The 54,902-nt window shown below is 70.4% G+C and carries 51 protein-coding genes (1 of these 51 only partly in view); 26 read left to right on the plus strand and 25 right to left on the minus strand.

Annotated elements, in window-relative coordinates; translation table 11 throughout:
- Positions 1-95: 95 nt before the first annotated feature.
- Positions 96-1,889 carry an acyl-CoA dehydrogenase family protein gene (locus AC3FMM_RS20300; protein WP_326346269.1) on the minus strand — a complete coding sequence of 598 codons (1,794 nt, stop codon included), beginning with the start codon at positions 1,887-1,889 and terminating at the stop codon, positions 96-98.
- 120 nt (positions 1,890-2,009) lie between these two features.
- Here AC3FMM_RS20300 and AC3FMM_RS20305 point away from each other — a divergent pair, with 120 nt between their 5' ends.
- The 4 genes from AC3FMM_RS20305 to AC3FMM_RS20320 all read left to right on the plus strand — a co-directional run bounded on the left by AC3FMM_RS20305 (position 2,010) and on the right by AC3FMM_RS20320 (position 5,816).
- Complete coding sequence (locus tag AC3FMM_RS20305; protein WP_116313696.1) at positions 2,010-2,945, plus strand: LysR family transcriptional regulator; 936 nt, start codon at positions 2,010-2,012, stop codon at positions 2,943-2,945.
- Between the two features lie 362 nt (positions 2,946-3,307).
- Positions 3,308-3,619, plus strand: a complete 312-nt coding sequence (locus AC3FMM_RS20310; protein ID WP_115682125.1) for a FeoA family protein — start codon at positions 3,308-3,310, stop codon at positions 3,617-3,619.
- Positions 3,620-3,633: 14 nt separating this feature from the next.
- Entirely contained in the window at positions 3,634-5,490 is a 1,857-nt protein-coding gene (feoB, locus tag AC3FMM_RS20315; protein ID WP_116313697.1) for a ferrous iron transport protein B, read from the plus strand.
- Positions 5,491-5,504: 14 nt separating this feature from the next.
- A complete protein-coding gene (locus AC3FMM_RS20320; protein ID WP_116313698.1) occupies positions 5,505-5,816 on the plus strand; it encodes a DUF6587 family protein in 312 nt (103 codons plus the stop codon).
- A gap of 344 nt (positions 5,817-6,160) precedes the next feature.
- Here the strand turns inward: AC3FMM_RS20320 and AC3FMM_RS20325 are convergent, their stop codons facing one another.
- Positions 6,161-7,519 carry a hypothetical protein gene (locus AC3FMM_RS20325; protein WP_326346270.1) on the minus strand — a complete coding sequence of 453 codons (1,359 nt, stop codon included), beginning with the start codon at positions 7,517-7,519 and terminating at the stop codon, positions 6,161-6,163.
- 605 nt (positions 7,520-8,124) lie between these two features.
- Between AC3FMM_RS20325 and leuA the strand changes: the two genes are divergently transcribed.
- Together leuA and AC3FMM_RS20335 are read left to right on the plus strand one after the other, a co-directional pair.
- Positions 8,125-9,816: a 2-isopropylmalate synthase gene (gene leuA / locus AC3FMM_RS20330; protein WP_488687364.1), complete on the plus strand. Its 1,692-nt coding sequence runs from the start codon at positions 8,125-8,127 to the stop codon at positions 9,814-9,816.
- Positions 9,817-10,159: 343 nt separating this feature from the next.
- Positions 10,160-10,801 carry an OmpW/AlkL family protein gene (locus AC3FMM_RS20335; protein WP_115682120.1) on the plus strand — a complete coding sequence of 214 codons (642 nt, stop codon included), beginning with the start codon at positions 10,160-10,162 and terminating at the stop codon, positions 10,799-10,801.
- A 77-nt stretch (positions 10,802-10,878) separates the two neighbouring features.
- Here the strand turns inward: AC3FMM_RS20335 and AC3FMM_RS20340 are convergent, their stop codons facing one another.
- A complete protein-coding gene (locus AC3FMM_RS20340; protein ID WP_115711845.1) occupies positions 10,879-12,378 on the minus strand; it encodes an AMP nucleosidase in 1,500 nt (499 codons plus the stop codon).
- Between the two features lie 187 nt (positions 12,379-12,565).
- Between AC3FMM_RS20340 and AC3FMM_RS20345 the strand changes: the two genes are divergently transcribed.
- Positions 12,566-12,955, plus strand: coding sequence for a GNAT family N-acetyltransferase (locus AC3FMM_RS20345; protein ID WP_115682118.1), 390 nt, complete (start codon positions 12,566-12,568; stop codon positions 12,953-12,955).
- Between the two features lie 31 nt (positions 12,956-12,986).
- On the opposite strand, the gene AC3FMM_RS20350 is transcribed toward AC3FMM_RS20345, so the two are convergent.
- The 5 genes from AC3FMM_RS20350 to AC3FMM_RS20370 form a co-directional block, all read right to left on the minus strand.
- Positions 12,987-13,736, minus strand: coding sequence for an NADPH-dependent F420 reductase (locus tag AC3FMM_RS20350; RefSeq protein ID WP_115711844.1), 750 nt, complete (start codon positions 13,734-13,736; stop codon positions 12,987-12,989).
- A gap of 86 nt (positions 13,737-13,822) precedes the next feature.
- The gene (locus AC3FMM_RS20355; protein WP_473704729.1) at positions 13,823-14,896 is read right to left on the minus strand and encodes an MBL fold metallo-hydrolase; all 1,074 of its coding nucleotides are present in this window, start codon (positions 14,894-14,896) and stop codon (positions 13,823-13,825) included.
- Between the two features lie 186 nt (positions 14,897-15,082).
- Complete coding sequence (locus AC3FMM_RS20360; protein ID WP_115711840.1) at positions 15,083-16,048, minus strand: Bug family tripartite tricarboxylate transporter substrate binding protein; 966 nt, start codon at positions 16,046-16,048, stop codon at positions 15,083-15,085.
- A 42-nt stretch (positions 16,049-16,090) separates the two neighbouring features.
- The gene (locus AC3FMM_RS20365) at positions 16,091-16,444 is read right to left on the minus strand and encodes an AtuA-related protein (RefSeq protein WP_326346274.1); all 354 of its coding nucleotides are present in this window, start codon (positions 16,442-16,444) and stop codon (positions 16,091-16,093) included.
- Between the two features lie 10 nt (positions 16,445-16,454).
- Positions 16,455-17,816 (minus strand): acyclic terpene utilization AtuA family protein, encoded by a 1,362-nt coding sequence (locus AC3FMM_RS20370; protein WP_488687365.1) that lies wholly within the window; start codon positions 17,814-17,816, stop codon positions 16,455-16,457.
- A gap of 113 nt (positions 17,817-17,929) precedes the next feature.
- Here AC3FMM_RS20370 and AC3FMM_RS20375 point away from each other — a divergent pair, with 113 nt between their 5' ends.
- A complete protein-coding gene (locus tag AC3FMM_RS20375) occupies positions 17,930-18,835 on the plus strand; it encodes a LysR family transcriptional regulator (protein WP_115682112.1) in 906 nt (301 codons plus the stop codon).
- A 63-nt stretch (positions 18,836-18,898) separates the two neighbouring features.
- Here AC3FMM_RS20375 and AC3FMM_RS20380 read toward each other — a convergent pair whose 3' ends face one another.
- The 8 genes from AC3FMM_RS20380 to AC3FMM_RS20415 all read right to left on the minus strand — a co-directional run bounded on the left by AC3FMM_RS20380 (position 18,899) and on the right by AC3FMM_RS20415 (position 27,204).
- The gene (locus AC3FMM_RS20380; RefSeq protein WP_326346275.1) at positions 18,899-19,690 is read right to left on the minus strand and encodes an SDR family oxidoreductase; all 792 of its coding nucleotides are present in this window, start codon (positions 19,688-19,690) and stop codon (positions 18,899-18,901) included.
- Positions 19,691-19,737: 47 nt separating this feature from the next.
- Positions 19,738-20,874 carry an ABC transporter substrate-binding protein gene (locus tag AC3FMM_RS20385; protein ID WP_488687366.1) on the minus strand — a complete coding sequence of 379 codons (1,137 nt, stop codon included), beginning with the start codon at positions 20,872-20,874 and terminating at the stop codon, positions 19,738-19,740.
- Positions 20,875-21,121: 247 nt separating this feature from the next.
- Positions 21,122-21,634, minus strand: coding sequence for a DUF1269 domain-containing protein (locus tag AC3FMM_RS20390; protein WP_115682109.1), 513 nt, complete (start codon positions 21,632-21,634; stop codon positions 21,122-21,124).
- A gap of 203 nt (positions 21,635-21,837) precedes the next feature.
- Positions 21,838-23,268 (minus strand): acetate kinase, encoded by a 1,431-nt coding sequence (locus tag AC3FMM_RS20395; protein ID WP_116313705.1) that lies wholly within the window; start codon positions 23,266-23,268, stop codon positions 21,838-21,840.
- A 74-nt stretch (positions 23,269-23,342) separates the two neighbouring features.
- A complete protein-coding gene (locus tag AC3FMM_RS20400; RefSeq protein WP_115682107.1) occupies positions 23,343-24,272 on the minus strand; it encodes a flagellin in 930 nt (309 codons plus the stop codon).
- A 10-nt stretch (positions 24,273-24,282) separates the two neighbouring features.
- A complete protein-coding gene (locus AC3FMM_RS20405) occupies positions 24,283-24,981 on the minus strand; it encodes a C39 family peptidase (RefSeq protein ID WP_115682106.1) in 699 nt (232 codons plus the stop codon).
- On the minus strand, positions 24,981-25,415 hold the full coding sequence (locus AC3FMM_RS20410; protein ID WP_116313708.1) for a hypothetical protein: 435 nt from the start codon (positions 25,413-25,415) through the stop codon (positions 24,981-24,983). The genes AC3FMM_RS20405 and AC3FMM_RS20410 overlap by 1 nt, the downstream gene beginning before the upstream one ends.
- Before the next feature lie 181 nt (positions 25,416-25,596).
- On the minus strand, positions 25,597-27,204 hold the full coding sequence (locus AC3FMM_RS20415) for a hypothetical protein (RefSeq protein WP_116313709.1): 1,608 nt from the start codon (positions 27,202-27,204) through the stop codon (positions 25,597-25,599).
- Between the two features lie 696 nt (positions 27,205-27,900).
- On the opposite strand from AC3FMM_RS20415, the gene AC3FMM_RS20420 reads away from it, so the two are divergent.
- The 4 genes from AC3FMM_RS20420 (at position 27,901) to AC3FMM_RS20435 (ending at position 31,725) form a co-directional block, all read left to right on the plus strand.
- Entirely contained in the window at positions 27,901-28,686 is a 786-nt protein-coding gene (locus AC3FMM_RS20420; RefSeq protein ID WP_018006055.1) for a GntR family transcriptional regulator, read from the plus strand.
- A 134-nt stretch (positions 28,687-28,820) separates the two neighbouring features.
- Complete coding sequence (locus AC3FMM_RS20425; protein WP_116313710.1) at positions 28,821-29,870, plus strand: tripartite tricarboxylate transporter substrate binding protein; 1,050 nt, start codon at positions 28,821-28,823, stop codon at positions 29,868-29,870.
- Complete coding sequence (locus AC3FMM_RS20430; protein ID WP_488687367.1) at positions 29,867-31,153, plus strand: 3-isopropylmalate dehydratase large subunit; 1,287 nt, start codon at positions 29,867-29,869, stop codon at positions 31,151-31,153. Before AC3FMM_RS20425 ends, AC3FMM_RS20430 begins: the two co-directional genes overlap by 4 nt.
- 50 nt (positions 31,154-31,203) lie before the next feature.
- Positions 31,204-31,725: a LeuD/DmdB family oxidoreductase small subunit gene (locus tag AC3FMM_RS20435; RefSeq protein ID WP_115711819.1), complete on the plus strand. Its 522-nt coding sequence runs from the start codon at positions 31,204-31,206 to the stop codon at positions 31,723-31,725.
- 17 nt (positions 31,726-31,742) lie between these two features.
- Here AC3FMM_RS20435 and AC3FMM_RS20440 read toward each other — a convergent pair whose 3' ends face one another.
- The gene (locus AC3FMM_RS20440; RefSeq protein ID WP_115711817.1) at positions 31,743-32,435 is read right to left on the minus strand and encodes a phosphoribosyltransferase; all 693 of its coding nucleotides are present in this window, start codon (positions 32,433-32,435) and stop codon (positions 31,743-31,745) included.
- Positions 32,436-32,708: 273 nt separating this feature from the next.
- On the opposite strand from AC3FMM_RS20440, the gene AC3FMM_RS20445 reads away from it, so the two are divergent.
- On the plus strand, positions 32,709-32,897 hold the full coding sequence (locus AC3FMM_RS20445; protein WP_115711815.1) for a hypothetical protein: 189 nt from the start codon (positions 32,709-32,711) through the stop codon (positions 32,895-32,897).
- On the opposite strand, the gene AC3FMM_RS20450 is transcribed toward AC3FMM_RS20445, so the two are convergent.
- Positions 32,876-33,775 (minus strand): LysR family transcriptional regulator, encoded by a 900-nt coding sequence (locus AC3FMM_RS20450; protein ID WP_115711813.1) that lies wholly within the window; start codon positions 33,773-33,775, stop codon positions 32,876-32,878. The genes AC3FMM_RS20445 and AC3FMM_RS20450 overlap by 22 nt on opposite strands.
- A 176-nt stretch (positions 33,776-33,951) precedes the next feature.
- On the opposite strand from AC3FMM_RS20450, the gene AC3FMM_RS20455 reads away from it, so the two are divergent.
- Positions 33,952-34,410 (plus strand): nucleoside deaminase, encoded by a 459-nt coding sequence (locus tag AC3FMM_RS20455; protein ID WP_488687368.1) that lies wholly within the window; start codon positions 33,952-33,954, stop codon positions 34,408-34,410.
- Positions 34,403-35,671 (plus strand): cyanate transporter, encoded by a 1,269-nt coding sequence (locus AC3FMM_RS20460; RefSeq protein ID WP_488687369.1) that lies wholly within the window; start codon positions 34,403-34,405, stop codon positions 35,669-35,671. Before AC3FMM_RS20455 ends, AC3FMM_RS20460 begins: the two co-directional genes overlap by 8 nt.
- A gap of 70 nt (positions 35,672-35,741) precedes the next feature.
- Here AC3FMM_RS20460 and AC3FMM_RS20465 read toward each other — a convergent pair whose 3' ends face one another.
- A complete protein-coding gene (locus tag AC3FMM_RS20465) occupies positions 35,742-35,879 on the minus strand; it encodes a hypothetical protein (protein WP_172581802.1) in 138 nt (45 codons plus the stop codon).
- Positions 35,880-36,434: 555 nt separating this feature from the next.
- Between AC3FMM_RS20465 and AC3FMM_RS20470 the strand changes: the two genes are divergently transcribed.
- From AC3FMM_RS20470 to AC3FMM_RS20500, 7 genes are all read left to right on the plus strand, one after another.
- Positions 36,435-36,752 carry a YXWGXW repeat-containing protein gene (locus AC3FMM_RS20470; RefSeq protein WP_092314860.1) on the plus strand — a complete coding sequence of 106 codons (318 nt, stop codon included), beginning with the start codon at positions 36,435-36,437 and terminating at the stop codon, positions 36,750-36,752.
- A 723-nt stretch (positions 36,753-37,475) separates the two neighbouring features.
- The gene (locus AC3FMM_RS20475) at positions 37,476-38,456 is read left to right on the plus strand and encodes a helix-turn-helix transcriptional regulator (RefSeq protein ID WP_116313717.1); all 981 of its coding nucleotides are present in this window, start codon (positions 37,476-37,478) and stop codon (positions 38,454-38,456) included.
- A gap of 84 nt (positions 38,457-38,540) precedes the next feature.
- A complete protein-coding gene (locus tag AC3FMM_RS20480) occupies positions 38,541-39,494 on the plus strand; it encodes a glycosyltransferase family 2 protein (RefSeq protein WP_488687370.1) in 954 nt (317 codons plus the stop codon).
- A 107-nt stretch (positions 39,495-39,601) separates the two neighbouring features.
- Entirely contained in the window at positions 39,602-40,813 is a 1,212-nt protein-coding gene (gene gmd / locus AC3FMM_RS20485) for a GDP-mannose 4,6-dehydratase (RefSeq protein ID WP_172581801.1), read from the plus strand.
- A 28-nt stretch (positions 40,814-40,841) separates the two neighbouring features.
- Entirely contained in the window at positions 40,842-41,834 is a 993-nt protein-coding gene (locus tag AC3FMM_RS20490) for a GDP-L-fucose synthase family protein (RefSeq protein ID WP_488687371.1), read from the plus strand.
- 22 nt (positions 41,835-41,856) lie between these two features.
- Positions 41,857-43,107: a glycosyltransferase WbuB gene (locus AC3FMM_RS20495; protein ID WP_488687372.1), complete on the plus strand. Its 1,251-nt coding sequence runs from the start codon at positions 41,857-41,859 to the stop codon at positions 43,105-43,107.
- A gap of 41 nt (positions 43,108-43,148) precedes the next feature.
- On the plus strand, positions 43,149-43,928 hold the full coding sequence (locus AC3FMM_RS20500) for a class I SAM-dependent methyltransferase (protein WP_414249209.1): 780 nt from the start codon (positions 43,149-43,151) through the stop codon (positions 43,926-43,928).
- Between the two features lie 94 nt (positions 43,929-44,022).
- On the opposite strand, the gene AC3FMM_RS20505 is transcribed toward AC3FMM_RS20500, so the two are convergent.
- The 5 genes from AC3FMM_RS20505 to AC3FMM_RS20525 form a co-directional block, all read right to left on the minus strand.
- Entirely contained in the window at positions 44,023-45,246 is a 1,224-nt protein-coding gene (locus tag AC3FMM_RS20505; protein WP_115711805.1) for a glycosyltransferase, read from the minus strand.
- A 74-nt stretch (positions 45,247-45,320) separates the two neighbouring features.
- Positions 45,321-46,697, minus strand: coding sequence for a hypothetical protein (locus AC3FMM_RS20510; protein WP_115711804.1), 1,377 nt, complete (start codon positions 46,695-46,697; stop codon positions 45,321-45,323).
- Entirely contained in the window at positions 46,691-47,881 is a 1,191-nt protein-coding gene (locus tag AC3FMM_RS20515; protein WP_488687373.1) for a glycosyltransferase, read from the minus strand. The genes AC3FMM_RS20510 and AC3FMM_RS20515 overlap by 7 nt, the downstream gene beginning before the upstream one ends.
- A complete protein-coding gene (locus tag AC3FMM_RS20520; protein ID WP_115711801.1) occupies positions 47,878-49,143 on the minus strand; it encodes a hypothetical protein in 1,266 nt (421 codons plus the stop codon). Before AC3FMM_RS20520 ends, AC3FMM_RS20515 begins: the two co-directional genes overlap by 4 nt.
- Positions 49,140-50,348 (minus strand): glycosyltransferase, encoded by a 1,209-nt coding sequence (locus tag AC3FMM_RS20525; protein WP_488687374.1) that lies wholly within the window; start codon positions 50,346-50,348, stop codon positions 49,140-49,142. Before AC3FMM_RS20525 ends, AC3FMM_RS20520 begins: the two co-directional genes overlap by 4 nt.
- 271 nt (positions 50,349-50,619) lie before the next feature.
- On the opposite strand from AC3FMM_RS20525, the gene AC3FMM_RS20530 reads away from it, so the two are divergent.
- Positions 50,620-51,345 carry a polysaccharide deacetylase family protein gene (locus tag AC3FMM_RS20530; RefSeq protein WP_115714174.1) on the plus strand — a complete coding sequence of 242 codons (726 nt, stop codon included), beginning with the start codon at positions 50,620-50,622 and terminating at the stop codon, positions 51,343-51,345.
- Here the strand turns inward: AC3FMM_RS20530 and AC3FMM_RS20535 are convergent.
- Complete coding sequence (locus tag AC3FMM_RS20535) at positions 51,342-52,466, minus strand: glycosyltransferase family 4 protein (protein WP_488687375.1); 1,125 nt, start codon at positions 52,464-52,466, stop codon at positions 51,342-51,344. The genes AC3FMM_RS20530 and AC3FMM_RS20535 overlap by 4 nt on opposite strands.
- A 236-nt stretch (positions 52,467-52,702) precedes the next feature.
- Between AC3FMM_RS20535 and AC3FMM_RS20540 the strand changes: the two genes are divergently transcribed.
- From AC3FMM_RS20540 to AC3FMM_RS20550, 3 genes are all read left to right on the plus strand, one after another.
- On the plus strand, positions 52,703-53,257 hold the full coding sequence (locus tag AC3FMM_RS20540; protein ID WP_115711798.1) for an LbetaH domain-containing protein: 555 nt from the start codon (positions 52,703-52,705) through the stop codon (positions 53,255-53,257).
- 176 nt (positions 53,258-53,433) lie between these two features.
- Positions 53,434-54,606, plus strand: a complete 1,173-nt coding sequence (locus tag AC3FMM_RS20545; RefSeq protein ID WP_172581800.1) for a polysaccharide biosynthesis/export family protein — start codon at positions 53,434-53,436, stop codon at positions 54,604-54,606.
- 3 nt (positions 54,607-54,609) lie between these two features.
- Positions 54,610-54,902, plus strand: partial view of an arsenate reductase/protein-tyrosine-phosphatase family protein gene (locus tag AC3FMM_RS20550; RefSeq protein ID WP_115682084.1) — the 5' portion only. The gene runs 211 nt beyond the window's last position; only the first 293 of its 504 coding nucleotides appear in the window; its start codon is at positions 54,610-54,612; its stop codon lies beyond the right edge, outside the window.

The raw sequence follows: 54,902 nt of genomic DNA on the forward strand, positions 1-54,902 counted from the left end.
GTCGGTGCTTTCGGTATGCCACCGCCTGCCCTCACCCCCGGCCCCTCTCCCGCACGCGGGAGAGGGGAGCAAACAGCGGGTTCGGGCAAGCGATGTCAGAACACGTTAACCGCATCGACCGCGCCGGCGGCGCGCACCACGCCATCGTCGGCGGGCGCCACGGTCTCGGCCAGCCAGGCCGGCTCGGCGCTTGCCGCCAGCGGATCCTGCGGCAGCACGCGGTGCCGCAGCACCAGCTGCGCCAGCCGCATGCGGCGCACCGAGCCGATGCGTCCGGCTTCCCAGGCCATCGCCACCGCGCTGGTCACGTGGTACAGCGCCGAGGCCGCCTGGCGCGCCAGCAGCTCGCCGTCGGCACCGGCCGCGGCGGCCTGGCCGGCCAGTCGGGCAGCGCTGGCGATGGCGCCTTCGACGACGGCGCGGGCGTCAGCCTGCATCGGGGTATCGGCCAGCAGCCCGGCCAGGTGCGCCTGCAACACCGGCAATGCCCCCTCGCGCCGGACCGCGCGCAGCACGTCGAGCGCGACGATATTGCTGGTGCCTTCCCAGATCGAGCCGAGGTGGGCGTCGCGTACCAGGCGCGGGTCGCTCCATTCCTCGATATAGCCGCAGCCGCCGCGAATCTCCATGGCGTCGCCGGTGACCTTGCGCGCGTCGCGGCAGGCGCGGAACTTGATCAGCGGGGTCAGGATGCGCATCAGCGCGTAGGCGTCGGGCTCGCCGGCGTCGGCGCGGCGCAGTGCCTCGGCGGTCTGGAACACCATGGTGCGGGCCTGCTCGGTCGGCAGCGTCAGCTTGAGCAACTGGCGACGCATCAGCGGCATGTCCTGCAGGCGCTTGCCGAAGGCCTGGCGCTCGCGGGCGATGAACAGGCCCTCGGTCAACGCGCGGCGCATCAGCCCGGCGGCGCGCACGCCGTTGGACAGGCGCGAGTTGTTGATCATGTCCGCCATCTGCACGAAGCCGCGGCCGGGCTCGCCGACCAGGTAGGCATGCGCGCCCTCCAGACGGATCTCGCCGCTGGCCATCGAGCGCGTGCCCAGCTTGTCCTTGAGCCGGATGATGCGGTAGTGGTTGGCGCTGCCGTCGGCCAGCCTGCGCGGCAGCAGGAACAGCGACACGCCCTTGTGGCCGGGCACGGCGTTGCCGGCCTCGTCTTCCACGCGCGCCAGCACCATCGCCAGCGCGGCATCGGGATTGGAGCAGAACCACTTGTCGCCATGCAGGCGCCAGCCGCCCTCGGCCGAGGCATCGCGCACCGCGCGCGTGGCGGTGGCGGCCACGTCGGAGCCGGCGCCCTGCTCGGTCATGAACATCGCGCCCTGGTACAGGTCGTCAAAGACCTGGGTGGTCAGGTTGGGCAGGAAGCGCCCGACCAGCGCCGGATCGCCGAACTTGCGCAGCGTGCGCGTCAGCGAATCGGTCATCGACAGCGGGCAGCACAGGCCGAACTCCGCTTGCACGAACAGATACGTGAGCGCGTACTTTGCCGCCGGCGGCATGGGCTTGTCCCAGCCCAGCACGCCGCCGCGGTGAGAGGCCGCGGCGAGACCGAATTCCGCAAAGGCCACGCGCTCCATCTCGACATAGGCCGGGTGCTTGTCGATGCGCTGCGCATCCACGCCGGCGCGGGTGCGGTAAGTCAGTTCCGGCGGGTTGCGGTCGGCCACGCCGGCCAGCTCGTCGAGCACGCCGCCGGCCAGCGCGCCCATGCGCTCGAGGTGCGGCAGCAGGTGGCTGAACAGGTCCGGCGGCAGGTACAGCGGCAGCAGCGCGCGCAGGTCCGGGTCGGCGGCAAACAGGCTGCCGCCGTGGCGGTCCGGCACCGGATGCGCAGCGGGCGCGGCCGGGTGTTGCTGGGGGATGTCGCGCACGGCGCTGGATGGCATGGCTGGTCTCCTGGTTTGCTTGGGCGCCGGCTTGCGGCCCCTTTGGCCTCCATTATTCAAACCCCAAGGATTTGCGTCTAATTCTAAAATTGGCTTGATCCATATAATTTCTGTATCGCCATGGAATTCCGCCACCTGCGTTACTTCCTCGTGCTGGCCGAGGAACTGCACTTCGGCCGCGCCGCGCGCCGGCTGGCCATCTCGCAGCCGCCGCTGTCGCTCAATATCCAGCAGCTCGAGGCCTCGGTCGGGGCGCGGCTGTTCGACCGCGACAGCCGCGGCGTGCGGCTGACCGCGGCCGGGCGGGCCTTCCGCGAGTCGGCCACGGCGCTGCTGGCGCAGGCCGAGGCCGCGCGGGTGCTGGCGCGCGAGATCGAAGCGGGCGCCATCGGCCGCCTGCGCGTGGGCTTTGTCGGCTCGATGCTGTACCGCGGCCTACCGCAGACGCTGCGCGAGTTCGAGGCCGCCTATCCCGGCATCCACGTGGCCCTGACCGAGCTGAATTCGCAGGAACAGGTCGACGCGCTGCTGCATGACGAACTCGACGCCGCCTTCATCCACACCGGCCGGGTGCCGGACACGCTGCAGGCCACGCTGGTGCACGCCGAGCCGTTCGTCTGCTGCCTGCCCGCCGACCATGCCCTGGCCGCGCTGGCGCAGCTGCCGCTGACATCGCTGCGCGGCGAGCCGTTCGTGCTGTTCTCGCGCAAGGCCTCGCCCGACTATTACAGCCGGATCTTCGACATGTGCGCCGCGCAAGGCTTCTTCCCGCAGATCCGGCACGAGGTGCGGCACTGGCTGTCGGTGGTGTCGCTGGTGTCGCAGGGCATGGGCGTGGCGGTGGCGCCGGCGGCGCTGGCGCGCTCGGGCATGGCGGGCGCGGCGTTCCGGCCGCTGGCCGACGCCACGGTGCGCTCCGAGGTCTATTGCGCCTGGAAGACCGCGCCAGATCATCCGGCGCGCGACCACTTTGTCGCCATGGTGGCAGGCAAGCCGGCGCAGCCGAAGCGCAGCCATAAAGAAAAAGCCACCGGTCCAGGGACCGATGGCTTGTGAAGTACGCGTGGAACGGGGTGTTCAGCGTGCCGTGAGCTTAACGCCGCTGGCTTACGGCATCCATAACGCAAATGCAGTAATTGCACGATGGCGGGCCCGGCGCGGATTCGGGGTGGCATGACCTGACCGCCGCCAGCCTCGGTGGACGCCGGCTCGCGGTCGCGGGGCGTGCTCATCGACGACCCTTAGCGGTTATCATTCGCCTCCTGCCGTGCCTGGCGCGGCAAGGCTGGCGTGCCCGCCCTTTGAGGGGGCAACGTAAAGCCTCATTTGCGATACAATGAAAACGATTTTCATTTACACACCCCGGCGCGGTCGCACCGACCGCTTGGCGGCAGGCCGCGCCACGGACTGGAAGCATGATGCGGTTGTCTGAACTTCCACGGCGCACGCCCGCCGTAGTGCAATCGGTGGACGACGCCACCCCAGGGGATCCGGTTGCGCGCCGCCTGCGCGAACTGGGCTTCGTTGCCGGCGAGCCCGTGCAGGTCATCGCCTACGGGCCGTTCGGCATGGATCCGCTGGTGGCGCAGGTAGGCTTCACGCGCTTTGCACTGCGCCGCTCGGAGGCGGCGCGCATCGGCGTGGAAATCGCCAGCGCCTCGGTCACCCGCATCGCCCCCGCCACGCAGGGCGACGAGACTGCCCAACCGTCCGCCAAGCGGACCGCCTGAGCCTTCCCCGGATTATGTCTGCAGCTGCTTCCCCCTCGGCCCTGCGCATTGCGCTGGTCGGCAATCCCAATTGCGGCAAGACCGCACTGTTCAACCGCCTGACCGGCAGCCGCCAGAAGGTGGCCAACTACGCCGGCGTCACCGTCGAGCGCAAGGAAGGCTACTTCGTGTCGCCGGCCGGACGCCAGGTGCGCATCCTGGACCTGCCCGGCGCCTACAGCCTGCATGCGGCCAGCCTGGATGAAGCGATCACGCGCGATGTCTGCCTGGGCCAGCGCGCCGGCGAAGCGCGTCCTGACCTGCTGGTGTCGGTGGTCGACGCGACCAACCTGCGCCTGCACCTGCGCTTCGTGCTGGAGTTGCGCCAGCTGGGGCTGCCGATGGTGGTGGTGCTGAATATGAGCGACGCGGCCGCGCGCCGCGGCATCCAGATCGACCGCGACAAGCTGTCGGCCGCGCTCGGCGTGCCGGTGGTCAGCACCGTGGCGGTCCGGCGCGACGGCGCCGCGGCGCTGGTCAGCCTGCTCGATGCCACGCTGCCGCCGGCCCCGCCGGCCGGCGCTGCGTCCGGCCCTGACTTCGACGTGCATGCCGAAGTCAACCGCCTGCTGTCGGCCGCGGTGAGCATGCCCGCGCGCACCGCCGCGCTGGACGACCGCATCGACCGCATCGTGCTGCACCCGGTGTTCGGCCTGCTGCTGCTGGCGGTGTTGCTGTTCCTGATGTTCCAGGCGGTGTTCTCGTGGGCCGAGCCGCTGATGGACGGCATCGAGGGCGGCGTGCACTGGGCCGGCGAGATGCTGGGCGCCTGGCTGCCCGACGGCATGCTCAAGAGCCTGCTGGTCGACGGCCTGGTCGCCGGGCTGGGCAGCGTGGTGGTGTTCCTGCCGCAGATCCTGATCCTGTTTCTGTTCATCCTGACGCTGGAGGAATCCGGCTACCTGCCGCGCGCGGCGTTCCTGCTCGACCGCCTGATGATGGGCGCGGGGCTGTCGGGGCGCTCGTTCATCCCGCTGCTGTCGAGCTTTGCCTGCGCCATCCCCGGCATCATGGCCACGCGCACCATCCAGGACCCGCGCGACCGGCTCACCACCATCCTGGTGGCACCGCTGATGACCTGCTCGGCGCGCCTGCCGGTCTATGCGCTGCTGATCGGCGCCTTTATCCCCGAGCGCACCGTGATGGGCCTGTTCAACCTGCAGGGGCTGGTGCTGTTCGCGCTCTACGTGGCCGGCATCGTCAGCGCGCTGGTGGTGGCCTATGCGCTCAAGTTCCTGCGCCGCGACCGCACCGACCATCCGCTGCTGATGGAGCTGCCGTCGTACCGCATCCCGAACCCGCGCGACATCGCCATCGGCCTGTGGGAGCGTGCCCGCATCTTCCTGTCGCGCGTCGGCAAGGTGATCCTGGCGCTGACGGTGCTGCTGTGGTTCCTGTCGACGTTCCCGTCCGCGCCCGAGGGCGCGACCGCGCCGGCGATCGACTACAGCTTTGCCGGCATGATCGGCCACGCGCTGCAGAAGGTGTTCGCGCCGGTGGGCTTCAACTGGCAGATCTGCATTGCGCTGGTGCCGGGGCTGGCCGCGCGCGAGGTCGCCGTTGGTGCGCTGGCCACCGTCTATGCGCTGTCGGGCAGCGAAGAGACCGTGGCCACGCAGCTGGCACCGATGATCGCCGCGCAATGGTCGCTGGCCACCGCGCTGTCGCTGCTGGCGTGGTACGTGTTCGCGCCGCAGTGCATCTCCACGCTGGCGGTGATCCGGCGCGAGACCGACTCCTGGAAGGTGATGGCGCTGTCTGCCGCCTACCTGACCGGGCTGGCCTACCTGGCCGCGTTCGTGACCTACCGCGTCGCGCTGATGTTCAGCTGAGGCCCGCCGCCGCCATGAGCCTCTATCAGGCCATCGAAACCCTGCTGGTCCCGCTGATCGTGCTGGCGTGCGCGGTGTCGGTGGTGTCGCGCTACGCGCCGCGCACGCGCGAGCGCGTCAAGGCGGCGCTGGCAGCGCGCCTGGGCGGCCCCGCCGCCGCGGGCTGGCGCGGCCGCCTGGCACGCTGGCTGGCCCCGCAGGCCGCGGCCGGCTGCGCCAGCGGCTGCGACGACGGCGGCTGCAATACCTGCGACGCCAATACCAGCACTCCCACCGGCCAGGACAAGCCTGCCGAGCAGGTGGTGCGCTTCGTGCGCAAGCGCTGAAGCGCTTTTTCCTCCCTTATCCTCCACGCAGAAACGGGTACGCCCGCTGCTGCCGCATGGTGCGGCAAGCGGCGGGTTGCGCGCGTCCAGGCCTCGTGGCAGGCGACGGCGTGGGCCTTTTCCAGGCCAATCCGGCGCTTCGCGAGGCTTGTTCCCATGCACGCAGAATTGGGTACGCTTTGCACGCGCGCCTGTCGGGGCATGCACGCAGGGGTCGAAAACAGCCACGCAGAAACGGGTACGCTTGCGCCTTTACCAATCATTCCTGACACACCGCATGTGTCTCCCAAAAGCGAAACGCCCTCCATCCGGAGGGCGTCTCGCCAGCTGCGGGATACCGGCGCCTACCTGACCGTACCGTAGAACACCACCTTCAGCGGCGTATTGTCGGCGATCGCGGTGCAGGTCGCGGTGATGGTGAAGTCGCCGGGTCCGGTGCCGCTGGCGCGCACCTGGTTGGGCAGCATCACCATGCTCGGGCTCAGCGACACCGGACCGGTGCTGGACCATGCCCAGTCCTTGCACGCGGTGTACTGCGCATCCTCGCCCAGGTGCTTCATGCGCGCGGTCACCTCGATCGGCATCGGTGCAAGTAGCAGCAGCGTGATCGGATCCTGGTTGTCGCCCACCAGTGCCCATAGCGGGTTTTCCGTCACCGTCAGGGTGGCGCTGCGCCGCTCGCCCAGCTTGCTGCTGACCGCGGTCACGGTCAGGCTGCCCTGCACCGGACCGGTGTCGCCGGCCAGGCTGGTGCGCACCGTGGCGTCATGCGTACCCGCGGCTTCCGTCGCGGACAGCGTCGCCGAGCTTGCCGTGTAGCTCCAGTTGCCGTCGAAATCCGCGGTCACGTCCTGGCCGTCGTGGCGCAACACGCGCGCGGTGAAGGTGTCGGGACGATTGCTGAACACCTGCAGCGCGTTGACCTCGCGCCCGCCCTTGGTGGTCACCACGCGATAGGCCGCGGCGCCGTTCTTCTGCACCGTCACCGCGATGACGCCGGCGAGGGCATGTCCGTCAGGCGCGGTCACCGACACCGAGACACTGGCGGTGGCCGCGGTCGTCGGCGAGCCGTTGCTGGCCTTCAGCGTGGCGCTGTTCTGGCTGGCCGTGACCTGGACCGCGGTGCCGCTGCTGGACCAGGCCCAGTTGGAGACGCTGGCCGACACATCGCTGCCGTTGCTGTCGAGCAGCGTCACCTTGACCGGCAGTTCCTGGCCGTCGCTCATCGACAGGCTGGTGGCGGGCATCGACAGCGTGTAGCTCAGCGCAGATGCCGGCACCACGGTGATGGTGGCCGATTGCGCAGGCAGTTGCACAGTAGTGTTGTCGGTGCCCCGGACCGTGGCCACCACCTGCACGGTGGTGGTGCCCGGCGCAACGCCCCTGACCACGGCGCTGCCCGGCGTGCCGGCGCCCGGCGTCACGGTGGCTACGGCGCTGTCGGTGCTGGTCCAGTCGAAGGTGGTGCTGGCCGATACGTCGACGCCGTTGCTGTCGACGGCCAGCGCGCTGATGGTCAGCGTGCGGCCGACACCGACCTCGCCCGAGGTCACGCTCATCTTCGCGCTATAGGTCAGCGGCGTGGTGGTGCCGCCCGAAGCCGGCGCGGCGGGCGCGCTGCTGCCACCGCCACCGCCGCATGCCGCCAGCAACAAGGCTGCGGCCGAACCCGCCAGCCAGGATGTCCACGTTCTCAGTCTCATGATTGTTCCCCCCAGTCGTGTTTTTTTCCCGCGCTATCAGCCTAGGCACAAAGTGGCCCGCGCAATACCAGCCAGAGGACTGAGGTGCAGCGCACAGAACCTCGCCGCAAGTCATCCATTCAGCGCAGTACATCGCCATTCGGCCGAGGGGAAACAGGGGCCGCCCAGGCCCCTGCCGCAGCCGGCCCCCAACCGTTTGGCGCAGCCCCTTACCACGATCCCCTGATCGGGCCACGACGGTTTGCCGCGCATGACGGCACACGCGCAAGGCTTGACCGGTTCGGGACTGGTCGACTAACCTTGCCCTTCCCATGGACCTGCGCTGCATGCGCACCCACGCGGAGCGGCCGCGGCCCCTCCCACTCCAGCCACGATGAACCGTTACACCAGCACTCCCTGCCAGGCTGCCGATGCGTCCCGCATCGCTGCCCGCGCACGCGTGCTGGCTGCCCTGGCATCGGGCCGCGCCCTGCGCGCTTCCTCGCTACTGCTAAGCCTACCGATCGGTTGCCGGGCCTAGGGCCCCGTGGCAGTTCGGCAGCCTTGCGCCACCCTTTTCCCGTTTTTCGATTTTTCATCTTCCCTTGCGAGGAAGGAGACCCCGTATGCTCGTCAATCCCGCCATCAAGTACCGCCCCGCCGCCACCGTCGACATCCCTGAGCGCACCTGGCCCGGCCGCACCATCACGCGCGCGCCGCGCTGGATGAGCACCGACCTGCGCGACGGCAACCAGGCCCTGATCGAGCCGATGAACCCGGCGCGCAAGCTGCGCTTCTTCGAACAGCTGGTGAAGATCGGCCTGAAGGAAATCGAGGTGGCGTTCCCCGCCGCGTCGCAGACCGACTTCGACTTCGTGCGCATGCTGATCGAAGAACGGCGCATCCCCGACGACGTCACCATCGTCGTGCTGACGCAGTCGCGCGAAGACCTGATCCGCCGCACCGTCGAATCCGTGCGCGGCGCGGCACGCGCCATCGTGCACCTGTACAACCCGATCGCACCGGCCTGGCGGCGCATCGTCTTCAATGCCTCGCGCGACGAGATCAAGGACGTCGCGGTATCGGGCACGCGGCTGATCAAGGCGCTGACCGATGCCATGCCCGAGACCGCGTGGACCTACGAGTATTCGCCCGAGACCTTCAGCCTGGCCGAGCTCGATTTCTCGCTGGAAGTCAGCGATGCGGTATCGGCCGCGTGGCAGGCCGGCCCGGGCCGCCCGATGATCCTGAACCTGCCGACCACGGTGGAATGCAGCACGCCCAACGTGTTCGCCGACCAGATCGAATGGATGCACCGCCGCCTCGCGCGGCGCGAGCATATCGCGTTGTCCGTGCATCCGCACAACGACCGCGGCACCGCGGTGGCAGCGGCGGAGCTGGCTTTGATGGCGGGCGCCGACCGCGTCGAGGGCTGCCTGTTCGGCAATGGCGAGCGCACCGGCAACGTCGACCTGGTGACGCTGGCGCTGAACCTCTATACGCAAGGCGTGGCGCCGCACCTCGACTTCTCCGACATCGACGCGGTGCGCCAGTGCGTGGAGCACTGCAACCAGCTGCCGGTGCACCCGCGCCATCCGTACGTAGGCGATCTGGTGTTCACCGCGTTTTCGGGGTCGCACCAGGATGCGATCCGCAAGGGCTTTGCGCAGCAGCAGCCGGACGCCATCTGGGAAGTGCCCTACCTGCCGATCGACCCGGCCGACCTGGGCCGCAGCTACGACGCGGTGATCCGCGTCAACAGCCAGTCGGGCAAGGGCGGCATGGCGTACCTGCTGGAACAGGTGCATGGCCTCTACCTGCCGCGCCGGCTGCAGATCGAGTTCAGCCGCGCGGTGCAGGCCATGACCGACGACAGCGGGCTGGAAGCGAGCGCGGACGACCTGTATGGCCTGTTCGAGCGCGAGTACCTGGCGCGCGAGGCGCCGCTGCGCTATGTCTCGCACCAGCTGGCAAGCGACAGTACCGGCGCCACCGTGATCACGGTGCAGATGGAGCGCGACGGCCAGCCCTGCAGCGTGCGCGGCAGCGGCAACGGCCCGATCGACGCCTTCATCGATGCGCTGGACCTGCCGGTACGCGTGATGGACTACCACGAGCATGCGATGAACGCAGGCGCCGACGCGAGCGCAGCGTGCTATGTCGAAGTCCGTGTGGGCGATTCGCCGACCGGGTTCGGCGCGGGCATCGACGCCAACCTCGTCACGGCTTCATTGCGTGCAGTGCTGTCGGGTGTGAACCGGCACCTGCAGGCGGGCTTTGCCGGCGGCGCTCACGCGGCCAGCGCCGCCGCGGCCTGATGCCTGAGGTGTAGCGTTTGGCAAGAAAACCGGTGTGCCCCGCCCCCACGGGGCACACCCGGAAAGACGCCCTTGCGGACGCCCACGACATGCCTGGTGCGGATCCGGACACGCGTTGCGCGCGCTCGGATCTTTCGCACAGCGTAAGCGGCAGCATCGGGCCGCGCTACGAATCATTTCGCATGTGGTTAGAAGCGATGTCCGAGGATGCATCGGTGGTGGCCGCGTTGTCGCGCCATCGCGACGCCGTGCGCTCCATTTGGTTCCGCTTGTTTTGTGTCAAGGCCACCGCCACCCCGCTCCGCCACACTGGGCGCGCCTTGATAACAAACCAAGCAGACCCATGAAAACACTGTCTCTTCGCACCGCCACCTGTTCGGCCATCGCCGCCTGCGCCATGCTCGGCGCCTTCGCCACGCCCGCGGCCGCCGCGGACGACGCCCAGGGCAACTGGATGGTGCGGCTGCGCGGCACCTACCTCGACATGGCCCACAGCTCCGATCCCGTCGGCGGCGTCGGCCGTTCGGACCGCATCACGGTCAACAACAAGTGGATCCCCGAACTCGACGTCACCTACTTCTTCACGCCGAACTTTGCCGCCGAACTGGTGCTGACGGTGCCGCAGAAGCAGAACGTCTACCTTGACGGCAACAAGATCGGCACCTTCAAGCACCTGCCGCCGACGCTGCTGATGCAGTACCACCTCATTCCCAACGGCACCTTCCGCCCGTATATCGGCGCGGGCCTGAACTTCACCCACATCTGGGGCGAGAACATCGCCAACAACTCGCTGCAGCTCGATAGCTGGAGCGTGGGCCCGGCGCTGCAGATCGGCATGGACTACAAGCTGACCAGGAACTGGTTCCTCAACGCCGACATCAAGAAGATCTGGCTGAAGAGCGATGTGAAGGCGGGGGACGTCAAGGTCTCCAAGGTAAGCCTGGATCCGTGGCTGTTCAGCGTCGGGGTGGGGTATCGATTCTGATCCTGCCGCGCGACAAAAAAGGCCGGCGTCGAAGGGGCGCCGGCCTTTTGCATTTCATGAGCGCGCGCAGCGGACCGCTACCTGAACGCCGGCTCATCAAAGCTGCGCAGCTTGCGCGAATGCAACTGCTCCACGCCGTTCTCGCGCAGGATGCGGATCGCTTCCAGGCCGATGGTCATGTGCTGGCTGACGCGCTGGCGATAGAACGCGTTGGCCATGCCGCGCAGCTTGAGTTCGCCATGCAGCGGCTTGTCCGATACGCACAGCAGGGTGCCATACGGCACGCGCAGGCGGAAGCCGTTGGCGGCCACCGCCGCGCTTTCCATGTCGATGGCGATCGCGCGCGACTGGTTGAAGCGCGCATACAGCGACTTGGACTTAAGCTCCCAGTTGCGGTCGTCGGTCGATACCACCGTGCCGGTGCGCATGCGCGTCTTCATCTCGTTGCCGGACAGCCCGGTCACGCGCGCCACGGCTTCCTGCAGCGCCACCTGGATCTCGGCGATCGGCGGCACCGGCACCCACGGCGGCAGGTCGTGGTCGAGCACGTGGTCGTCGCGCACATAGGCGTGCGCCAGCACATAGTCGCCGAGCTGCTGCGAGCGGCGCAGGCCGCCGCAGTGGCCGACCATCAGCCAGCAATGCGGGCGCAGCACGGCGAGGTGGTCGGTCATGGTCTTGGCGTTGGACGGCCCCACGCCGATATTGACCAGCGTCACGCCCAGCTTGTCGCCGCGCACCAGGTGGTAGGCCGGCATCTGCGGCAGCACGCGCGGGCGCGTGGCGTCGTCGGGTTCGGGCGCGCCCAGGTCCTGCACCACGTCGCCAGGCTCGACAAAGCGCGTGTAGCCGCCGCCATCGCCATTGCCGTTGCCATTACCCATCAGCGCGCGCCCAAGCGCGACGAACTCGTCGACATAGCGCTGGTAGTTGGTGAACAGCACGAAGCGCTGGAAGTGCTGCGGCGCCGTGCCGGTGTAGTGGTAGAGCCGCTGCAGCGCCAGGTCCACGCGCTCGGCGGGGAACAGCGACAGCGGCCAGGCTTCGCCCGGCACCGGCTCGTAGGTGCCGTTGGCAATGCCGTCATCGATGCGGTTCAGCTCCGGCAGCACGAACGAGGCCTCCAGCTCGCGCGCCTGGGTGTAGCTGATGTCGGTGGTCGAGGCCTCGATCACGAACGGCAGCGGGATCGGGCGCCGGCTCAGGCCCACCACCACCGGCACGCGGTGATAGCGCATCAGGCGCTCGATCTGGTCGCGGTAGTAGTCGGCCAGCAGGTCGGGGCGCGTCACCGTGGTGCCGTAGACGCCGGGGTACGCCACCGTGCCCCAGGAGGGGCGGCTGTCGGTGACCATGGTCTCGATGTTGACCGAGATGCCCAGGTACGGATAGCACGCGTGCGCGGCCGAGGGCAGCGGCTTGCCGCCGGCGAAGGCATCGAAGCGCGCGCGCACGGCGCCGACCGATGCATCGTAGATCTCGCGGATGCGGGCAACCGCCGCATCCGCGTCGGTGAACTCGGCGAGCTGGTCGGCCGGATGCGCGGAGGAAAAGACGGGGGCGTTCATGGCGGCCATGATACCGCGCCGGAGCGCCGCCGTGAGCGACGCCCCGGCGCGCCAGGCGCCAAATTGACGCGCCCGCGCCCGCTCGCTACACTCCGCCAATTGCGCAGCACGGCTTGCCGTGCCGTTCTCGACTCGCGGCGCCCCTGGTGGCAAGGGGCGGCGAGGGGCCGTACATGCTTTGCTGGGAGAGCCGCCAATGGAAATCCGTAACTTGTTGCCCGAAGACCTCGAGGCAGCCAGACAACTACTGATCGCCAATGGCTGGGCCCACCGCGTGGGCGGACCCGAAAAATTCGCGCGGCTGGTGGCCAATTCGCAGCGCGTGGCCGTGGCGGTAGAGAAAGGCGAGGTGGTCGGCTTTGCCCGCGCGTTGTGCGACGACGTCTGCGACGGTTTCCTGTCGATGGTGGTGGTGGCGCCCGGCCACCGCCGGCACGGCATCGGCCGCGCCCTGGTGCGGCATATCGTCGGCAGCGACCCCGATATCAGCTGGATGCTGCGGGCGGCGCGCTCGTCCGAAGCCGCCTTCTTCGGCCAGCTCGGCTTTACCCCCTCGATGGTTGCGATGGAGCGGCGCCGGCCCTGAACCACCCGGCCAGTACCACCCCGGCGCAGCGTCAGCGTCCTCCCATCTTCTGCCGGAACTCGTCGGCCGTCCCCACCTGCCGGAACAGCGGCCCGCCCGGCGCGAAGCGATCGGCGCTGGCCAGCGGCCCCACCACCACCGGTTCGAAGCCCGCATCGCGCACTAGCTGCGCCGCCACTTGCAGCGCGGCCGGGTCGTCGCCAGCGATCGGCACCGCCACCAGCCCGCCGGGCCGGTGATGCTCGCTGGCAAACTGCGCCGCGCCCATGAAGTTGAAGGCCCGCACCACGCGCGCGCCGCGCAGGTAGCGCGCCGTGGTGAGGCCGATGCCGTCGCGCCTGGCCTCGTCGGCAATGGGGCCGTCGCGGTGTTCGTAGGCGTTGGTGGCGTCGAGCACGATCTTGCCTTGCCAGGCGCCGGCATGGTCACGAGCGAGTTGCGGCAGCGCGCCATAGGGCGTGGCAAGGAACAGCACGTCCGAGAACGCAATGGCCTCGGCCACCGTGCCGGCGCGCGCAAGCGTACCCAATTCTTCGACCAGCGGCTTGAGCGCCTCCGGGTGCCGCGACGAGAACAGCACCGGATGCCCGGCCTTGACCCACAAGCCGCCCACGGTGCCGCCAATGCGGCCCGAGCCGATCACGCCGATGCGCTGCGCCGCGGCCTCGCGGGCCGGCGCCGGGCCGGGCTGGGCGCGCACGGCGCGCGGCAGTGGCGCAACCAGCAGTAGCGCCGCGGCGCCGGCGCGCAGCCAGCGGCGGCGGGTCACATTGGCAGGCATGGCAAGTCCTCCGGCAGGCGGGGCCGCCGCCCGGTACGCGTGGCAGCCCCCTGGGATGACTCTAGGCGAAAAGCCGCCGCGCGTGGCTAGCGGTCGTTGCGGATCGGGCCATACTCGGCCGGCACCCACGTATAGCCGGCGGTATCGCGGCGCACATGGCCCAGGCCCGGGAACGGCATGTGCGCGCCGCCTACCCACAACCGGCCCCTGGCGGCCTGCTCCAGGATGCGCTTGCGCGTGATCACGGCCTGGTTGCTGTCGACGTCGAACTCGATCGCCACCTGCGGCCGACGCAGCTGCAGCGCATGGTTGTGCACGATGTCGCCCCACAGCAGCAGGCTGTCGTTGCCCGAGGTGAACAGGTAGCCGCTGTGCCCCGGGGTATGCCCGTTGGCCGGCACCACGCGCACGCCGGGAACAAGTTCGGCAATGGATTCACTACGGGCGCTGCCGTTGAAGGTGCGCAGGCGCTGCGCCGCCTGGTACGGCGTGACCGCGGCACGCGCCATGGCGAACAGGCCCTGCGCCTCCTTCGGCGCGGCGGCGGCGTTGGCTTCGCTCAGCCAGTAGTCGAGGTCGGCCTTGTCGACGTAGACCGTCGCGTTCGGGAACGCGGCCTTGCCGTCCGTGGCCAGGCCGCAGGCATGGTCGCCGTGCAGATGCGTCAGCAGCACGGTATCGACCTGCTCGGGTGCATAGCCGGCGGCGCGCAGGTTCTCGCCGATGCGTCCCAGGGTCGGCCCGAAGCAGCCGGCCGCGCCGGTGTCGACCAGCACCAGGCGGCTGCCGGTATGGATCAGGTAGGCGTTGACGGCGGTCTGCATGCCCGGCGTCGAGGTCAAGAACATCCGAGCCAGCAGGCTCTGCACCTCGCGCGCGCTGGTGTACTTGAACAGCTTGGGGTCCAGGTCGATGTAGCCGTCATAGAGCGCGGTGACTTCGAGCTGGCCGACCATCATGCGGTAGTAGCCCGGCACCTGGGTCTTCTGCTGCGCCGGCGGCGTGGCGGTCTGCGCGCTGGCCAGGCCCGTGGCCAGCACGGCGCTGCCCATGGCGATGGCGATGACGGCGCGCGATGCGGCCCGGCGCAAGGCAAGTTGCAACTTCGGGCGCGGGCGCGGGCCAGAGGTAGCGGGGCGCACCATGGACTGCAGCTTCATATCCTGATCCTGTTCTGATTGGTGTTGTCGAGGAGCAGGCCGGCGCCAGCGGGCGCGCGGCCAGCGCATATCTTAGCCGCGCCTTGCCCGACAAGGCCGCAAGGGTCAAAGCGTACCTACTTCTGCGTAAAAAACGGTGCCACGTGGCACCGTTTTCCATGCATGGGAGCTTGCGCCGCCCGCTTTTTACTCGGGCTGGATATTCGCCGCCTTGATGATGCGGCCCCACTTGCCGGACTCCTGCGACTGGAACTTCGCCAGTTCCGCGGGCGTGCTGGTGAAGACTTCCGTACCGGTCGACTTGTAGAAGCCGGCGGCGCTCTCGCTGCGCGCGGCCTTCACCATCATTGCGTTGAGTTTGGCCACCACCGGCTGCGGCGTCCCAGCGGGCGCATAGGCGGCGAACCAGTAGCTCATCTCGTAGCCCTTGACGCCGGCTTCATCGATGGTCGGCACCTCCGGCGCCAGCGGCGAGCGGGCCTTGCCCGACACGCCCAGCGCGCGCAGCTTGCCGCTCTTGACCTGCGGCAGGCCGGTGGCGGTGTCGGTGATCATCATCTGGATCTGGTTGCCGAGCAGGTCGGTGATGGCCAGCGGGTTGCTCTTGTACGGCACGTGCAGCAGCTGCACCTGCGCCATCTGCTGGAACAGCTCGCCGGCAATGCGCGACGACGAACTGCCGCTGCCGAAGCTGAGCTTGCCCGGCTGCTGCCGCGCCAGCGCGATGAACTCGCCCACGGTCTTGGCCGGCACCTGCGGGTTGACCACCATGATCTGGCCGCCGCGTCCCAGCGCCGTGATGGGCGCGTAGTCCTTGACCGGGTCGTAGGGCAGCTTCTTGAACAGGTGCTCGTTGGCCGCATGCGTGGTGTTGGTGCTGATCAGCACGGTGTAGCCATCCGGCGCCGCCTTGGCCACGTCGGACGCGGCGATAAAGCCGTTGGCGCCGGGCTTGTTGTCGACCACCACGGTGACCTTGCTGTCCACCGTGATGGCCTGGCCGATGGCGCGCGCGAGCTGGTCGGTGGCGCTGCCGGCGGCAAACGGCACCACGAAGCGGATCGGCTTGTCGGGAAACTCGGCCCAGGCCTGGCCCGCGGGCAGGATCAGCGCGAGCGCGGCAACGGCCAGTGGCTTGAAGAGCGGATGCATGTGAGGTCTCCTGTTGAAATCGTTATCGGTGAAGGCAAGGGTTCAAGGGTGGTCCGAAACCCCCGGCACGAGCCGCGGCGGCACCGGGATCTCGAGCTGCAGCAGGCGGAACGACAGCGCCTTGCCGTGGGTGTCGAGGTTGAGCGCATCGTTGACGCCGCCATCGAGCACGCCGTCGAGCACGAAGTTCATCGCGCGCAGCGACGGCACCAGGTAGCGCGTGACCGCCGCGGGCCGGCGCTCGCGAAACAGATCGCGCACCGCGTCTTCGGTCACGTGCGCGACCAGGTGGTCGAAGTCGCGCGCGTCATAGGCGATCACGCTGATGTTGGAACGGTCGCCCTTGTCGCCGGTGCGGCCATGGGCGAACTGGTAGAGCGCGGCGGTGGCGGTCATGGCAGGCTCCTCAGTCGATGAAGGTATGGGTGGGCGTGACCGCGGCGCGCGGCACCAGGCACGACACCGCGTTCAGGCGCGCGCGCTGCGCCGTGCGCACGCCGCCGCCGCCGGCGGGGCCGCAGGTATAGAGCGCGTTGACCTCGCGCTGCAGCGCCTGCGCCACGGCCAGGTCGTCATGCGCGAGCGCGGCGCGCAGGCGCACGTCCTGCGCCTGCGCCTCGTGCGGCTGGGGCTGTGCCAGCATGGCGCCGGCATCGTCGGCGAGCACGCTGAGCACGCCGATCAGGTCGAAGCGGATCGGCGCGTCGTGGCCCAGCATGCGCATGCGCCGGCGCAGGATGTCGGCGGCCAGCCGCGCGCGCGCCGCGGCGTTGGGGCCGGCGTAGGAGATCTCGCCCTCGGCCAGCCAGCCGCCGTGGCTGAACACATTGGCCTTGAGCTGCGCCGGGCGCGGGTGGCCGCGCACATTGCGCACGGCCACGCGGTCCGGGCCGAGCTGCGCCACGGTGACGGCGCCGATGTCGGCCACCACGTCCGGCGTCAGGTAGGCGCACGGGTCGTGGACCTCGTACAGCAGCTGTTCCTTGACCGTGCGCAGGTCGACGCAGCCGCCGGTGTCGGCGGCCTTGAAGATCTCGATGCCGCCGTCGGCGTCGAGCTGCGCGATCGGGAAGCCCAGCGCGTGCACGTCCGGCACCTCCTTGCGGCCCGGATCGGCAAAGTAGCCGCCGGTGACCTGCGCCCCGCATTCGAGCAGGTGCCCGGCCATGGTGGCTGCGGCAAGCCGGTCCCAGTCGTCCCAGGCCCAGCCGAAGTGCGCCATCGCCGGCCCCAGTGCCAGCGCCGGGTCGGCCACGCGCCCGCACACCACCACGTCGGCCCCGGCGGCGAGGGCGTCGGCAATGCCCTGCGCGCCGATATAGGCGTTGGCGCAGACGAAGCGTCCGGCGTCGAAGGCGTCGCCGAGGATGCCGTCCAGGCGCGCGCGCCCGGCCTCGTCGGACAGGTCGTCGCCCTCGACCACCGCCACGCGCGGCGCCGCCAGGCCCAGTTCGCTGGCGAGTTGCAGCACGCGCCGCGCCGCCGCGCGCGGATTGGCGGCGCCGAAATTGCCGACGATGGCAATGCGGTGCTGCAGGCACAGGCCCAGCACCGGCGCCAGCAGCGCGTCGAGCAGCGGCTCGTAGCCCTGCGCGGAATCGTTGCGCCGCGCCAGCTGCGCCAGCGCCAGCGTGCGCTCGGCCAGGGTCTCGAAGATCAGCGCGGCCGGCTGCGCCGCGGCGATCAGCGTGCGCACCACCGGCAGCGCGGCGTCGGTACGGTCGCCGGAGAAGCCGGCGCCGGAGCCGATCAGCAAGGGAGCAGTCATGGTCGGGGGAGGCAGGGGGTGGAGGTCGATCTCATTCTAGGGTGCGTGGGCCCAGCCAAAAAACGGATTATTTGGATTAATCTATCGACTTACTGGTTAAATCCGCTGGCGCCATGAACCTGTCGGTGAAACATCTGCGCGCCTTCGTCGCGCTGGCCACCTACCGCAATTTCACGCGCGCGGCGCGCGCCTGCCACCTGTCGCAGTCGGCCTTCAGCGCGCTGGTGCAGACGCTGGAAGAGCAGGCCGGCAGCCGGCTGTTCGAACGCACCACGCGGCATGTGGAACTGAGCACGGACGGCGTGCGCTTCGAGCAGACCGCGCGCCGGCTGCTGGCCGACTTCGAGACCGCGTTCGAAGACCTGCGCGCGCACGCGGAGCGGCGCAAGGGGCGGGTCTCGATCGCGGCGCTGCCCTCGCTCGCCGGGGGTGACCTGCCGCCGCTGCTGGCGCAGTTTCGCGCGCGCTATCCGGGCATCGTGCTGGAACTGTTCGACCAGCTGGCCGATGGCTGCATCGAGCTGGTGCGGCAGGGCCGCGCCGACTTTGCGCTGGCGCCCGCGCCGGCGCAGGACGACGACCTGCGCGTCGAGCCGCTGGTGCGCGACACCTTCCACCTGGTGTGCCCGGCGGACCATGCGCTGGCGCGCAAGCGGCGCATCACGCCGGAGATGCTGGCGGGGCTGCCGTTCATCCAGCTGTCGCGCACCACCAGCGTGCGCCAGCACCTGGACGCCGCGCTGCATCCGTTGCGGCTGGCCAGCGTGATGGAGGTGGAGCACCTGGCGACGGTGGCGGCGCTGGTGCAGGCGGGCCTGGGCATCAGCGCGGTGCCGTCGCTGGCGCTGTTCCAGTTCCGGCGCGAAGGGCTGGCGATCCGGCCGTTGCAACTGCCGTCGCTGGTGCGCGATATCTGCCTGGTGCGGCTCAAGGACCGCGGCGATTCGGCCGCCGCCGCCGCGATGATCGAGTCCCTGCAGGCGTTCTACCGCGGCGGCAAGGCACCCGCGCGGCGCTGAATCGCGACGCGCACCGGTACGCAGAAATGGGTACGCTTTGGGCAGAAGACGCCGTGCGGCGCCTCAGAAGTGCCCGAGATAGCCGCCGTCGACCGCCAGCACCTGGCCGGTGACATACGACGCCGCCGGCGAGGCCAGGAACACCACCGCGCCCGCCACTTCCTGCGGCTGGCCCCAGCGGCCCAGCGCGGTGCGCTGGCGCAGCCACTCGGCCACGCCCGCGTCCTCGACCATGGGCTGGTTCGGCTCGGTGGCGAAGTAGCCGGGGGCGATCGCATTGACGGTGACGCCGTGGCGGCCCAGGTCGGCGGCCATGGCGCGCGTGAGCGCGTCCAGGCCGCCCTTGGTGGCGGGATAGAGCACGTCGCCGGCGCGCGCCACCTGGCCCGCGATCGAGCTGACATTGACGATGCGCCCGTAGCCGCCCTGGCGCATGCGCTGCGCGGCCAGGCGGCACAGCGCGTAGGGCGCCACCAGGTTGGTCTCGAGCATGGCGCGCAGGTCGCCGGCATCGAGCTGCGCCATATTGCTGCGGTTGCGCGCGCCGGCGTTGTTCACCAGGATATCGAGCCGGCCATGCTCGGCATCGATGCGGTCGAAGGCCGCCGCCACGGCGGCCTCGTCGGTGATGTCGAGCACCAGCGCCTCGGCGCTGCCGCCGCGCGCCGCCAGCGTGGCAACGGCCTCGTGCACGCGCGGCGCATTGCGGGCCACCACCAGCACATGGGCACCGGCATCGGCCAGCCCGGCGGCAATCGCCAGGCCCAGGCCCTGCGCGCCGCCGGTCACCAGCGCCACGCGGCCATGCAGCGCGAACGGGATACGGGAATCGGGGGAGGGGATAGGAGTAGCCATGCGGGCGACTATACCGCAGCGGCCGGCGGCCGGCCCGTCGCCGCGCGCTAGCGGATCAGCTTGCCGGTCGACGACACGATCGACATCTCCACGAACGACGAGCCGGTGTGGCGCGCGGCGCTGTAGCTGATCAGGATGCCACCGAGGTCATAGTCGCGCATGCCCTCCAGCGCCGCGACCAGCCGCTCGCGGGTCAGGTCGGGGCCGGCGCGGCGCAGGCCTTCGACCAGCACCTTGGCCGACATGAAGCCCTCCATGCCGGCGTTGGACAGCTCCACGCCCTGCTGCTTCGCCAGGCTGCGGTATTCGCTCGCCAGCGTCATCTGGCTGGAGTTGGTGCCCGGCACCACCTGCGTGATGATCAGGCCGCGCGCGTCGTCGCCGAGTTCGCGTATGAAGGCATCGGCAGCGTTGTTGGACAGCGTCACGAACTGCGCCTCGCTGCCGGCGCGGCGCAACTCGCGGATGACGCGCGCCGCCTCCGAGCCCGAGCCGATCACCAGCACCGCCTGCGGGTTGGCCTTGTGCATCGCCGCCACGCCCTGGCTGATGTCGCCCATGGGCCGGGCGAAGTTGACCGTCGCCGCGGGCTGCACGCCGCGCGCCTGCAGCGCGGTGCTGTAGCCTTCCAGCACGTCCCGGCCGAAGCCGTCGTTGGCGTAGAAGATGCCGATACGGCTCATGCCCGAGGTCGCCAGGTGATTGATCGCGCGCGCCACTTCGTCCTGGTACTTGGCGCGCACGTTGAAGACGTAGCGGTTCACCGGCCGGTGCAGCGTGATGGCGCCGGTCAGCGGCGCAATCAGCGGCACTTTCTGCGCGGCGATGATGGGCAGGATGCTTTCGTTCTGCGGCGTGCCGCGCACCATGAACAGCGCGAACACCTTGTCTTCGTCGAGGAGCTTGCGCACGTTGTCGGGCGTGCGCTTGGCATCGAAGCCGTCATCGTAGGTGACCAGTTCGATGCGCCGCCCGGCGACGCCGCCGTTGGCATTGACTGTGCGCAGGTACACCTGTGCGCCGGCGATCTGCTCCTTGACCGAGCCCGCCACCGGCCCGGTGATGCCCGCCGACTGGCCGATGCGGATGGTGCTGCGGGTCACGCCCGGTTCCGCCTGGGCCGTATGCGCGGCCCACCCCAGCGTGACGGCCAGCACGCCGCACGCGATCCATTTCGCCTTCATTGTCTCGACCCCTCTGCCTGGACGGCTGCTTTCGTTATTCTGTGGCGACGCCGCGGACAGGGCCCGGACGCCGTCACGCAAGGTACCGCATGCGTCCGACGGGGGCAAACCGGGAAAACAGGGGGTGTTGCAGCGGCATCACACCGGAGCCGGGGGACGGTTCCGGTGCGCGCCGGAGCGCGCCCGCGCGGGCGCGCGCGAAGAGACATGCGGCGCCAGGTGGCGCCAGCCGGCGGCAGGCGCCGGATCAGGGGAACGCCGGCACGGCCGGATCGACGCCGGCGAAGCTGGCTTCCGGATGCGCGTTGCGCAGCAGGGTTTCGATTTCTTCCACGCGGCTGCGCGGCACGTCCAGCATCAGCAGGATCTTGCCCGCCTCGATGTCTTTCTCGAACGCGCGCAGCCGGCTGTTGGGGGCGGAACTGCCGATCATGCTTGCGGCCCAGGCCCCGAACACCGCGCCCAGCACCGCCAGCACGCCGACCAGCCCCCACTGCGGGGTGTCGCTGACGATGGGGAACATCGCCACCACCACGCCGGCCACCACGCCCACGCCGCCGCCGACCATCAGGCCCATCTCGGCCGCATGGACGATGTCGGAAGTCTGGAACAGGTTGGCTTCATGCAGGCCGGTCATGTCGGCACCGTCGCGCGCCACGAAGTGGATGTGGCGGTTCTCGACGCGGGCCAGCAGCAGGTCATCCATGGTGCGTCGGGCACTCGCCAGGTCGGGCAACAACCAGAAGATGCGTTTGCGCATGTCTCTCTCCTTGTACAGGCCGCACCACCGGTGAGGTTGAGGCTGGTCGGAAAGTACCGCTGGCGGCGCGGGGTTATTTCTTTGTACGCCGTTCATGGGGCCAGCGCAAGGCGCGTTTCGGCGCTGGCGCACGGTGCCGGCGCATGTGACGCGCACGCGTGTCCTGCCCGGGCGGGGCACGCGTCACGTCTGCATCATGGCATTCAGAAAGTGATCGGCAGGCGCACATTGACCTGCAGGTCGGGCGTGTCGCGCGTCAGCCCCGCGCCCACCGACAGGTTGAGCGTATAGCGGTTGTTGAAGCGGTACGAATATCCCACCAGCAAGGTGCCCTGGGTCACGCGCACCGAGCCGGGCACGGTCATGCCGTTCTGCTTGGTCGGCCAGATGATGGCCTGGTCATAGCCGATACTGAACGACGCCTTCTCGTTGAGCGACAACCCCATGCCGAAGCTGAACTCGAAGATGTCGCCCGGCGCGATCTTGCCCAGGTTCTCTTTCTCGCCGTTCAGCACGGTGCGGCTCACGTTGTTGCGCGCAAAGTTGTGCAGGTAGCTGAAGGTGCCGAAGAACACCGCCGGATCGGTCGGCAGCAGCCAGGTGATGCCGGGCTGGATCGCCTGGAAGCCGGTGCCGGTGGGCAGCCCCAGCGGCAGGCCGGTGCCGGTGGTATTGCCGACGCAGCGCGTCACGCAATCGGTCACCACTTCGAACGGGTCCTTGCCGGTGGCGGACTTGTAGCGCAGCCAGCCGACAAAGTACGGGATGCGCTCGTTGCCGTAGTTGAGCTGGTAGCGCAGCGTCGCCTCGACATCGCCCAGGCCCTTGCCGCTGGAATTGAACACGTTGTCGACCGCAGTGCCGGTGAACACCTCGCGGCTGATGGTCGAGCCCGAGGTCTGCACGTACGGGACCTTGGCCTCGATCTCGAACCGCTTGGTGACGCCGTAGCGCAGCGCGATCGATTCGATATAGGTCGAGGTCTTGACCTCGCGCACATCGATCAGCCCGATCAGGATGGCCGGAATGATCGAGTAGCCGACCAGCGCGACGCGGTTGTTCGATGAGTAGCCGTACTGGAAGCCCGGCTCCACCACGAGCTTGCCCTCGGCGGTGAGCACCCCGGGCTGGTCGATCAGCGGTGCCACCTCGGGCGGGCGCCGGTCGCTTTCGGGCGGCCGCCCCACGGGCTCTTCCACGGCCACCGTCTGCGGGCTGGCGGACTCGCCTTGCTGTGCCCCGGGCTGCGGTCCCTGGGCCATAACCTGTTGTGGACTGTTGGCCAGACCCGGCGCGCCCTGCGTGGCACTGGCGGCCGCTGCCGCGGTGGCGGCATTGGTGGCGTTGTCGGCCGGCATCACGCCGGGCCCGGAGCGCTGGCCGCCGCGCTTGGCGGCCAGCACCTCGGTGCCGATCACGCTGCGCAGTTCGCGGATCACTGCCTCCTGCTCGGCCAGCGCGCGCTTCATGGCATCGAGCTGGCTAGCCTGCTCGGCGAGTTCCCTCTGCAGTGATTCCAGTCCGGCCGCGGGTGGCCCCGCCTCCGGCGGCGTCTGGGCTTGCGCCAGTCCGCCGAGCAACAGCAACGTCGAGCATCCCGCATTGCGGATGCCCTGCATCGAGCGCTTCTTCATCGCGTCTTCCTCCCCCGGACGGCAGGCTGTTCTGCAGGAGCCCGCGACCTGTACTGCCGCTACCTCGCTAACGGCTATCTCATGCTTGCGGCCCGCAGCAGCGCATTGTTCAGCGCCGTGTTGGCCAGTTGCGACCGGAAGGCCTGCAGCGTATTGACGCTTGCGTCGATTGTCATCAGGCTCCGGATGCTCTGGTTGTTCAGCGTGTTCTGGATCACGGTCACCGGCGTACCCGCCAGTGCCCCCACCGATGCGGCATTGCCCGGGCCGTTCTGGATCACGTTCAGCAACCCGTTGGTGACGACCTGGCCCGTGGCGGTACTTACGACTGTGGTCGGCGGGCCCGACGCACCGGTCGCGCCTGCCGCACCTGCTGCGGCCGTGCCGCCTCCCGCCGCACCAGCGCTGGCTGCGGCGCCGCCGTTGGCCGCTGCCGAAGCCGTGCTTCCCGCCCCAGCACCACCCGCAGCCGATGCCGCCGCGCCGGCGCCATTGGCATTCATCGCCGCGGCAGCGTCGGCCGTGACCGGATTGCCTGCCAGCGCGTTGGCCACAGCAGCATTGGTGCTGGCCACGATGGCGGGCCCCAGCGTCGCGGCGAGCCGCGCGGCCTGGTCGGCAGTGATGCGGCTGATGTCCGGGATGTTAATGCTGGTAGCGACCACCAGGTCGCCGTTGATATACACCGCGCGTTCGATACCGAACGAAACCTGCAGCCCCGGCATCTCGAAGCCGCCGCGCATGTCGTCGAGCTTTTCATGTGCCACCGGTTTCCAGCCGGCCATGCTGCCGCGCGCGGCAGCCACAGGGTGGGAGTCGCCGCGCTCGCGCGCGGCCATGGCGGCCTGCGCCGGAGGCGCCGCGGCATCCGCTGCCCCGGGCTGCGGCGGCATGCCGGCCTGTGCCGTGCCGGCGTACGCCAGGCCGGCGCCCAGCACCATCGCCGCGGCCGCCGAGGCGGCGCTGCGTGGCACGGCCGGGGGCGGCAAGGAAGTCTGCAACATGATGCGTTCCTCAAAAATCTCCGGTGCCATGGCGGGGCATGACCGTGAAGAACAGGTTGTCCCGGTTGACGCCCATCCAGTAAGGACCGCTGGGCGCGACGCGCCAGTCCGCGGCGACATTGAAGCGCGCGCGGTCGGTGCGGTTGTGGATCACGAACAGCAGCTGGCTGTCCCAGATGCGCTCGAACTGCTCGCGCGACATGGCACGCGTGCCGCGCGCCGGATCGCCGACCAGCACGCGGTCGCCCTTCACGCCCTTGACCACCACGAAATGGTGGTAGCCGTTCTCGACGATCAGCACGATCGCCGGCACCTGCGTTTCTTCCAGCTTGGACAGCGGCACCTCGAAGCCATCCGCCTCATAGCCCAGTGCGGCCAGGAAGCGCTTCATGTCCAGCAGCGAGAACCCCTCGGCGCGGATCTTCTGCTGGTCGCCGTTGAGGTACATGTTCTGGAACACCGTGGCCTCGTTGATCGGATGGCCGTACTGGTACGTCAGCAGCGTGGCCACCGCGGCCGAGCCGCAGCTGAAGTCATACTGCTGGCGGATGGTGGACTTGAAGCGCGCCTCGCGGATGCTGGTGACCCTGACGCTGTAGGGCTCGCCCACCGGACCGTACAGCGCGACGTCGGCGGCCTGCGCGCCGGGCACGTGCGCCCCGGCCAGCAGCCAGGGGACACATGCCAGCAGGATTCGCAACGGCTTCATCATTTGAACTGGACGTTGACGATGGTGGCGTTCTGGATCAGCACGTTCGATCCCGAGTTCTGGATCGCGGTGGGAATCCCGGCCGCATTCGAGAACGCGCCTTCCGTGATGTGGTTCGTGCCGGACAAGGTATTGACCGCGGCGTTGTCGGCCACGGTGCCGTGCAGTCGCATATCGTTGACGGTGACTTCGGCGCCACCGCGGATGTCATCCAGTGTAGACACAGGAACAGCTTTCGCCACCCCGGCGAACAAGGTTGTCCTGACTGTTGGCGGCGCCGTGCTGGTGCTCGCCGTCTCCGGCGCCGCGCCATGGGCCGCGCGCGCCGCGGCCATGGCGGCCTCCAGCCCTGGCGGCTCCGCGTGGGCCTGCAATGCTGGCCAGGCAAGTAATGCCGCGGCAAAGGTGCCGACGGCGAAGCGGACCGGTTGCATGGTGTTCCCCCCTGCCGATGCGCCGACTCTCTCCACTCGGCTGCATGGCAACTTGGCTTGCGTAGGCATGACAGGGCCCGGGCGCCCGCACACAGGATGCGGGCGCCGGTCCTGCCGGCATGACTGCGAAACCGCCGGCCGGCCCCCGGCGCAAGCCCGGGGTCCGGCCGCGTTGCGCGTCTTACCTGCCGCCCACGTTGAGGTTGGCCTGCACGTTCACGCTTTGCTGCACCAGCGAGGCCACGCCGCTGTTCTGGCTGGCCATCATGATGCCCGCCGCCGTCTGACCAACGCTGGTCATGGTGTTGGACATGTTGAAGGTGCCTGCGTCGACCAGGTTGTAGCCGCCAGCACCGCCGGTACCGCCAAGGCCGCCGTTGCCGACGCCGCCGGTGCCACCGGTACCGCCAGTCGCTGAACCGCCGCTACCGCCACTGCCGCCGCTGCCGCCGTTACCACCGTTACCACCGTTACCGCCGTTGCCCGCGGAGTTGCTGCCGTTCGTGGCCACGCTGGTGGCCGCCCCGGAGGTAGCCGCCGCGCCGGCACCGCCGGCACCGCCAGTGCTGCTCTGCGCGCCGCCGGCACCGCCGGTCGCCGTGCCATTGCCGGCCGTCGCGGTCGCGCCCGCGCCGCTCGAGCCGCCCGCACCGCCGGTGCCGCTGCCGGCGCCGCCGGTCGCGACCGAGCCGGAGCTGCCGGAGCCGCCCGCACCGCCGGTGGCACCCGCGCCGCCGCCCGTGCCCGTGCCCGCGCCCGCCGTGTTGGTACCGGTCGCACCGGACCCGCCACCAGCGCCACCCGCACCGCCGGCATCCGCGCCACGGCCGTTGGCATCGCCGCCGCTGCCGCCCGCGCCGCCGGCCGAACCGGCCAGGCCGCCCAGGGCACCGCTGGCACCCAGGCCGCCGCCGCCGATCGCGCCGGCGCTGCCGCCACGGCCGCCCGCGCCAAGCGAGGCGCTCAGTGCACCGCCGCCCTTGCCGTAGGCATCACCGCCGCTGCCGCCCTTGCTGCCCGCGGCGCTGAGCGCGCTGCCGCCCTTGCCATAGGCGCTGCCGCCATCGCCGCCCCAGCCGATCGCGGCGCCACCATCGCCACCGTCGCCGCCCACGGCCCTGCCCGTGGTGGCATCGCCGGCGCGAGCCCCGCCGTTGTAGGCGAACGACTTGGCACCGACTGCACCGGCAGCGCCAGTCGCACCGGCAGCGCCGACAGCCCCGGAACCGCCGCTGCCGCCAGCGCCGTTACCGCCGGTGCCGCCGGTGCCGCCCTTGCCGCCGAAGCCGGTGCCGCCGTTGGCGTTACCGAAGTTCTTGGCCACATTGCCGATGTTGGCGACCGTATTGCCGGTGACCTGCCCACTGAGCTTGCTGACCGCGATCGCCTTGCTGGTGTTGAAGGAATTGGCGATGCTCGACGAGGCATTGCCCGCGTTGGCGGCGGCATTGCCCAGCCCGCCCTGGTCCAGCGTCAGGCGGGTGCGGTTGTCGGAGTTGGTCTTGGTCTTGTTGTTGGAGTTGGTGCGGTTGTTGGAGTCGTTGGTCGACTTGTCGACCGCAACGTCGACCGTGGTGGTACGGGTGCTGGTGCGGGTGCTGGTGCTGTGATCGGAGTTGTCCTGGTTGGAGGTCGAGTTCTCGTTGGCCAGGGACCCGGAACCTCTTTGGTTGGAATTGGCGGTGGCGGTCTGATGGTTCCAGCCATCCGTGTTGGTATTGGTCGGGTTACCCCACGCCGAACCAGCAAAGGCGAGGGCAATCGCCGACGCCAGCATTGTCTTGTTCATACGATGCTCCCAGGAGGATTTCACATTCACAGCGGCTCTGCTCCTGGCCGGCAACTCATCGATGAGCGCACGGCCGGAGGTTCCGGTCAGGCTTGCTGCCAAACCAGCCTGCCCTGCGCATAATCGGTGCCAGCTTCGTCACCTGGAGCGGCAAGTCCTTGTATTACAAGGGCCACCTGGCGTCGCGCCTCGGTTTTGGCCGATGTTTTGCCGGATCAACATGGGCCCGCGCCGATGTGCGGCCGGGGACATGTCACATTGCTGTGACAGAGGGGTCCCATCGGGTTCTTGGAGCTCCTCGAGGCCAGCCAGAAAATCCGTGTTTTTCAAAGACTTGCAGCGACCGCTCGGGATTTGCCCTGATGCTCCGGCCGCGTATCGGCGGTGAAACACGCGGCCGGGGGTGCCGCCGCCGCCGCCCATGTGGGCCGCGCCACATTGCCGGCTTGACGCGACGCTGGCGGCATGGGCAAGTCCGCGCCGCGGCCATCGCGGCGGCATCACCGGCCGGCCGGCACGCTGCCCGGGCAACGGAGCGAATCCGGCACAATGCCCGGCTGCGCCTTGGCGCAGCGTCGCACCCGCACCCGGCCCTTGTCGCGGAAACGCCTCAGCGTTTATCCTCGCTAGGCCCTATGTCTGATTTAAAGTATATTAGAGGCATTACAGACTTGTCATCTCTCCACAAGGGAAACCATGAGTGAAGCCGTCGTTCCCCTGTATCACCAGATTTACGTGGTACTGCGCCAGCAGATCGTCGAAGGCCGCTTCGGCCAGGGTCCCTTGCCCGGGGAGATTGACCTCGCCAAGCAGTTCCACGCGTCGCGCGTGACCATGCGGCGCGTGTTCGACCGGCTGGTGCAGGAAGGGTTGGTGCGCCGCCATCGCGGCCTCGGCACCTTCGTCAACCCGCATCCGGTGCGCCCGGCCGCGGCGGCCGGCGAGGAGCGCGGCACCAGCCTGCTCGACAACATCATCGACATGGGCCAGAAGACCTCGGTCAAGGTGATCTCGATCGATGAAGTCCATGCCACGCCCGATGTCGCCGACTCGCTGCAGATCGAGCCCGGCGACCCGGTGGTGAAGATCGTGCGCGTGCGCCACTACCGCAACCGTCCGCTGTCCCACATCACGGTCTACCTGCCGGCGGCGCTGGGGCGGCCGATCACGCGCCAGGCGCTGGAAGAGACCCCGGTGCTGCGCTTGCTGGAAGCGGGCGGCATCAAGCTCGGCCGTGCCAGCCAGGTACTGTCGGCGCGGCTGGCCGACGTGGTGGTCGCGCCGCTGCTGGACGTGCCGGTCGGCGGCGCGCTGCTGGCGGTGCGGCGCGTGGTCAAGGACCAGTCCGGGCGTCCGGTGCAATTGCTGCTGGGCCAGTATCGCCCGGACCGCTACGAGTACCGGATGGAACTGTCGCCGGCCGGCGTCGACAGCGCCAACGTCTGGGTCGAGAGCGAAACCCGCCCGGGCTTGCGCGATTGACTCGCGATTGACTCGCGATTGACCCGCGATTGACGCCACGGGAGTTGCCCCGGGCTTGCGTTGGCGGGGGTGCGCCGGACCCCGTTCCGCGCCATACTGCGCATCCCTGATCACATCGAGCGAGGACCGCCGCCATGCCTGAATTCCGTCCGTCCAGCCTGACCCGCCTGCCTTCGATTCCGCGCCGCGCCACGATGCGGCGCCTTGCCACGCTCGGCTCGCTGGCCGCGTGCGCGCTGGCCTTGCCGCTATCGGCGGCCGCGCAGGCCCAAGGCCAGTCCCAGGCGCAGCTTGCCGGCGGCAAGCCGATCCGGATCCTGGTGGGCGCGCCGGCCGGCGGCACCACCGACACGCTGGCGCGCACCATCGCCCAGGAGATGTCGCAGGAGCTGGGCCAGCCGGTGGTGGTCGAGAACCGCCCCGGCGCCGGCGGCAATATCGCCGCCGACCTGGTCGCCAAGAGCGCGCCGGACGGCAGCACGCTGCTGATGAGCTTCACCAGCCATACCATCAACGCCACGCTGTACAAGAAGCTGCCGTTCGACCCGGTGCAGGACTTCACGCCGATCACGCTGGTCGCCACCGTGCCCAGCGTACTGGTGGCCACGCCTCGCCTGGCGGCCAACAACGTGCCCGAATTGATCCGCCTGGCGCGCTCGGAGCCTGGCAAGCTGAACTTCGCCATCGGCTCGGTCGGCTCGTCGCTGCACATGGCCGGCGACATGTTCAAGATGATGACCGGCACCTACATCGTCAACATTCCGTACAAGGGCACCTCGCCGGCGCTGACCGACGTGCTGGCGGGCCAGTGCGACCTGATGTTCGCCAGCACCATCAACGTGCTGCCGCACGTGCGCGCGGGCAAGCTCAAGGTGCTGGGCGTGACCAGTCCCGCGCCGCTGCCGCAGTTCCCGGGCGCGGCGCCGATCGGCAATACCGTCAAGGGCTTCGAGTCGAGCGCGTGGTTCGGGCTGTTCGGCCCGGCCGGCATGCCGCACGAGACCACGCAGGCGCTGTACCAGGCCGCGCGCAAGGGGCTGGAGTCCCCCGCGGTGCGCAAGCGCCTGGAGAACGACGGCGCGCAGCCGATGGGCACGCCGCCCGAGGCCTTCGCCGCGTTCGTCAAGCAGGACGTCAAGCGCTGGGCGGGCGTGGTCAAGTATTCGGGGGCGTCGCCGGAATGAGCGCCCTCCCCGCCACGCTCGCGCAGAAGCTGGTGGCCCGTGCCGCCGGGCTGGCGCATGCCGAGCCCGGCTCCGTGGTGATCTGCCAGGTCGACCTGGCGATGTCGCACGACTCCAGCGGCCCGCGCCGCGTGGCGCCGCTGCTGCAGGAGCTTGGCACCGGGGTGTGGGACCCGTCGCGCTATGTGGTGGTGACCGACCATTTCGTGCCGGGCGGCGACGCCGAATCCGAATCGATCCTGCGCTTCACGCGCGACTGGACGCGCCAGGCCGGCGCGCACTTCATCGACGCCGAGGGCATCTGCCACGTGGTGCTGCCCGAGCGCGGCCATGTGCTGCCGGGCCGCCTGATCGTCGGCGGCGACAGCCACAGCCCCACCGGCGGCGCCTTCGGCGCCTACATGTTCGGCGTGGGCGCGACCGAGATGGCCGGCGTGCTCGCCACCGGCGAGATCTGGCTGCGGGTGCCGGACACCATCCGGCTGCAATGGGACGGGCAGCTCGCGCCCGGGGTGTGCGCCAAGGACATGATGCTGTTCCTGTGCGCCACGCTGGGCATGGGCGGCGGGCGCTACCAGGCGCTCGAATACACCGGCAGCGCCGTCACCGCGCTGCCGATGCAGGAGCGCATGACGCTCACCAACATGAGCACCGAGCTCGGCGCGCAGACCGGACTGGTCGCGCCCGATGCGGTCACGCTGGAATGGCTGGCGCAGGCCGGCGTGCCGGCGCAGACGCTGGCCGCGATCGACCTGGACCACTGGCGCAGCGATGCCGGTGCGCCGGTGCTGGCCACGCACCGCTTCGACGCCGCCGCATTGGTACCGCAGGTGGCCGCGCCGCACTCGCCCGCCAACAGCGCGCCGGTCGACCGGGCCGCCGGCGAGCCGGTGCAGATCGCCTACCTGGGCGCCTGCACCGGCGCCAAGCTGGAAGACCTGCGCATGGCCGCGCGCGTGCTGCGCGGACGCCGCGTTGCCGCCGGCGTGACGCTGCAGGTGGCGCCGGCCTCGCGCCGCGACCAGCTGCGGGCCGAGCAGGAAGGCACGCTCGCCATCCTCGCCGATGCCGGCGCGATGCTGCTGCCCAATGCCTGCGGCGCCTGCGCCGGCTATGGCGCGGCGCGCTTCCCGGCCGGCAGCCGCGCGATTGCCTCGACCGCGCGCAATTTCTCGGGCCGCATGGGCGACGCCGGCAGCGCGGTGTGGCTGGGCTCGCCGATGACGGTGGCCGCCAGCGCCGTCACCGGCTGCATCACCGATCCGCGCACGCTGCTGGAGTAACGCCGCGGCCCCTGACCTCGTGCCCGCCGCCGGCGGGACAGACTTCCCGCATGACCTCTGCCTTCGCCCCCGCCCCTGCCGGCCGCCTCTGGCGCTTCGGCGACAACATCGACACCGATGCCATGGCCCCCGCCGTGCTGATGAAAGCGCCGCTGCCAGTGCTGGCCCGGCATTGCCTGGCCGCGGTGCGCCCCGAATTTCCCGGCAGCGTGCGCCCCGGCGACGTGCTGGTGGCGGGCGCCAACTTCGGCATCGGCTCCTCGCGCGAGCAGGCGCCGCAGGCGCTGCGCGAACTGGGCGTGGGGGCGGTGGTGGCGCAATCGTTCGGCGGGCTGTTCTATCGCAACGCCATCAACCTGGGCCTGCCGGTGCTGGTCTGCGCCGACACCAGCCGGCTGGCCGACGGCGCGCACGCGGTGCTGGACCTGGATAGCGCGCAGTTGCGGCTGGACGACGGCAGCGTCGCGGCGTGCGAGCCGATCCCGGCGTTCCTGCGCGCCATCCTGGCCGCGGGCGGGCTGGTGCCGCACCTGAAGGCGCGCCTGGCGCGCGAACGCGGCGCCCGAGGCTGAATCCGCGGCGCAGCGGCTCAGGCCGCAGGCGTGGAGGCGGCGCGCAGCAGCGCCAGCGCCTCTTCGTCGCTGGTCTGGCTGAAATCGAGGTAGAACGCGCCGACCGCGCCGAAGCTGGGCGGCGTGTTCAGGCAGATCACCTCGTCGGCGGCCGCGGCCAGGCTGGCCAGCCCGTCCTGCGAGCCCACCGGGGTGGCCGCGATCACGCGCGCCGCGCCGGCCATGCGCACGCCTTCGAGCGCGGCGCGCATGGTGGCACCGGTCGCCACGCCGTCATCGACCACGATCACCACGCGTCCGGCGCGGGCCGGCACCGGCTTGCCGCCGCGGTAGCGCTGCTGGCGCCGGGCGATCTCGTCGAGCTGGCGGCCGCGCTCGGCATCGAAGCTGCCGCTGTCGACCGCGCGGCGGGCCCAGGGATCGTCATTGACCACCGTGTGCGGTCCGCCACCGCCGGCATCGCCCTCCACCACCGCGCCCAGCGCCAGTTCCGGGTAACCCAGCGCGCCGATCTTGCGCACCAGCAGCACGTCCAGCTGGCCGTCCAGCGCGCGCGCCACCTCGAACGCCACCGGCACGCCGCCGCGCGGCAACGCCAGCACCAGCGGCGGCTGGCCCAGCTGCGCGGCGCCAAGGCCCAGTCCGGCCAGGTGGCGGCCGAGGTATTGGCCCGCCTCGCGGCGGTCGGCAAAGCAGGGGGGCAGGGACATGGCGGTTTCCATCGGAGCAGGACGGCCAGCGCAGGCGTCCCTCCGCCAAATATAGACCCTGGCGCTGGCGGCGGCGGCGGCCCGCGGGCCACTTCCAAGGCGAGCCAGCGCGCTCCGGCGCCATTAGGCGCGCTCGTGCAACAGTGTGTTGAGGCTGGGGTGGCTGACTTCGCCGCAGTGCAGCATTACGATGGCTGCTGGCGCTGACAACGCCAGACCGACATTGCCGGACAGGCCGCCGTGCCCGCCCCGGCCTATCGCATGAGCCCTGACATGACCACGCCCTCCCCCGCCCGCGCCGCCACGGCGCATTCCCAAGCCGACGCCACGGCAGACGTCTCCCCCCTCTCCGCTCCCGACATTCCGTTCGGTTCGCTCGAAGCCGCGGCAATGGCCGAGCTGCCCTACACCTTCCGCCCGGCCGGCACCTGCACCCGCTACTACAACGAATTCTTCGGCTGAAGCACAGGCGGCGCGCCGGCCGCCATCACGGTCTCGCACAACGCGGCCAGCCGCGCCGCCATGTCGCGCGCCGCGGCCGGCAGGTCCGGCTGCGCGTGCAGGCTCAGTTCCACATCCGGCACCGCGGCGGGCCAGCCGTGCTCCAGCACGGTGTGGTGCGCCGTGGCCAGCCGCCGCGGCAGCAGCGTCACACCCAGGCCATCGGCCACCGCCGCCAGGATGCTGGCCAGGCTGGCGCTGACAAAGGCCACGCGCCAGCGCCGGCCGCCGGCGTCGAGCGCGTGCGTCATCTCGCCGCGATACAGGCCGCCCACCGGGAACGCCACCAGCGGCACCGGGTCGCGCGCCACCGCCGGCCGGCTGCGGCTGTCGATCCAGCACAGCGGCTCGGGCCAGCTGGCCAGCCCCTGTACCTGGCCGGTGCGCTGCTTGACCAGCACCAGGTCCAGCTCGCGGTCCTGGAAGCGCTGCCACAGCTCGTGGCTCATGCCGCTGGTCACCTCCAGCCGCATGCCCGGCCAGTCGTCGGCAAACCCGGCCAGCACCGGCGTCAGCGGCCGCGCGGCAAAGTCCTCGGGCACGCCCAGCCGGATCTCGCCCTGGCCGGCGCTCTGGCGCAGCTGCCCCACGGCCTCGGCCATCAGCTGCTGCAGCCGGCGCGCATACCCCAGCAGGCGCTCGCCTTCCGGCGTGGTCGTGACATAGCGCCCGCCGCGATCCAGCAGCACGCAGCCCAGCTGCTCCTCCAGCCGGCGCACCTGCTGGCTGACGGTCGACTGGGTCAGGTGCACGCGCTGCGCGGCACGGGTGAAGCTGCCGCTTTCGGCGACGGCGACAAAGCTCTGCAGCAGCACGGGGTCGAGGCGGGGGTCCTGCATGGCGGCGTATCCATTGGCTTTTCCACTGCCGGCGATTTCATCATTTAATTTCCCAATTACCAAGCGCCGGCGTAGAGTTTCGGCACGATGCCCCGGCCTGCGTCCGGGCGCCATCGCGCCGACTCCATGCACCATGCCGCGTTGCACGCGAGCATGTACCCACTTTTCTGCCAACCATGACCACTCACCAGGAATTCATGCGCGAGGCGGTGCGCCTCGCGGCGGCCAACCGTGACCGCGGCGCGCGCCCGTTCGGCGCCGTGCTGGTGCTCGACGGCGAAGCCGTCGCCACCGGCGTCAACGACATCGTCCACAGCCACGACCCGACCACCCATGCCGAGATGGAGGCGGTGCGCGCCGCCGCGCGCAAGCTGGGCCGCCCCGACCTGCGCGGCAGCGTGGTCTATGCCAGCGGCCATCCGTGCCCGATGTGCCTGGCGGCGATGACCATGGCCGGGGTGCAGGCGGTCTACTACGCCTTCGACAACCAGGATGCCGCGCCCTACGGCATGTCGAGCGAGGCCGCCTACCAGGCGCTGCGCCTGCCGCTCGACCCGCCACCGCTGCCGCTCACGCGGGTGCCGGTCGACCTCTCCGCCGCGCAGCTCTACGGCGTGCGCCCGCGCCGTGGCTGAAGGCGCGCGCCCGGTGCGGCCCCAGCCGCCGCGCTGGCTGGTGCTGGCGGCCGTGGCCGGCATCGGCCTGAACCTGCGGCCGTTCCTGACCGCGGTCGGGCCGCTGGCGCCCGCCATCCGCGGCGGCACCGGCCTGAGCTACCAGGGCATGGCGTGGCTGACGCTGCTGCCGATGCTGCTGATGGGGGTGGGGGCGTTCTTCGGCCCTGTCATCCGCGCCCGGCTGGGCGCGCGCACCGCGGTGCTGGGCGCGCTGGCGCTGCTGGGTGCCGGCTGCGCCGTGCGGCTGGGCGTGGCCGGCGGGACCTGGCTGATCGCCTCGGCGGCGCTGTGCGGGCTGGGCGTGGCGGTGGTGCAGGCGGCGTGCCCGGGGCTGGTCAAGCAGGAGTTCCCGACGCGCGTGGCGCCGGTGATGGGACTGTATTCGGCCGCGCTGATGGGCGGCGGCGCGCTCGGCGCGCAGCTTTCGCCCTATGTGACCGAGCTGGCCGGCAGCTGGCGCGAGGCGCTGGCGCTGTGGGCCGTGCCCGCGCTGGCGGCGCTGGCTCTGGCGTGGGTGGCACTGCCGCACGGCCCGGCGCGCCAGCAGGCATCGCTGCCGGCCGCGCCGTCTGGCCGCTCGCCCGTCGCCGCCGGCAGGACCCGCGCGCTGCTGCGGCGCCCGCGCACCTGGCTGCTGATGATCAGCTTCGGCGTGATGAACGGCGGCTATGCCTCGCTGGTGGCATGGCTGGCGCCGTTCTACCAGAGCCACGGCTGGAGCGCGCCGGCCAGCGGCTCGCTGGTGGCGCTGATGGCGGTGGCGCAGGCCGCCGCGGCGCTGCTGCTGCCGGCACTGGCGGCGCGCCGCCTGGACCGGCGCGCGTGGATGGCGCTGGCGCTGGCGCTGCAGGTTGCCGGCTTCGCCGGGCTGGCGCTGTGGCCGGACCTCGCACCGCACGCCTGGGCCGTGATCGGCGGCGCCGGCCTGGGCGGCTGCTTTGCGCTGTACCTGGTGGTGGCGCTGGACCACCTGCCCGACGCCGACAGTGCAGGAGCGCTGAGCGCGGTGATGCAGGGCGGCGGCTTCCTGCTGGCGTCGCTGGCGCCGTGGATCACCGCCATGCTGCAGGCCCGCACCGGCAGCTTCGCCGCGGGCTGGTGGTACCACCTGGCGTGCGCGGCTGTGGTGGGCGTGCTGACCATGCGGCTGGACCCGGCACGCTACGGCGCCTCCTTTGCGTTGCCGGCCTCCGCCGGCTGCGCGCGGCAGGCTGGATGAGACCAGCCCGGCCGCGCTGACGGCGCGCGGCTGATACCAGTCTGGCCGTCAGCCGGCGCGAGCTCCCGCGTCAGCGGGCCGGCGCGGCCTCCACCACGGCCGTGGCATCCGCCGGCATTGGCTCCTGCGGCAGGGCGAACAATGCCGCGGCGGGCGGCGACAGGCCCTGCAGCCATTGCAGGGCGAGCACGATAAGCATGACCGGCATGGCGCCTCCTTCCCGCATACGTGGCCACTTCTCACTGGTATAGCCCATCGCGTCCGGGCGGCGCCTCATGCCGACGCGCCGCGTTGCCACGCGTACCCGTTTCTGCGTGGCCGTCCGGCCCGGCCGGACACCATGGCAAGCGCACGCAGCCAGCCCCGCCTTGCGAGATTTATTTCCCATGTAACGTCACATTACCTTCGCCAGGGTGTCCGCGGGCCGACCGACGGGTCCGCCGTATTGCCCGCCAAGCCTTGCCTGTCAACGGATTCCGGAGGGGCAGGCGGACGCGGCGGGCGCTGGCTCGTGCCGTGGCCCCATGTGAGACAGGCTTACAAGTGCAAGCGCGCAGCGCGGCAGCCGGCCGCTACATTGACACCGTGTCCAACGCGATCCCGCCAGGAGCCAAGATGAAACGAGCCCTCACGCTGGTGGTGCTGCTGTCCACCACCGCCGCACTGCTTTCCGCCTGCATCGTGGTGCCCCCGCGCGGCGGCCCGCCGCCGCGCCACCACCATCATCACTACTGATTCCGCCACCGCCCAAAGGAGCCCTCCCATGAAACGCCAACTCCTGCTTGCTGCAGCCGTCCTTGCCACGGGCGGCGCCTTCGGCCTGACCGCCCCCGCCGAAGCCCACCAGGCGCCGGTCGCCCGCGGCTACGGCCATCCGCCGCCGCCGCCGCGCTACGAGCCGCACCCGGCCGCGCGCCGCGGCCAGGTCTGGGTGCCGGGCCACTGGGAAGCCCGCGGCGGGCGTTATGCCTGGCGCGGCGGCTACTGGCAGCCGCAGCGCGTGGGCTACCGCTATGTGCCCGAGCGCTGGGTCCGGGGCCCGCACGGCTGGGTCATGCGCCCGGGCCGCTGGGTACGCTGAGCCGGACGGCCGGCGCCATCATTCCGCCTTGAGGCCTTGCTCCCCACCGATGGGTGGTGGCAAGCCCGTCGCGGCCGGTGGCGCCGGCGCCGCCGCGCTCATCCATGGTGGTAGCCACGCCTCATCCAGAAGCACTAGACCATGTGCGCGAAGTGCCGGCAAATCTGCCGAATTGATTTCACAACCAACATTTCCGGGGCGCGTTTCATAATTGGAGCAGCACCACTGATGGTGTATTCCGGACACCCCTCATTAGGGTTATAAAACCGTCATATCCGGCAAGAGATAATAGAATCTGTTTCAGATTTGCAACCAATTTAATTCTGAATGTCACACCGATGAAACCACCGGGAACGGCGCCAGCGCGGCGTTTCCGGAACCTGGGAGGGGTAAATGCGCAATATTTGAAAGGATTATGAAGGTCCTTTCATTCCCTCCCTCATTCCAACTCGGACCCCCTCGCTTGCATTCCCCTCCCCCAGCCCATAAGATGAATTCCAACTGATTTAGGAGTAACAAGCACCCGGGGTCGGATTCGGGGTCATCCTTCCAGCCATGGGCAAGTTCCAGCCACAACAACGGAACCGCCCGGCATGGAAGCATGGGGGTCAGCCACAGAGCCAGCCACCAGTCACCAGCCATTGGGTGACGGCGGTCCTGTCACGTCTTCCATACGCAAAGTGCCCCGCAGTCCCTCCCGGGTAAAAACGGGGAGTGAAGTCCATGAATGCGTTGCTGATCGAGGAGCACCCGCTGCTCCGGCTCGGGCTGTTGCAGATGCTCGAGAACATCCAGGAATCCGCGCAGGTGGCGGCCATTGCACCGGCGGATATGGCCAGGCTGGACGCCCGGCACCAAAACGCGGACCTGCTCGTGTTCGGCATGCCCGCCGACCCCGCGCCCGGCTGGGTGCTGCTGGACCAGGCCCGGCAGACGCTCGCGCCGCAACGCATCCTGATCCTGGCCGACACCCTGCCCTTGCATGTGCCGACCGCCGACAGCGCGCGCGGCATCTGCGGCTGCCTGCCCAAGTCGGCTTCGCTGGCGGTGATCGAGGCCGCCATCCGCATGGCCGTGTCGGGCGTACAGGGGCTGCTCTTCACTGCCGAGACCGGCACCCTGCCCTCGGCATCGCGCTCGGCGATGCCGGCCACGCAGTCACTCGCCTCGGCTGCGCCGCTGCCGCTCAGCGCCGCGCATCCGGCCCAACCGCCGGGGGAGCAGTTGCCGCTGGCGTCCTGCGCCAGCACCCCGCGCGCCGCCCTGCGTACCGCCGTGGCGCTGCGCGACCTGACCGAGCTCAGGCCCGGCCAGCCGCTGTCCGCACCGGCCCCGGCGGTGGTCTCGCCCACACCCGCTGCCATGCCGCTGACCGAGGAAGAACCCGGCTACGACGAAGCTGAGATGCTGAAGATCACGCCGCGCCAGTACGAGGTGCTGGTGCTGCTGGCGCGCGGCTATCCGATCAAGACCGTCAGCCGCATGCTCAACATCTCGGTAGCGACGGTGAAGAGCCACGCCTGCACGCTGTACCAGCGGCTCAAGGTGCGCAACAAGGGCGAAGCGGTCTACGCCGCCCTGCAGCGCGGCGCCACGCTGGAATGGGTCAGCGGCGACGAACGCATCACGCGCGAAACCAATGGCGCCGGGGTGGCGCCAAGGCGCAACGAACCGCCGTGCCAGGCGGTCCGGCCGGCGGTCTGATGCCGGCCTGAAGGTTTGCCGCGCGCCGCGCCCGCACAGACGGGCCGGCGCCAACCCGGCGCTTGCCGGACGGGAGGGGTCATCATGCAAGCCAGCACGTTCTTGCCCAGCTTTTCCGTGTGCGTCAGCACGCGCGACCATCCGGACGGCCTGCGCCGTACCTTGCAGTCGATCGCGGCCTCGACCATGCCGCCGCACCAGCTGATCGTCTGCGACGACAGCAGCCACGACGCCACGCGCGCGCTGATGCGCGATGCCCACCCCGACATACCCTGCCTGGACGGTCCCCGGCGCGGCGCCGCCGCCAGCCGCAACCGCCTGCTGCGCGCGGCCACCGGCACGCACGTGCTGTTTCTCGACGACCACGTCACGCTGGGGCCGACCTTCCTGCAGCAGATGGGCGAGCGCCTCGCCGACGACTTCATCTACCGGGTCGCCGCGGGCGGCAACGCCGACGCGCTGGTGCTGACCGGCACGGCGATGTGCGCGGGCCAATGCCTGCGGCCGCAGCGCGAGGATTTCCTCGGGCAACCGTTGCGCCAGCCGCCGCGCCGCGCCGCGCGGGCGCGGCCGCTGTGCGCGGTGGTGCTGTCCAGCACGGTGTTCCCGCGCGCGCTGCTGGAGCGGCTGCCGTTCGACGAGTGCCTCGATGCCGACTACGACGTCGCCGACCTGACCGGACGCGCGGTCTACGGCTGCGGCTGCCGCATCGAGCTGATTCCGAGCGCGATCAACCAGCTGGAGGGCCAGCGGCCGCCGCCATGCGCCGGCAGCCCGAGCGCCGATGCCGCGCGCATGGTCACCATGCTGCATCGCTACGGGCGCAGCCAGCACCGCCACGACAAGGCCGCGCTGTTCCTGATGCTGGCGCTGCCGCACAACCTGGGCCAGCACCTGCACCGCAGCGGCTGGCGCGGCGTGGCACCGTTCTGGGCCACCACGCGCCTGCTGTGGCAGCACTTGCGGCTTGCGCCTGGCCATGACGACGCCGCGGAACGCGCCCGCAGCGAGGTCACGACACCGATGCCGCGCACCTGATCCGTGGCGGCGCGCCCACACGGCCGGCCGCCGTTGTGTGGGGTAGCAGACGGTGCGGCGCCGCAGCGCGGCGCTACAGTCGCCCCACTTGCTAACGGATCAGAGCCATGGGCGCAAACGAGCTGGACACACTCGGTCATATCACCGCCACCGGGCCGGAGCGGGCCGCACCGCGCGGGCGCAACGGCATCCGGCGCGCGCTGATCACCGGCATCACCGGGCAGGACGGGTCGTACCTGTGCGAACTGCTGCTGGCCAAGGGCTATGAAGTGCACGGCATCAAGCGGCGCAGCTCGCTGTTCAACACCGAGCGCATCGACCACCTGTACCAGGACCCGCAGGCGCAGGAACGCCGGCTGATCCTGCACCACGGCGACATGACCGACACCGCCAGCCTGGTGCGCGTGGTGCAGCAGGCGCAGCCGGACGAGATCTACAACCTCGCCGCGCAGAGCCACGTGCAGGTCTCGTTCGAAGAGCCCGAATACACCGCCAACACCGACGCCATCGGCACGCTGCGCCTGCTCGAGGCGATCCGCATACTGGGCATGGAAAAGCTCACGCGCTTCTACCAGGCCTCCACCTCCGAACTCTACGGGCTGGTGCAGGAGATCCCGCAGAAGGAAACCACGCCGTTCTATCCGCGCAGCCCGTATGCCGCGGCCAAGCTCTATGCCTACTGGATCACGGTGAACTACCGCGAGGCCTATGGCATGTACGCCTGCAACGGCATCCTGTTCAACCATGAAAGCCCGGTGCGCGGCGAGACCTTCGTCACCCGCAAGATCACGCGCGCGATCGCGCGCATCGCACTCGGCCTGCAGGAAACGCTGTACCTGGGCAACCTGTCGGCGCTGCGCGACTGGGGCCATGCGCGCGACTACGTCGAGATGCAGTGGCTGATGCTGCAGCAGCCCGCGGCCGAGGACTTCGTCATCGCCAGCGGCGAACAGCACAGCGTGCGCGAGTTCGTGCAGCGCGCGGCGCGCGAGCTGGGCATCACCATCACCTTCCATGGCAGCGGCGTCGACGAGGTCGGCATCGTCGAGCATGTCGATCCGCCCGCGCCCGGCGGCGCGATCGCGCCGGCGTGCAAGCCAGGCGAGATCGTGGTGCGGGTCGATCCGCGCTACTTCCGCCCGACCGAGGTGGAAACGCTGCTGGGCGATGCCAGCCGGGCGCGCGAGCGCCTGGGCTGGACCCCGCGCATCGGCTTTGCCGAACTGGTCCGGGAAATGATCGAGGCCGACTACGCCGCGGCTCGCCGCGACGCGCTGGTCAGGCTGGCCGGTTTCCAGGCCTTCAACCATCTTGAGTAGCCGCGTGCACGGCCACCGCGAGGATCCCATGAACCAGGCCCTGGCAGCGCGCCCGCGCATCTTTGTCGCCGGCCACCGTGGCATGGTCGGCTCGGCCATCGAGCGGGCGCTGCGCGCGCAGGGCGGCGCCGACATCGTGACGCGCACGCACGCCGAGCTGGACTTGTGCGACCAGGCGCAGGTGCGGGCTTTCTTCGCCAGCCAGCGCATCGACGCGGTCTACCTGGCCGCCGCGCGGGTCGGCGGCATCCATGCCAACAATACGTATCCCGCCGAGTTCATCCACCAGAACCTCGCCATCGCCACCAACGTGATCCATGCCGCCTGGCAGGCCGGTGTGCGGCGGCTGCTGTTTCTGGGATCGAGCTGCATCTACCCGCGCCTGGCGCCGCAGCCGATCAGCGAAGCCGCGCTGCTCACCGGCGCGCTGGAGCCGACCAACGCGCCCTACGCCATCGCCAAGATCGCCGGCATCATGCTGTGCGACAGCTACAACCGCCAGTACGGCACCGACTACCGCTGCGTGATGCCGACCAACCTCTATGGACCCGGCGACAACTACCACCCCGACAACAGCCATGTGATACCCGGACTGGTGCGCCGCTTCCACGACGCCCGCGTGGCCGGCAGCGCGCGCGTGTCGGTGTGGGGCACAGGCAAGCCCTTGCGCGAATTCCTGCACGCGGACGATCTGGCGCGTGCCTGCCTGCACGTGATGGCGCTGTCCGCGCCGGCCTACCGCGAGGCCGCGCCCGCGGGCTTCCTCAACGTCGGCAGCGACGACGAGGTCTCGATCGGCGCGCTGGCGGCACTGGTGGCGCAGGTCACCGGCTATCGCGGCACCCTTGCTTTCGAAACCGACAAGCCCGACGGCACGCCGCGCAAGCGGCTCGACAGCAGCGCCATCATGCGCACCGGCTGGCGCCCGCGCATTGCGCTGCACGACGGCCTGCGCGGCGTCTACGAAGAGGCCTGCCGCACCGGCACCTTGCCCGGCGGCATTGCCGCCGCGCTGGCCTGACCCAAGCGCGCGCGGAGCGGCCATGAAGATCCTGATCTACTGCCAGAACTACGCGCCCGAACTGACCGGCATCGGCAAGTACACCGGCGAGCAGGCGCAATGGCTGGCCGCGCGCGGGCACGAGGTGCGCGTGGTGTGCGCCCCGCCGTACTACCCCGCATGGCGCGTCAGCGACGGCTACTGCGCCTGGCGCTATGCCCGCGAGACGCACGGCGGCGTGACGGTCTACCGCGCACCGGTGTGGGTGCCGCGCAAGCCGTCCGGACTGCTGCGCATCCTGCACCTGATGAGCTTTGCGCTGAGCAGCGTGCCGTGCATGGCGGCGCAGCTGCGCTGGCGCCCCGACGTGATCTTCGCGGTCGAGCCCACGCTGATGTGCAGCCCGGCGGCGCTGCTGCTGGGCAGCTGCACGCGCGCGCGCACCTGGCTGCACGTGCAGGACCTGGAAGTCGATGCCGCGTTCGCGCTGGGCGTGCTGCGCCATCCGCTGCTGCGCCGGCTGGCCACGCGCCTGGAGCGCGCGCTGACCACGCGCTACCAGCGCGTCTCGACTATCTCGCAGGCGATGGCGGACGCGCTGCGCGCCAAGGGCGTCAGCCCCGCTCGTCTGCAACTGCTGCCCAACTGGGCCGACCTGCACGAGGCCCCGGCCGACGCGGCGCTGGCGTTCCGGCACGGCCTGGGCATTCCCGCCGAGGCGGTGGTCGCGCTGTACGCCGGCAACATGGGCAACAAGCAGGGCCTGGAAGTGCTGGCCGATGCCGCGCAGGCGCTGCAGGGCCACCCGCGCATCCACATGGTGATGTGCGGCGACGGCAGCGGCCGCGCCGCGCTGCAGGCACGCTGCGCCGGGCTGGCGCGCGTGCATTTCCTGCCGCTGCAGCCGCAGGCGCAGTTCCACGCCATGATGGCGGCCGCGGACATGCACCTGCTGCCGCAGCGCGCCGATGCCGCCGACCTGGTGATGCCGTCCAAGCTCACCGGCATGCTGGCGAGCCGGCGCGCGGTCATTGCCACCGCGCAGCCCGATACCGAGCTGGGCCGCCTGGTGGCGCGCGTGGGCGTGCTGGTGCCGCCCGGCGATGGCAGCGCGCTGGCGCACGCCATTGCCACGCTCGCCTGCCAGCCGCAGCGGCGCGCCATGCACGCCGCCGCGGGCCGCGCCTGGGCCGAAGCCCATCTGGCCCGCGACGCGGTGCTGGCGCAACTGGAATCCGCACTGCAGGCACTGGTATCGCCGCCTGCCGCGCAAGACGCCTCCGCGGTGGCCTGAGCGCCGCCGCGGCCAACGCAACGCCCAAGGGGGAACCCGCCATGAGTCCTGAGACCGCGACCACGCACCCCGCGCTGGTGCAACGCCTGATGCGAACCATCAAACCCCTGGTGCCCGCCTGGCTGCGCAACTACTACCACGTGCGCCGCGAGCAGCAGCATGACGCGCGCTACGGCGCCAGGCCGCCGGGCGAAGTGTTCTCGGACGTCTACCACAGCAGCCTGTGGGGCGAGGCCGACGAGCCCGGCTTCTTCAGCGGCACCGGCTCGCACGATCCGCGCATCGTCGAGCCCTATGCCGAGGCGGTCACCGCGCTGCTGCGCGAGCTGCCGCGCAAGCCCGACGTGGTCGACCTGGGCTGCGGCGACTTCCATATCGGCAGCCGCATCCGCCCGGCCTGCGGGCGCTACGTGGCCTGCGACGTGGTGGCGCCGCTGATCGCGTCCAACCGCGCGCGCTACGCCCATCTCGACGTGGATTTCCGCTGCCTCGACATTGCCGGCGACGAACTGCCCGCCGGCGACGTGGTGTTCCTGCGCCAGGTGCTGCAGCACCTGGACAACGACAGGATCGCGCGCGTGCTGGCCAAGCTGCACCGCTACCAGGTGCTGGTGCTGACCGAACACCTGCCGCTGGCGCCGGATTTTCCGCCCAACGCCAAGAAGCGGCTGGGGGCTTCGACGCGGCTGGCACGCATGGTGCCGAGCGGCGTGGTGCTGACCGCGCCGCCGTTCAACCTGAAGCCGGTGCACGGCCGCGTGCTGTGCGAGGTGCGCGAAGGCGCGGGCGTGATCCAGACCGTCGCCTACACCCTGCATTGAGACGGCGCCCGCGCGACGCTGCGTGGTGCGGGCCCGCCCCCTGGCGCTCCGGTCTCTGCTGATCCCGACTGATCCCGACTGGTCCCGACTGGTCTCAGCTGGCCTCGGCCTCCGTCGTCGCAGTGGCCGAGGCCGGGGCCAGCGCAGCCAGGTAGATGGCCTCGTACTGGTCCAGCGCGCGTTCCGCCGAGAAATGCCGCACCCACGCCAGCGAGTCGGCCGAGAGCTGGTCGAGCCGCGCCTGCGGCCACGACAGCAGCTCCAGCAGCACGCCCACGTTGCGCCGGGCCCAGGCCTGCGCCTGGCCCGGCTCCATCGGCTCCATCAGCAGCGCCAGCCCGCCGCCGATCTCCTGCATCGGCGCGCGCGCCGTGGTCAGCACCGGGATGCCGCACGCCATGGCCTCGATCACGGGCCAGCCGAAGCCCTCTTCCAGGCTCGGGAACAGCAGCACCGCCGCAAGCGCATAGGCGGCGTGCACGGCCGCGGTGGACATGCCTTCCAGGAAGCGCACCTTGCCGCCCAGCCGCTCCGCGCCGTCGGCCAGCTCGCGCATGGCGGGGGTCGGCTCGGGGCCGATCATCCACAGCGGGCGCGGCGCCGCGGCGGCACCGGTGCCGCCGCCCGCATGGCTGGCCTCGCAATAGGCCAGGTATAGCGCCAGCACGCCTTCGCGGTTCTTGTACCACTGGTTGCCGCCGATATGGACCAGCATGCCGGGCTCGATCTCGTCGATGCTGGCGGCGCGCAGCCGGCGCATGGCAACATCCGGCGCAAGCGGGCGGAACGGGTAGTTGAGGCCGTTGTGCACCACCCGCACGCGCGGCGTCGGCCCCGGATGCAGGCGCAGCAGGTCGTGCGCGGTCTTCTCCGACACCGCGACAAAGTTCCGCCCCAGCCCGATGCCGCGCAGGATCAGCGCCTGGTAGAGCCGCCCGCTGGCCGACAGCTGGCGCCCGGGAAATTCGCCGGCTGCGGTGCGCTGCGCGATGAAGTCGTGGCAGTGGATTACATGCGGGCGCCGGTGCAGCAGCCACATCCACATGCCGAGCGAATGGTCGGTCAGCACCACCAGCGCGCCCGCGCCCTCGCGCCGCAGCCGCCACCACGCCCACGCGGGGAACAGCATGTACTGGTCGACATAGCCGAGCCACTTGCGCAGGCCGGGGCGCGTCGACAGCCGCACCAGCACGGCGGGCGGGGTCCATAGCTGGGCCTCGTGGCCGCGCTCGCGCATGCCCTCGACGATCATGGCCGCGAAGCGGTCCATGCTGTGGCTGCCGAAAAAGACGGGATGACCGAACAGGATGAGCCTCATATTGCTTTTCTTCGCGGATCGATGTGGATGCCCGATGCAGATGTCCGGTACGTTGGGTGGCTCGCAGCCTGCCGCTAGCGCGCGTGCCGTCGGCGCGGCCGGGCGCGCTTGTTCGCGCCCGTCAGCCGCCCCTGCCGCTCCAGGCGCGTGACCGCCATGGTGAAGCCGACAAAGAGAAAGCCCAGCACGTTGGCGGTCAGCTGGCCGATCAGCGACCACGTCAGCAGGCACAGCGTGCTCACCAGCCACAGCAGGATGGCAAAGCAGTTGCCGGTGCGGCGCGCCGCACCGATCGCAAGCCACATGCCGGCCACGCACACGGCGAACTTCAGCGCCACGTACAGGTAGCCCAGCAGGCCGGCCTCCTCGATGGTGCGCCCGGTCTCGGTCTCGGACAGCATGAAGGTAATTTCGCCGCGCTCGAGATAGCTGGCCAGGTTGCTGCCGCGCCCGAGCCCCGCGCCCAGCAGGGTCGGCTTGGCATAGGCCTCGCTCTCGCCCAGGAACATGGTGCCGACGCGGTCGCCAAAGTCTTCGTCTTCGGCGGCGTCGTGGAAGCGCTGCACCGTGCTTTCGACCGACGCGCTGAACACGACCATGCCCACCGCCCCGATCAGCACCGCCACGCCGACCCAGACCAGCACGCGGCGCCTGGTCACGGCACGCCCGAACATCAGGGTGCACAGCGCCGCCACCGCGAACAGGCCCGGCAGCAGCAGCACGGTGGCGCGCGAACCGCTGACCAGCACGCTGACCAGCAGGCTGCCCAGCACCACCAGCGCATACAGCCAGTGCCGCTTGCCGTCGCCGCCGAGCACGTATTGCAGCGCGATCGGCATGGTGATCGCCAGGAAGGTGGTGTAGCCCAGCGTGAACGAGAAGGTGCCGGTGGTGCGCACGATGTCGCCGACCATCATGAAGACCCGGTCTTCGTCACCATCGACCTGCCGGTTCAGGAAGCTGCCGGGCGGCAGGAAGTGCTGCAGCACCACCAGCGGCGCCATCAGCACCATCAGCACCAGCGTGGTCTTGCAGATCGCGGCAACGTCCTCGGGCTCGAGCAGCAGCGCCGCGGCCACGCCGAACCACACGTAGAGCAGCCAGAAGCGCAGCCCGACCAGCATGATGGCAAGCGTGCCGTCGCCGGCGATGGTCTGCACCAGCCCCCACGCCAGCACCAGCGCGCTCCACAGCAGCAGCAGCCGCATCGCCCGCCGCGCCGGCGTGAAGCCGCCATAGCGCATCGCGTAGTAGACGCCATAGACCGCCAGCAGGTCGCGCAGCAGCACCAGCGGCAGGCTCAGCGAACCCGCCACCCACTTGCGCGCCGCGCCTTCCAGCACGGCCACCAGGAACACCAGCAAGAACACGGTGCCGAAGGTGGTGCGGGCCTGCCGGCGGATGCGCGAGCGCGCCGGCGGCGCCAGGGGTGCGGCGGAGTGGCTCAGCATAGCGTCGCGATGGTTGCGACCGCGGCGCGGCGATACCTGGCCCAGGTGTACTTCTCCCCGGCCAGGCTCGCGTACGGGCGCGCCTCGTCCAGGCTGGCGCGCACCGTGGCAAGCTCCAGCATGCGGTCATACAAGGATTGCGCGCTGACCTGGACGACCCAGCCCGCGCGCGGGAATTCCTGCAGGATCTCCTTGGCCCCGACCCGCTCCGACACCAGCGCCGGCGTGCCGCAGGCAAGCGCCTCGGCCACCACCATGCCGAACGAATCGAAGCGCGACGGCAGCACCAGGCAATCGGCATCGGCCAGCTCCTGGTAGAGCGCCGGCTGCGGCAACGCGCCGAGCAGCGTGACGCCCGGAGTCGACGCCAGGGCCGCGGCCAGCCCGGGCTCGGCGCCGCCGCCGGCCACCGCGAGCTCGGCCTCGGGCACGCGCGCGCGCACCATGGCGAAGGCCTGCTGCAGCAGGTCGACCGCCTTGAGCGTGGTCAGGCCGCCGGCATACAGGAAGCGCGTGCCGGCGCGCGTGCGCCGGCGCTGCACGTTGCCCGGCGGGGTGGCGCCGAGCAGGATCGGCCTGAGCTTGGCGCCCGGCACGCCGGCCTGCGCGTAGGTCTGCGCGGCAAACTCGGAACAGGTGATGACCAGGTCCGCCAGCTCCACCTCGCGGTCCTTGCGTGCGTCGATGCAGGCGAGGTACGGGTCAGGCTGCAGGCCCAGCAGCGCCGCCGCCGTGGCGCGATGCACCGCCGGCGCGTCGAGCACGCAGCGCGCGCCAATACGGCGGGCCGCCTCGAAGGTCTGCATCGCCGAGTTCTCGTAGGCCACCACCACGTCGGGGCGCAGCGCCTCGACACGCCGCGCCGCCCACGCATCGAACAGGTGGAACACGCGGTGCGCATAGGCCGACTGCGACATGCCCAGATAGCGGTTGATCCCGATCCGGCGGTGCAGCCCCAGCTTGAGCATGGCCGGGAAGCACAGCGGATGGCGCCGCAAGGCCGCGGGGATGCCGACCTCGCGCACCTTGGCGCCGAGCGCCGGCGGCAGCCACCACGGTACCGGCTCGCCCGGCCCGCGCACCGGCACGCCGGACCAGTACTGGCATAGCAGGCCCTGCTCGTGGAGCGCCTGAGCCATCTGGTGCGAATGCTGCAGGCCGGGGTGGGTGACCAGGACTTTCATGGGCGGCCCCCGTCGACGCTGAGTACCGGCGGCGGCAGCAGCCGCCCGGCGCGGATCGCGCCCGCCAGCTCGCACAGCACCGCGGCACCGAGCCCGGAAGCCAGGCCGGCCTCGAACCAGAGCACGCCCCGCAGCGTGGTCAGGTCCAGCAGGTGGGGCGCGACCAGGCACCAGGCGATCACCACCGGCACCTGCATGTAGTTGAAGTGGTTCAGGCCGCGGTTGGCCAGCAGTTCCCAGGCCACGCCGGCAATGCTGTAGGCGCCGGCGCCCAGGCAGGCGATCAGCAGCTCCGAGGTCAGGCCGGCGTAGTTGGCCCCCACCAGGCGCAGCAGCAGCCCGGGCCACAACCAGGCCAGCAGCACCAGCGTGCCGGCCGGCAGCGAACCCAGCAGCAGCCAGCCCAGGTACTGGCGCAGCACGTGCTCGCGCGCCTGCGCGAAGCGCGGCACGACATAGGCGCCCACCACGATGCTGACCGGCACCAGCAGCTGGCCGATGCGCGACAGCGCGCCGATCGCCGCGGTCTGGCTGACCGCGCCGTAGAACGCGACGATGGCGAAGGCGAACTGCGACTGCAGGCAGAAGAACGCGTCCATGGGAATCTGGCGGCGCGTGATGGCGCGGATCGAACGCTGGTCCTCGGCCACCGGCTCGGCCGCCCGCGCCGGCAGTTCGCGGCGCAGCCAGCGGCGCACGAACGGCACGCGCAGGCCGGCGAAGAGCGTGTTGACCAGGCTGGCGGCCAGCGCGCTCTGCAGCCCCAGCACGTAGACGCCCCATGACAGCAGCAGCCGCGCGCCCGACAGGCCGGCATCGAGCGCCTGCAGCGCAGGCGCGCGGTTGGCGAACAGCAGCACCTGGTCCACCACGCGCGACTGCATGTCGAAATACCACATCGTCAGCAGCGTCAGCAGCAAGGCGGCGATCAACGCCAGCGAGGCATGGTTGCGGTACATCAGCACGCCGGCGATGATCAGCAGCGGCGGCAGCAGGAAGGCCGAGATGCGCTTGCGCTGCGCCAGCGCGGCGCGCGTAGCCTGCGCGGCGCGCTCGCGGTCTGGCCAGGTGCGCCCCAGGATGGCATTCAGCCCGAAATGGATGCCGCCCTTGGTGACGATCGACATGGCGCCGACGATGGCGCCGGTGACGGTATAGATCGCGTAGTCGCCGACGCTGAGCCAGTGCGCCAGCAGCAGGCCGGTGATGGCGCCGAGTCCCTGCGACAGCACCGCGAAGACGAAGATGCGCAGCGCTTTCATGGCGTGCCGCGCGGCGTGGCGCTGGTGGCGGCGGCATCGGCGGTCGGCGCCGGCACCGGCCGCTCGCCCAGGATGTCGAGCAGCCGCTGCGCGCTCTGGCGCACCTCGAAGCGTCGCTGGAAGCAGGCTAGCGCCTGCACCCGCATGCGCGCCTGCGCGCCGGGATCGGCCTGCAGCCACTGGCGCAGGCACGCGCCGGTGCCCTCGGCGGTATCGTCGCCGGCCAGCCCGGCGCCGTCGGCAACGATTTCGCGCCAGATATTGACCTTGTCCGAAATCAGCACCGGCACGCCGCAGCCCAGCGCCTCGGCCACGGCCACGCCAAAGTTCTCCTGGTGCGACGGCAGGGTAAAGACTTCGGCCGCGTGATAGGCGCCCCACTTCAGGTCGCCCGACAGCATGCCGGTCCAGCTGAGCCGCTGCGCCAGCCCCAGGCGTTCGGCCTGGCGCGCCAGCCGCTCGCGCAGCGCCGCCTCCACCGGCCCTGCCAGCACCAGCTGCAGCCGCGGGTCGGCACCGGCCACGCCGGCAAAGGCTTCGACCAGCAGGTCGCAGCCCTTCTTTTCATGGATCCGGCCGAGGAACAGCACGATGCGCTTGCCGCGCAGTGCCGGAAACGCAGTGAAGAACGCCTCGCGCAACGGCACGGCCGCGGTGGGTGGCTGCGCGGTGCCGTACCCGGCCACCAGCTCGCGGCAGCGATAGGGCCAGAACGCGTTGCGCGAACGCCGCTGCTCTTCCTCGCAGGTGAACAGCACCGCGCGCGCGCCGCGCAGCACCCAGTACTCACCCAGCAGCCAGTACAGGCTCTTCTTGACGTGCTTGAGCGGATAGCGTTCGCGGAACCACGGATCGAGCATGCCGTGGGTATAGACAAAGTACGGCACCTCGCTGCCGCGCAGCGCGAGGCAAGTGGCGAGCGCATGGAACTGCCACAGCCCTTCGACCAGCACCGCATCGTAGTCGGCCGCATGGGCGCGCAGCCACGCCAGCATGCCGGGATTGAAGCCGTATTTGGAGGAGGTCGGGCCCAGTGCGACCACGTTCATCTCGCTGGCGCGCACGAACGGGGCGTCGGGGGCATCGCCGCAGCAGACGTCGATCTCGGCGCCGCGTTCGCGCAGCGGCTGGCGCAATTGGCGGATGCCTTCGATGGGCCCGCCCCCGGTGGGGTCGATGGAGGGTATGACGTGCAGCAATCTCATGGTGCAGGGCGATCTCCGGAATCCGCGCGTCGTGCCCGCTGTGTGCCTGGCACTGGTTCCCCGGCTGGCGCCATTGGCAAGCGGGGCCCTACGTCCTCGTGCCCGCAGCATGAGCCAGCGCGCCCGCGGCCTCTGTTCGCTGCCACACACCCGCGCCGGCCAGTGCCGGCGCCGCCGGGCCAATGTGGACCAGCGCACCGAGCCGGCCTCCGCAGCGCACCAGAATGGTCTGCACCGGCGCCATTTGCATGGCGCGCACCTGATCCCTGCCATGCCGATTCCGATCCTGATGTACCACCAGATCGACGCGCCGCCGCCACGCCGCTCGCCCGGGCGCGGGCTGTGGGTGCCGCCCGCGCGCTTTCGCCGCCAGATGCGCCTGATGCACCGGCTTGGCTATCGCGGCCTGAGCATGCGCGACCTGATGCCGTACCTGCACGGCGAGCGCAGCGGCAAGGTGTTCGGCATCACCTTCGACGACGGCTTCCGCAACGTGTTCGAGCACGCCATGCCCGCGCTGGACGCGCTCGGCTTCACCGCCACCAATTACTTTGTCTCGCGCCAGCTGTCGGGCAGCAACGTCTGGGACCGCGACCTGGGCATCCGCCCCGCGGCGCTGATGAGCGTGGCGCAGATGCGCGCATGGCACCAGGGCGGGCACGAGGTCGGCTCGCATACGCTGGACCATGTCGACCTGCGCCGCATGGCGCCGCATGAGGCGCGCCGGCAGATCGCCGCGTCCAAGGACGAGCTGGAACAGTGGCTCGGCGTACCGGTGACCGCCTTCTGCTATCCCTACGGCAGCCAGGATGCCGCGCACCGGGAAATGGTGCGCGCGGCCGGCTACGCCAACGCCACCATCACGGCGCGCGGGCTGGCCCGCGCCAGCGACGACCCGTTCGGCCTGCCCCGCGTCAGCGTCTATTGCGCCACCGGCATGTTCAGCTTCCTGCGCAAATGCCTGACCGCGCACGAAGACCGCTGGCGCGAAGCCTAGCGGCCAGCCTCGGAACCCTGCTGCTCGGGGTTGAACGGTACGGGCTCGCGCGGCTCGCTGGGATGCTGCGTGAAGCGCGCGATGGCCTCGGCATAGCGCTGCGCCACCGCCTTGCGTTCGTGCTCGCGCAGGAACTCGCGCGTGCCGGCTTCGTCCCGGCGCGACGCGCCGCCCAGCACCGCGGCCATGGCCGCGTGTAGCGGCTCGGGCGCCGGCTCCACGACCCAGCCGAAGTCGCCGACCGCTTCGGGCAGGCCGCCGCGCTGGCTGACGATCACTTCGCAGCCCGCCGCCAGGCCTTCCAGCGCGACGATGCCAAACGACTCGTAGCCCAGCGACGGCGCCACCAGGCATCGATGCCGGCCCAGCAGCGCCGCCACGCCGGCGGCGCACTGGCAGCCGGTAAAGTGCACCGCGGCCGCGCAACCAAGTCCGTCGGCCAGCCGTGCCAGGGCTTCGCGCTCGGGCCCGTCGCCAACAATCGTGAGGCGCGCATGCGGCTCGCGCGCGTGCAGGCGCGCGAAGCTGCGCACCAGCAGGTCCACGCCTTTTTCGGACACCAGCCGCCCGACGAAGATGAAGCTTCCCGGCGGCCGCGCGTCGGCGGGCGGCGCCGCCGCGAACAGTTCGTCGCGATAGCCGTTGTGGATCACCAGTGGCTGGCCTGGCAGCCAGCCGGCCAGGTAGTGGCTGACGCAGATGCCGTCGTAGAAGCGCGACAGCCAGCGCTTGATCGGACCGGTCCAGGTGCCGCGCTTGTGGCCATGGACCACGTAGGGGCCGTGGTGCGTCAGCACGATGCGACGGCGCAGCGCGCTGGCCAGCATCACGTCGTAAAAAGTCAGGCCGACGAACAGCACGCGCCGGTGGCGCAGCATGGCGCGCGCCAGCTGCAGCTTGCCGCGGACCCGGGTCACGGTGAACGGGAAGGTCGTGGCGTCGCCCGGCGCGGCCGGCGTGCGCGTGGCCACTTCGACCGGATAGCCCAGCTCCGTCAGCCCGCTCGCCAACTCCTCGGCAAAGCGCTCCATGCCGCCGATCAACGGATGGAAGGGGGCGCTGTAGATCAGGATGCTGGGCAGCGGCGCAGGGGTCTCGCGCAGCTGCGAGGGATGCATCATCGCGTCATGGCTCCGGTCGCACCGCGTGCAAGCAGATCTGTGCACACGGCGTCCTGCCTGCAGCATGCGCCAGCACCGGGTGCCGCTCCGTGCGCTGGCGCACCTGTGTGGAGCGTGATGGCGGCCGCGGCAAGTAGCGGAGCCTCTCGCCCGGCTTCTGTGGCGCGGCGCACCGATACACGGCACGGCTTCGCGCGAGCATCGCCGCAATGTCCGCCGTCCCGGAAACGCTCCGTATGATCATTCAGCACACCCACCGCACCTCCGGCCCTTCGTTTTCGCTGTCCAACCGCGTGCGTCGGCAGCTATGGAACTGGGTATGGCTGTGGCTGTTCCGCCCCAGCCTGCGCCCGATGCATGCCTGGCGCGCCGCACTGCTGCGGCTGTTCGGCGCCCGCCTCGGCCGCGATGCGCGGGTCTACCCCGCGGCACGGATCTGGGCGCCGTGGAACCTGGTGATGGGCGAGCACACCGCCGTCGCCGACGGCGTGACCCTCTACAACATCAGTCCGATCACGCTCGGCGACTACGCCATCGTGTCACAAGGCTCGCACCTGTGCACGGGCTCGCACGATTACAACAGCGAAACCTTCCAGCTGATTGCGTCGCCGATCACGCTGGAACGCCATGTGTGGGTGTGCGCCGAAGCGTTCATCTCGCCAGGCGTGACCTTGCCCGAAGGCGCGGTGATTGCGCCGCGCACGGTGGTCACCAAACCGCTGCACGAGGCGTGGACGGTGTATGGCGGAACGCCCGCGCGGCCCATCGGCCAGCGCCGTCCGCAGCCATGAGCCAGGCGTCGGACAACATGCCCGCGTCGCATTCGACCAGTGCGCGCCAGGCCACCCAAGGCGCCCATGGCAGTGTGCGAGAACGCACCGATTCACGCTACCCGCCGCCCTAGGCTGGGAGCATCAGGGGCCTGCCGTCCCGGCGCGGGCCCAGCCAAATACGCAGGAGCAATGTCGTGGAAACCAGTCAATGCCGCACCGCTTGCCCTACCGATCGCACCCGCCGCTCGCGCCGGCGCTCGCTGCCAGCCCTGTGCGCGCTCGGCGCCGTCCTGCTGCTGGGCGGCTGCGCCGCGTCGCCGGGGATGCACTTCAGCCCGACCGCGAACGTCGACGCCGTCGGGCCGGACGCCAAGCCGGACATCACCCCCATCACCATGGACCTGGTGCGCGACCTGCGCGCCAAGAGCAAGCCCACCAATGACCGCGTCGAAGAACTGTTCGCCACGCCCAAGCCCTATGTGATCGGCCCCGGCGACATCATCTCGGTGGTGGTGTGGGACCACCCGGAACTGGTGTTCCCGACGCAGACCTACAGCATCGGCGCGGGCTTCGAGGTCCCCGCGTCCACCGGCGGCTCCAACATGCCCGGTTATGTGGTCAGCCCCAATGGCGACATCCAGTTCCCGTATGCCGGCGTGATGAAGGTCTCCGGCAAGACCGCCAACCAGGTGCGCGACGAAATGGCGCGCGTGCTCTCGCGCGTGGTGCGCAATCCGCAGATGACGGTGCGCGTGCTGGGCTTCCGCAGCCAGCGCGTCTATGTCGACGGCGAAGTGCGCACGCCCGGCATGCTCGCCATCGACGACGCCCCGATGACGCTGGTCGAGGCGCTCAACCGCGCCGGCGGCGTGCTCAACAACACCGGCGACAACAGCCGCGTGCGCGTGACCCGCGGCGAGCGCAGCTGGTACGTGAACATCCCCGCGCTGCTGGCCAGAGGCGTCGACCCGTCACGCATCCTGCTGCGCTCGGGCGACATCGTGCGCGTCGAGCAGCGCGAAGACAGCAAGGTCTTCGTCACCGGGGAAGTGGTCAGGCCGACCTCGCTGCTGATGCGCAACGGGCGCATGACGCTGAACGAGGCGCTCGGCGACGCCGGCGGCGTGAACCCCAACTCCGCCAACGCCGAGCAGATCTACGTGATCCGCAAGACCGCCAGCGATGCGCCGAAGGTGTTCCACCTCGACGGCACCTCGCCAGTGGCGCTGGCGATTGCCGAAGGCTTCGAGCTGGAGCCCAAGGACGTGGTCTACGTGGATGCCCGCGAAGTGGTGCGGTGGAGCCGCGTCATGACCCTGGTGGTGAGCCCGCTGGTGGGCGTCAACAGTCTCGCTACCCGACCTTGAGCCATGCTGCCGGCGCCGACCCTGATTTCCGATGAAGCCGCGATGATTCGCTCGATCCTGGTGGTGTGCCTGGGCAACCGCTGCCGCAGTCCGATGGCCGCCGACCTGCTGCGCCAGGCCTTGCCCGACTGCCGCATCGGTTCCGCGGGGCTGGCGCCGCCGGTCGGCGCCGGCGCCGATCCGCGCGTGATCCGGCTGCTGGCCAAGGACGGGCTGGACCTGGCCGCGCACCGCGCGCGCGAACTCGATGACGACATGGTCGACGACGCGGACCTGGTGCTGGTGATGGACAGCGA

The sequence above is a fragment of the Cupriavidus sp. 207A1 genome (genome assembly GCF_057798955.1).

What these genes read in the sequence shown, in the direction of transcription:
- AC3FMM_RS20300 (WP_326346269.1), bottom strand. Translation starts at nt 1,889, where the DNA reads ATGCCATCCAGCGCCGTGCGCGACATCCCCCAGCAACACCCGGCCGCG.
- AC3FMM_RS20305 (WP_116313696.1), top strand. Translation starts at nt 2,010, where the DNA reads ATGGAATTCCGCCACCTGCGTTACTTCCTCGTGCTGGCCGAGGAACTG.
- AC3FMM_RS20310 (WP_115682125.1), top strand. Translation starts at nt 3,308, where the DNA reads ATGCGGTTGTCTGAACTTCCACGGCGCACGCCCGCCGTAGTGCAATCG.
- feoB (WP_116313697.1), top strand. Translation starts at nt 3,634, where the DNA reads ATGTCTGCAGCTGCTTCCCCCTCGGCCCTGCGCATTGCGCTGGTCGGC.
- AC3FMM_RS20320 (WP_116313698.1), top strand. Translation starts at nt 5,505, where the DNA reads ATGAGCCTCTATCAGGCCATCGAAACCCTGCTGGTCCCGCTGATCGTG.
- AC3FMM_RS20325 (WP_326346270.1), bottom strand. Translation starts at nt 7,519, where the DNA reads ATGAGACTGAGAACGTGGACATCCTGGCTGGCGGGTTCGGCCGCAGCC.
- leuA (WP_488687364.1), top strand. Translation starts at nt 8,125, where the DNA reads ATGCTCGTCAATCCCGCCATCAAGTACCGCCCCGCCGCCACCGTCGAC.
- AC3FMM_RS20335 (WP_115682120.1), top strand. Translation starts at nt 10,160, where the DNA reads ATGAAAACACTGTCTCTTCGCACCGCCACCTGTTCGGCCATCGCCGCC.
- AC3FMM_RS20340 (WP_115711845.1), bottom strand. Translation starts at nt 12,378, where the DNA reads ATGGCCGCCATGAACGCCCCCGTCTTTTCCTCCGCGCATCCGGCCGAC.
- AC3FMM_RS20345 (WP_115682118.1), top strand. Translation starts at nt 12,566, where the DNA reads ATGGAAATCCGTAACTTGTTGCCCGAAGACCTCGAGGCAGCCAGACAA.
- AC3FMM_RS20350 (WP_115711844.1), bottom strand. Translation starts at nt 13,736, where the DNA reads ATGCCTGCCAATGTGACCCGCCGCCGCTGGCTGCGCGCCGGCGCCGCG.
- AC3FMM_RS20355 (WP_473704729.1), bottom strand. Translation starts at nt 14,896, where the DNA reads ATGAAGCTGCAGTCCATGGTGCGCCCCGCTACCTCTGGCCCGCGCCCG.
- AC3FMM_RS20360 (WP_115711840.1), bottom strand. Translation starts at nt 16,048, where the DNA reads ATGCATCCGCTCTTCAAGCCACTGGCCGTTGCCGCGCTCGCGCTGATC.
- AC3FMM_RS20365 (WP_326346274.1), bottom strand. Translation starts at nt 16,444, where the DNA reads ATGACCGCCACCGCCGCGCTCTACCAGTTCGCCCATGGCCGCACCGGC.
- AC3FMM_RS20370 (WP_488687365.1), bottom strand. Translation starts at nt 17,816, where the DNA reads ATGACTGCTCCCTTGCTGATCGGCTCCGGCGCCGGCTTCTCCGGCGAC.
- AC3FMM_RS20375 (WP_115682112.1), top strand. Translation starts at nt 17,930, where the DNA reads ATGAACCTGTCGGTGAAACATCTGCGCGCCTTCGTCGCGCTGGCCACC.
- AC3FMM_RS20380 (WP_326346275.1), bottom strand. Translation starts at nt 19,690, where the DNA reads ATGGCTACTCCTATCCCCTCCCCCGATTCCCGTATCCCGTTCGCGCTG.
- AC3FMM_RS20385 (WP_488687366.1), bottom strand. Translation starts at nt 20,874, where the DNA reads ATGAAGGCGAAATGGATCGCGTGCGGCGTGCTGGCCGTCACGCTGGGG.
- AC3FMM_RS20390 (WP_115682109.1), bottom strand. Translation starts at nt 21,634, where the DNA reads ATGCGCAAACGCATCTTCTGGTTGTTGCCCGACCTGGCGAGTGCCCGA.
- AC3FMM_RS20395 (WP_116313705.1), bottom strand. Translation starts at nt 23,268, where the DNA reads ATGAAGAAGCGCTCGATGCAGGGCATCCGCAATGCGGGATGCTCGACG.
- AC3FMM_RS20400 (WP_115682107.1), bottom strand. Translation starts at nt 24,272, where the DNA reads ATGTTGCAGACTTCCTTGCCGCCCCCGGCCGTGCCACGCAGCGCCGCC.
- AC3FMM_RS20405 (WP_115682106.1), bottom strand. Translation starts at nt 24,981, where the DNA reads ATGAAGCCGTTGCGAATCCTGCTGGCATGTGTCCCCTGGCTGCTGGCC.
- AC3FMM_RS20410 (WP_116313708.1), bottom strand. Translation starts at nt 25,415, where the DNA reads ATGCAACCGGTCCGCTTCGCCGTCGGCACCTTTGCCGCGGCATTACTT.
- AC3FMM_RS20415 (WP_116313709.1), bottom strand. Translation starts at nt 27,204, where the DNA reads ATGAACAAGACAATGCTGGCGTCGGCGATTGCCCTCGCCTTTGCTGGT.
- AC3FMM_RS20420 (WP_018006055.1), top strand. Translation starts at nt 27,901, where the DNA reads ATGAGTGAAGCCGTCGTTCCCCTGTATCACCAGATTTACGTGGTACTG.
- AC3FMM_RS20425 (WP_116313710.1), top strand. Translation starts at nt 28,821, where the DNA reads ATGCCTGAATTCCGTCCGTCCAGCCTGACCCGCCTGCCTTCGATTCCG.
- AC3FMM_RS20430 (WP_488687367.1), top strand. Translation starts at nt 29,867, where the DNA reads ATGAGCGCCCTCCCCGCCACGCTCGCGCAGAAGCTGGTGGCCCGTGCC.
- AC3FMM_RS20435 (WP_115711819.1), top strand. Translation starts at nt 31,204, where the DNA reads ATGACCTCTGCCTTCGCCCCCGCCCCTGCCGGCCGCCTCTGGCGCTTC.
- AC3FMM_RS20440 (WP_115711817.1), bottom strand. Translation starts at nt 32,435, where the DNA reads ATGTCCCTGCCCCCCTGCTTTGCCGACCGCCGCGAGGCGGGCCAATAC.
- AC3FMM_RS20445 (WP_115711815.1), top strand. Translation starts at nt 32,709, where the DNA reads ATGACCACGCCCTCCCCCGCCCGCGCCGCCACGGCGCATTCCCAAGCC.
- AC3FMM_RS20450 (WP_115711813.1), bottom strand. Translation starts at nt 33,775, where the DNA reads ATGCAGGACCCCCGCCTCGACCCCGTGCTGCTGCAGAGCTTTGTCGCC.
- AC3FMM_RS20455 (WP_488687368.1), top strand. Translation starts at nt 33,952, where the DNA reads ATGACCACTCACCAGGAATTCATGCGCGAGGCGGTGCGCCTCGCGGCG.
- AC3FMM_RS20465 (WP_172581802.1), bottom strand. Translation starts at nt 35,879, where the DNA reads ATGCCGGTCATGCTTATCGTGCTCGCCCTGCAATGGCTGCAGGGCCTG.
- AC3FMM_RS20470 (WP_092314860.1), top strand. Translation starts at nt 36,435, where the DNA reads ATGAAACGCCAACTCCTGCTTGCTGCAGCCGTCCTTGCCACGGGCGGC.
- AC3FMM_RS20475 (WP_116313717.1), top strand. Translation starts at nt 37,476, where the DNA reads ATGAATGCGTTGCTGATCGAGGAGCACCCGCTGCTCCGGCTCGGGCTG.
- AC3FMM_RS20480 (WP_488687370.1), top strand. Translation starts at nt 38,541, where the DNA reads ATGCAAGCCAGCACGTTCTTGCCCAGCTTTTCCGTGTGCGTCAGCACG.
- gmd (WP_172581801.1), top strand. Translation starts at nt 39,602, where the DNA reads ATGGGCGCAAACGAGCTGGACACACTCGGTCATATCACCGCCACCGGG.
- AC3FMM_RS20490 (WP_488687371.1), top strand. Translation starts at nt 40,842, where the DNA reads ATGAACCAGGCCCTGGCAGCGCGCCCGCGCATCTTTGTCGCCGGCCAC.
- AC3FMM_RS20495 (WP_488687372.1), top strand. Translation starts at nt 41,857, where the DNA reads ATGAAGATCCTGATCTACTGCCAGAACTACGCGCCCGAACTGACCGGC.
- AC3FMM_RS20500 (WP_414249209.1), top strand. Translation starts at nt 43,149, where the DNA reads ATGAGTCCTGAGACCGCGACCACGCACCCCGCGCTGGTGCAACGCCTG.
- AC3FMM_RS20505 (WP_115711805.1), bottom strand. Translation starts at nt 45,246, where the DNA reads ATGAGGCTCATCCTGTTCGGTCATCCCGTCTTTTTCGGCAGCCACAGC.
- AC3FMM_RS20510 (WP_115711804.1), bottom strand. Translation starts at nt 46,697, where the DNA reads ATGCTGAGCCACTCCGCCGCACCCCTGGCGCCGCCGGCGCGCTCGCGC.
- AC3FMM_RS20515 (WP_488687373.1), bottom strand. Translation starts at nt 47,881, where the DNA reads ATGAAAGTCCTGGTCACCCACCCCGGCCTGCAGCATTCGCACCAGATG.
- AC3FMM_RS20520 (WP_115711801.1), bottom strand. Translation starts at nt 49,143, where the DNA reads ATGAAAGCGCTGCGCATCTTCGTCTTCGCGGTGCTGTCGCAGGGACTC.
- AC3FMM_RS20525 (WP_488687374.1), bottom strand. Translation starts at nt 50,348, where the DNA reads ATGAGATTGCTGCACGTCATACCCTCCATCGACCCCACCGGGGGCGGG.
- AC3FMM_RS20530 (WP_115714174.1), top strand. Translation starts at nt 50,620, where the DNA reads ATGCCGATTCCGATCCTGATGTACCACCAGATCGACGCGCCGCCGCCA.
- AC3FMM_RS20535 (WP_488687375.1), bottom strand. Translation starts at nt 52,466, where the DNA reads ATGATGCATCCCTCGCAGCTGCGCGAGACCCCTGCGCCGCTGCCCAGC.
- AC3FMM_RS20540 (WP_115711798.1), top strand. Translation starts at nt 52,703, where the DNA reads ATGATCATTCAGCACACCCACCGCACCTCCGGCCCTTCGTTTTCGCTG.